Source organism: Pseudomonas sp. RIT-To-2 (assembly GCF_029623465.1).
In the GTDB taxonomy this organism is placed as follows: Bacteria; Pseudomonadota; Gammaproteobacteria; order Pseudomonadales; family Pseudomonadaceae; genus Aquipseudomonas; species Aquipseudomonas silvicola.
This window is the reverse complement of record NZ_JAPYKM010000014.1, coordinates 56,715-112,404: the sequence shown is the minus strand read 5'-3', so window position 1 is coordinate 112,404 and position 55,690 is coordinate 56,715. Positions and strand designations below refer to the sequence as shown.

At 64.4% G+C, this 55,690-nt stretch carries 54 protein-coding genes and 1 pseudogene (2 of these 55 only partly in view); 25 read left to right on the top strand and 30 right to left on the bottom strand.

Translation table 11 applies throughout. From position 1 onward, the window contains the following. The 3 genes from QBK88_RS14955 to QBK88_RS14945 all read right to left on the bottom strand — a co-directional run. Window positions 1-506, bottom strand: the beginning of a protein-coding gene (locus tag QBK88_RS14955; protein WP_277962599.1) for a NupC/NupG family nucleoside CNT transporter. It extends 760 nt beyond the left edge of the window; only the first 506 of its 1,266 coding nucleotides appear in the window; the start codon lies at window positions 504-506; the stop codon falls past the left edge of the window. 66 nt (window positions 507-572) lie between these two features. Further along, window positions 573-986, bottom strand: coding sequence for a cytidine deaminase (locus QBK88_RS14950; protein WP_268142974.1), 414 nt, complete (start codon window positions 984-986; stop codon window positions 573-575). 34 nt (window positions 987-1,020) lie between these two features. Beyond that, the gene (locus tag QBK88_RS14945) at window positions 1,021-1,977 is read right to left on the bottom strand and encodes a nucleoside-specific channel-forming protein Tsx (protein ID WP_277962640.1); all 957 of its coding nucleotides are present in this window, start codon (window positions 1,975-1,977) and stop codon (window positions 1,021-1,023) included. Between the two features lie 442 nt (window positions 1,978-2,419). Here QBK88_RS14945 and QBK88_RS14940 point away from each other — a divergent pair, with 442 nt between their 5' ends. Next, on the top strand, window positions 2,420-2,782 hold the full coding sequence (locus QBK88_RS14940) for a hypothetical protein (protein ID WP_277962598.1): 363 nt from the start codon (window positions 2,420-2,422) through the stop codon (window positions 2,780-2,782). A gap of 95 nt (window positions 2,783-2,877) precedes the next feature. On the opposite strand, the gene QBK88_RS14935 is transcribed toward QBK88_RS14940, so the two are convergent. Next, on the bottom strand, window positions 2,878-3,258 hold the full coding sequence (locus QBK88_RS14935; protein WP_277962597.1) for a hypothetical protein: 381 nt from the start codon (window positions 3,256-3,258) through the stop codon (window positions 2,878-2,880). 210 nt (window positions 3,259-3,468) lie between these two features. Here QBK88_RS14935 and QBK88_RS14930 point away from each other — a divergent pair, with 210 nt between their 5' ends. Continuing rightward, on the top strand, window positions 3,469-4,707 hold the full coding sequence (locus QBK88_RS14930) for an MFS transporter (RefSeq protein ID WP_277962596.1): 1,239 nt from the start codon (window positions 3,469-3,471) through the stop codon (window positions 4,705-4,707). Window positions 4,708-4,751: 44 nt separating this feature from the next. Here QBK88_RS14930 and QBK88_RS14925 read toward each other — a convergent pair whose 3' ends face one another. Together QBK88_RS14925 and QBK88_RS14920 are read right to left on the bottom strand one after the other, a co-directional pair. Beyond that, window positions 4,752-6,161 carry a heavy metal sensor histidine kinase gene (locus tag QBK88_RS14925; protein WP_277962595.1) on the bottom strand — a complete coding sequence of 470 codons (1,410 nt, stop codon included), beginning with the start codon at window positions 6,159-6,161 and terminating at the stop codon, window positions 4,752-4,754. Then, entirely contained in the window at window positions 6,154-6,828 is a 675-nt protein-coding gene (locus QBK88_RS14920) for a heavy metal response regulator transcription factor (protein WP_277962594.1), read from the bottom strand. The genes QBK88_RS14925 and QBK88_RS14920 overlap by 8 nt, the downstream gene beginning before the upstream one ends. A 135-nt stretch (window positions 6,829-6,963) precedes the next feature. On the opposite strand from QBK88_RS14920, the gene QBK88_RS14915 reads away from it, so the two are divergent. Both QBK88_RS14915 and uraH read left to right on the top strand, forming a co-directional pair. Continuing rightward, a complete protein-coding gene (locus QBK88_RS14915) occupies window positions 6,964-7,431 on the top strand; it encodes a heme-binding protein (protein ID WP_277962593.1) in 468 nt (155 codons plus the stop codon). A 16-nt stretch (window positions 7,432-7,447) separates the two neighbouring features. Further along, complete coding sequence (gene uraH, locus QBK88_RS14910; protein ID WP_277962592.1) at window positions 7,448-7,846, top strand: hydroxyisourate hydrolase; 399 nt, start codon at window positions 7,448-7,450, stop codon at window positions 7,844-7,846. A 15-nt stretch (window positions 7,847-7,861) separates the two neighbouring features. Here the strand turns inward: uraH and QBK88_RS14905 are convergent, their stop codons facing one another. The 4 genes from QBK88_RS14905 to QBK88_RS14890 all read right to left on the bottom strand — a co-directional run bounded on the left by QBK88_RS14905 (window position 7,862) and on the right by QBK88_RS14890 (window position 13,263). Continuing rightward, window positions 7,862-10,219 carry a membrane-bound PQQ-dependent dehydrogenase, glucose/quinate/shikimate family gene (locus tag QBK88_RS14905; RefSeq protein WP_277962591.1) on the bottom strand — a complete coding sequence of 786 codons (2,358 nt, stop codon included), beginning with the start codon at window positions 10,217-10,219 and terminating at the stop codon, window positions 7,862-7,864. Window positions 10,220-10,327: 108 nt separating this feature from the next. After that, entirely contained in the window at window positions 10,328-11,092 is a 765-nt protein-coding gene (locus QBK88_RS14900; protein ID WP_277962590.1) for a glucose 1-dehydrogenase, read from the bottom strand. A gap of 364 nt (window positions 11,093-11,456) precedes the next feature. Further along, complete coding sequence (locus QBK88_RS14895) at window positions 11,457-12,362, bottom strand: LysR family transcriptional regulator (RefSeq protein ID WP_277962589.1); 906 nt, start codon at window positions 12,360-12,362, stop codon at window positions 11,457-11,459. 145 nt (window positions 12,363-12,507) lie between these two features. Beyond that, window positions 12,508-13,263: an IclR family transcriptional regulator gene (locus tag QBK88_RS14890; RefSeq protein WP_277962588.1), complete on the bottom strand. Its 756-nt coding sequence runs from the start codon at window positions 13,261-13,263 to the stop codon at window positions 12,508-12,510. 11 nt (window positions 13,264-13,274) lie between these two features. Here QBK88_RS14890 and QBK88_RS14885 point away from each other — a divergent pair, with 11 nt between their 5' ends. Genes QBK88_RS14885 through QBK88_RS14870 form a run of 4 tightly spaced genes read left to right on the top strand, consistent with a single transcriptional unit; the run spans window position 13,275 to window position 18,408 of the window. Further along, window positions 13,275-14,873, top strand: a complete 1,599-nt coding sequence (locus QBK88_RS14885; RefSeq protein ID WP_277962587.1) for an MFS transporter — start codon at window positions 13,275-13,277, stop codon at window positions 14,871-14,873. After that, a complete protein-coding gene (locus QBK88_RS14880) occupies window positions 14,870-15,901 on the top strand; it encodes an HlyD family secretion protein (protein ID WP_268142995.1) in 1,032 nt (343 codons plus the stop codon). The genes QBK88_RS14885 and QBK88_RS14880 overlap by 4 nt, the downstream gene beginning before the upstream one ends. Window positions 15,902-15,903: 2 nt before the next feature. Then, window positions 15,904-17,313 (top strand): efflux transporter outer membrane subunit, encoded by a 1,410-nt coding sequence (locus QBK88_RS14875; protein WP_277962586.1) that lies wholly within the window; start codon window positions 15,904-15,906, stop codon window positions 17,311-17,313. A gap of 18 nt (window positions 17,314-17,331) precedes the next feature. Further along, the gene (locus QBK88_RS14870; RefSeq protein WP_277962585.1) at window positions 17,332-18,408 is read left to right on the top strand and encodes a LysR family transcriptional regulator; all 1,077 of its coding nucleotides are present in this window, start codon (window positions 17,332-17,334) and stop codon (window positions 18,406-18,408) included. A 183-nt stretch (window positions 18,409-18,591) separates the two neighbouring features. On the opposite strand, the gene QBK88_RS14865 is transcribed toward QBK88_RS14870, so the two are convergent. The 5 genes from QBK88_RS14865 to QBK88_RS14845 form a co-directional block, all read right to left on the bottom strand. Next, the gene (locus QBK88_RS14865; protein WP_277962584.1) at window positions 18,592-19,842 is read right to left on the bottom strand and encodes an AGE family epimerase/isomerase; all 1,251 of its coding nucleotides are present in this window, start codon (window positions 19,840-19,842) and stop codon (window positions 18,592-18,594) included. Further along, entirely contained in the window at window positions 19,835-20,704 is an 870-nt protein-coding gene (locus QBK88_RS14860) for an SDR family oxidoreductase (RefSeq protein WP_277962583.1), read from the bottom strand. Before QBK88_RS14860 ends, QBK88_RS14865 begins: the two co-directional genes overlap by 8 nt. A 94-nt stretch (window positions 20,705-20,798) precedes the next feature. Continuing rightward, window positions 20,799-22,097, bottom strand: a complete 1,299-nt coding sequence (locus tag QBK88_RS14855) for an NAD(P)/FAD-dependent oxidoreductase (protein WP_277962582.1) — start codon at window positions 22,095-22,097, stop codon at window positions 20,799-20,801. A 39-nt stretch (window positions 22,098-22,136) separates the two neighbouring features. Further along, window positions 22,137-22,559, bottom strand: a complete 423-nt coding sequence (locus QBK88_RS14850; RefSeq protein WP_277962581.1) for a Rid family hydrolase — start codon at window positions 22,557-22,559, stop codon at window positions 22,137-22,139. Window positions 22,560-22,613: 54 nt separating this feature from the next. Next, window positions 22,614-23,753, bottom strand: coding sequence for a tyramine oxidase subunit B (locus tag QBK88_RS14845; protein ID WP_277962580.1), 1,140 nt, complete (start codon window positions 23,751-23,753; stop codon window positions 22,614-22,616). Between the two features lie 175 nt (window positions 23,754-23,928). Between QBK88_RS14845 and QBK88_RS14840 the strand changes: the two genes are divergently transcribed. After that, window positions 23,929-24,756: a helix-turn-helix domain-containing protein gene (locus QBK88_RS14840; protein WP_277962579.1), complete on the top strand. Its 828-nt coding sequence runs from the start codon at window positions 23,929-23,931 to the stop codon at window positions 24,754-24,756. A gap of 115 nt (window positions 24,757-24,871) precedes the next feature. Here the strand turns inward: QBK88_RS14840 and QBK88_RS14835 are convergent. Both QBK88_RS14835 and QBK88_RS14830 read right to left on the bottom strand, forming a co-directional pair. Continuing rightward, a pseudogene (locus QBK88_RS14835) lies at window positions 24,872-25,363 on the bottom strand (flavin reductase family protein); the annotation flags it as partial. 70 nt (window positions 25,364-25,433) lie between these two features. After that, a complete protein-coding gene (locus tag QBK88_RS14830) occupies window positions 25,434-26,603 on the bottom strand; it encodes a p-hydroxyphenylacetate 3-hydroxylase oxygenase component (RefSeq protein WP_268143009.1) in 1,170 nt (389 codons plus the stop codon). Window positions 26,604-26,900: 297 nt separating this feature from the next. On the opposite strand from QBK88_RS14830, the gene QBK88_RS14825 reads away from it, so the two are divergent. Then, window positions 26,901-28,205: an MFS transporter gene (locus QBK88_RS14825; RefSeq protein WP_277962578.1), complete on the top strand. Its 1,305-nt coding sequence runs from the start codon at window positions 26,901-26,903 to the stop codon at window positions 28,203-28,205. Window positions 28,206-28,249: 44 nt separating this feature from the next. Further along, a complete protein-coding gene (locus tag QBK88_RS14820) occupies window positions 28,250-29,506 on the top strand; it encodes an OprD family porin (RefSeq protein WP_277962577.1) in 1,257 nt (418 codons plus the stop codon). A gap of 80 nt (window positions 29,507-29,586) precedes the next feature. Here the strand turns inward: QBK88_RS14820 and hpaA are convergent, their stop codons facing one another. Continuing rightward, on the bottom strand, window positions 29,587-30,492 hold the full coding sequence (hpaA, locus tag QBK88_RS14815; RefSeq protein ID WP_277962576.1) for a 4-hydroxyphenylacetate catabolism regulatory protein HpaA: 906 nt from the start codon (window positions 30,490-30,492) through the stop codon (window positions 29,587-29,589). A 149-nt stretch (window positions 30,493-30,641) separates the two neighbouring features. Between hpaA and QBK88_RS14810 the strand changes: the two genes are divergently transcribed. From QBK88_RS14810 to hpaI, 7 genes are all read left to right on the top strand, one after another. Further along, window positions 30,642-31,301 (top strand): fumarylacetoacetate hydrolase family protein, encoded by a 660-nt coding sequence (locus QBK88_RS14810; RefSeq protein WP_277962575.1) that lies wholly within the window; start codon window positions 30,642-30,644, stop codon window positions 31,299-31,301. Window positions 31,302-31,311: 10 nt separating this feature from the next. Next, entirely contained in the window at window positions 31,312-32,079 is a 768-nt protein-coding gene (locus QBK88_RS14805; RefSeq protein ID WP_277962574.1) for a fumarylacetoacetate hydrolase family protein, read from the top strand. A 4-nt stretch (window positions 32,080-32,083) separates the two neighbouring features. Further along, entirely contained in the window at window positions 32,084-33,544 is a 1,461-nt protein-coding gene (hpaE, locus tag QBK88_RS14800; protein WP_277962573.1) for a 5-carboxymethyl-2-hydroxymuconate semialdehyde dehydrogenase, read from the top strand. Between the two features lie 66 nt (window positions 33,545-33,610). Continuing rightward, window positions 33,611-34,534 carry a 3,4-dihydroxyphenylacetate 2,3-dioxygenase gene (hpaD, locus tag QBK88_RS14795; protein ID WP_277962572.1) on the top strand — a complete coding sequence of 308 codons (924 nt, stop codon included), beginning with the start codon at window positions 33,611-33,613 and terminating at the stop codon, window positions 34,532-34,534. Window positions 34,535-34,545: 11 nt separating this feature from the next. Next, the gene (locus QBK88_RS14790; protein WP_277962571.1) at window positions 34,546-34,950 is read left to right on the top strand and encodes a 5-carboxymethyl-2-hydroxymuconate isomerase; all 405 of its coding nucleotides are present in this window, start codon (window positions 34,546-34,548) and stop codon (window positions 34,948-34,950) included. A 14-nt stretch (window positions 34,951-34,964) separates the two neighbouring features. Continuing rightward, window positions 34,965-35,768 (top strand): 2-oxo-hept-4-ene-1,7-dioate hydratase, encoded by an 804-nt coding sequence (gene hpaH, locus QBK88_RS14785; protein WP_277962570.1) that lies wholly within the window; start codon window positions 34,965-34,967, stop codon window positions 35,766-35,768. Window positions 35,769-35,778: 10 nt separating this feature from the next. Beyond that, window positions 35,779-36,573 carry a 4-hydroxy-2-oxoheptanedioate aldolase gene (hpaI, locus tag QBK88_RS14780; protein ID WP_277962569.1) on the top strand — a complete coding sequence of 265 codons (795 nt, stop codon included), beginning with the start codon at window positions 35,779-35,781 and terminating at the stop codon, window positions 36,571-36,573. Window positions 36,574-36,680: 107 nt separating this feature from the next. Here hpaI and hpaR read toward each other — a convergent pair whose 3' ends face one another. From hpaR to QBK88_RS14755, 5 genes are all read right to left on the bottom strand, one after another. Next, the gene (gene hpaR / locus QBK88_RS14775; RefSeq protein WP_268143025.1) at window positions 36,681-37,103 is read right to left on the bottom strand and encodes a homoprotocatechuate degradation operon regulator HpaR; all 423 of its coding nucleotides are present in this window, start codon (window positions 37,101-37,103) and stop codon (window positions 36,681-36,683) included. A 35-nt stretch (window positions 37,104-37,138) separates the two neighbouring features. Next, window positions 37,139-38,104: a transcriptional regulator FeaR gene (feaR, locus tag QBK88_RS14770; RefSeq protein WP_277962568.1), complete on the bottom strand. Its 966-nt coding sequence runs from the start codon at window positions 38,102-38,104 to the stop codon at window positions 37,139-37,141. Between the two features lie 114 nt (window positions 38,105-38,218). Further along, the gene (locus tag QBK88_RS14765; RefSeq protein WP_277962567.1) at window positions 38,219-38,767 is read right to left on the bottom strand and encodes a DUF3156 family protein; all 549 of its coding nucleotides are present in this window, start codon (window positions 38,765-38,767) and stop codon (window positions 38,219-38,221) included. Beyond that, window positions 38,748-40,247, bottom strand: coding sequence for an APC family permease (locus QBK88_RS14760; RefSeq protein ID WP_268151622.1), 1,500 nt, complete (start codon window positions 40,245-40,247; stop codon window positions 38,748-38,750). Before QBK88_RS14760 ends, QBK88_RS14765 begins: the two co-directional genes overlap by 20 nt. A gap of 199 nt (window positions 40,248-40,446) precedes the next feature. After that, complete coding sequence (locus tag QBK88_RS14755; RefSeq protein WP_277962566.1) at window positions 40,447-41,343, bottom strand: LysR family transcriptional regulator; 897 nt, start codon at window positions 41,341-41,343, stop codon at window positions 40,447-40,449. A 105-nt stretch (window positions 41,344-41,448) separates the two neighbouring features. On the opposite strand from QBK88_RS14755, the gene QBK88_RS14750 reads away from it, so the two are divergent. The 4 genes from QBK88_RS14750 (at window position 41,449) to QBK88_RS14735 (ending at window position 44,993) form a co-directional block, all read left to right on the top strand. Next, window positions 41,449-42,816, top strand: coding sequence for an MFS transporter (locus QBK88_RS14750; RefSeq protein WP_277962565.1), 1,368 nt, complete (start codon window positions 41,449-41,451; stop codon window positions 42,814-42,816). Next, the gene (locus QBK88_RS14745) at window positions 42,797-43,207 is read left to right on the top strand and encodes a DUF4440 domain-containing protein (RefSeq protein ID WP_268143030.1); all 411 of its coding nucleotides are present in this window, start codon (window positions 42,797-42,799) and stop codon (window positions 43,205-43,207) included. The genes QBK88_RS14750 and QBK88_RS14745 overlap by 20 nt, the downstream gene beginning before the upstream one ends. 164 nt (window positions 43,208-43,371) lie before the next feature. Next, the gene (locus QBK88_RS14740) at window positions 43,372-44,220 is read left to right on the top strand and encodes an ABC transporter permease subunit (protein ID WP_277962564.1); all 849 of its coding nucleotides are present in this window, start codon (window positions 43,372-43,374) and stop codon (window positions 44,218-44,220) included. A gap of 2 nt (window positions 44,221-44,222) precedes the next feature. Further along, window positions 44,223-44,993, top strand: a complete 771-nt coding sequence (locus QBK88_RS14735) for an ABC transporter ATP-binding protein (protein WP_277962563.1) — start codon at window positions 44,223-44,225, stop codon at window positions 44,991-44,993. A gap of 55 nt (window positions 44,994-45,048) precedes the next feature. Here the strand turns inward: QBK88_RS14735 and QBK88_RS14730 are convergent, their stop codons facing one another. From QBK88_RS14730 to QBK88_RS14710, 5 genes are all read right to left on the bottom strand, one after another. Then, window positions 45,049-46,743: a glycoside hydrolase family 3 N-terminal domain-containing protein gene (locus tag QBK88_RS14730; protein WP_277962562.1), complete on the bottom strand. Its 1,695-nt coding sequence runs from the start codon at window positions 46,741-46,743 to the stop codon at window positions 45,049-45,051. Next, window positions 46,740-47,690 carry an ABC transporter substrate-binding protein gene (locus QBK88_RS14725; RefSeq protein ID WP_268143034.1) on the bottom strand — a complete coding sequence of 317 codons (951 nt, stop codon included), beginning with the start codon at window positions 47,688-47,690 and terminating at the stop codon, window positions 46,740-46,742. The genes QBK88_RS14730 and QBK88_RS14725 overlap by 4 nt, the downstream gene beginning before the upstream one ends. Window positions 47,691-47,705: 15 nt before the next feature. Then, window positions 47,706-50,444, bottom strand: coding sequence for a TonB-dependent receptor (locus QBK88_RS14720; protein WP_268143035.1), 2,739 nt, complete (start codon window positions 50,442-50,444; stop codon window positions 47,706-47,708). A gap of 87 nt (window positions 50,445-50,531) precedes the next feature. Beyond that, window positions 50,532-51,497: a FecR domain-containing protein gene (locus tag QBK88_RS14715; RefSeq protein WP_277962561.1), complete on the bottom strand. Its 966-nt coding sequence runs from the start codon at window positions 51,495-51,497 to the stop codon at window positions 50,532-50,534. Beyond that, a complete protein-coding gene (locus QBK88_RS14710) occupies window positions 51,494-52,000 on the bottom strand; it encodes a sigma-70 family RNA polymerase sigma factor (protein WP_268143037.1) in 507 nt (168 codons plus the stop codon). Before QBK88_RS14710 ends, QBK88_RS14715 begins: the two co-directional genes overlap by 4 nt. A gap of 201 nt (window positions 52,001-52,201) precedes the next feature. Between QBK88_RS14710 and QBK88_RS14705 the strand changes: the two genes are divergently transcribed. Then, the gene (locus QBK88_RS14705; RefSeq protein ID WP_277962560.1) at window positions 52,202-52,648 is read left to right on the top strand and encodes a DUF6678 family protein; all 447 of its coding nucleotides are present in this window, start codon (window positions 52,202-52,204) and stop codon (window positions 52,646-52,648) included. On the opposite strand, the gene QBK88_RS14700 is transcribed toward QBK88_RS14705, so the two are convergent. Continuing rightward, complete coding sequence (locus QBK88_RS14700; protein WP_277962559.1) at window positions 52,649-53,464, bottom strand: alpha/beta fold hydrolase; 816 nt, start codon at window positions 53,462-53,464, stop codon at window positions 52,649-52,651. Between the two features lie 98 nt (window positions 53,465-53,562). Continuing rightward, on the bottom strand, window positions 53,563-54,327 hold the full coding sequence (locus tag QBK88_RS14695) for a hypothetical protein (protein ID WP_277962558.1): 765 nt from the start codon (window positions 54,325-54,327) through the stop codon (window positions 53,563-53,565). 305 nt (window positions 54,328-54,632) lie between these two features. Here QBK88_RS14695 and QBK88_RS14690 point away from each other — a divergent pair, with 305 nt between their 5' ends. Together QBK88_RS14690 and QBK88_RS14685 are read left to right on the top strand one after the other, a co-directional pair. Further along, window positions 54,633-55,469, top strand: coding sequence for an aldo/keto reductase (locus QBK88_RS14690; protein WP_277962557.1), 837 nt, complete (start codon window positions 54,633-54,635; stop codon window positions 55,467-55,469). A 142-nt stretch (window positions 55,470-55,611) separates the two neighbouring features. Then, window positions 55,612-55,690, top strand: partial view of a methyltransferase domain-containing protein gene (locus tag QBK88_RS14685; RefSeq protein WP_277962556.1) — the beginning only. The gene runs 596 nt beyond the window's last position; the window shows 79 of its 675 coding nt (coding positions 1-79); the start codon lies at window positions 55,612-55,614; the stop codon falls past the right edge of the window.

The window sequence follows — 55,690 nt, the reverse complement described above, 5'->3', positions numbered from 1 at the left end:
TCGGAACGGGTCATGTGGGCAATGAACGGCCGCACCACCAGCGGCACCTCGGACTGGCCGATGAACACCGCCGAGGTCACCGCCATGGACTCCACGCGGCTGGTGCGCAGCAACACCCGCAGCGCCCCACCGACCAGGCGAATGACCCAGCCCATGACGCCTATGTAGTAAAGCACCGAGATAAAGCTGCCAAAAAACACGATCACTGGCAGTACGCGAATGGCAAACACAAAACCACCGCTGCCGAACACGGTGAACATCTGCGCCGAGCTGAGGCCGCCGTAGAGGAAATCGATACCCTTGTTGGCATACACCTGCAGGCTCGATACCCCCCCGGCCAGGCCGCCAAGGGCTTCCTGGCCCCACGGTACATAAAGGGCAAAAGCGCCGATGGCCACCTGCAGCACAAAAGCCGCGATCACGGTGCGCCGATTGATAGCGCAGCGCTGGGTGGATAACGCCAGGGCCATGACGATGATCGCCATGATGCCGAGCAGACTGATCATGTGAAACCTCCGATGACACGCAGCACGCAAGGGCCCGCCAGCCAGGGGCCGACGGGTTTCAGGGCCTCAGAATGAGTTGAACGCACCGGGCAACAACTGCTCCAGGGTCCAATGGCGCGTTGCCCGCGGGTCACTGCCCTGGCAGATCACCACGCAATCGGGCGCCATGAGTTCCAGCAGCACTTGGCGGCAAGCGCCACAAGGGCTGATCAGTTCCACGTTGGGCGCGTAGATGGCCATGGCCTTGAAACTGCGCGGCGCCTTGCCCTGGCTGATGGCGCTGAACAGCGCGCTGCGCTCGGCACAGTTGGTCAAACCGTAGGAAATATTCTCCACGTTGCACCCGCGAACGATCTCCCCGGTGTCGGTCAACAACGCCGCCCCCACGGGAAAGCGCGAGTACGGCGAGTAAGCGCGGGTGGCTGCCTCGCGGGCTTCACTGATCAATGGCGCGTGCGCGCTGGCTGCGTTTTCGTTCATGAAAGTCGACCTGAAAGGGAGGAAAAGGAAGGGGTCAGAACTGGTAACCGATGCCGAAGTAATAACCCCAGCCCGTGGAGCGGGCGTTGAAATTGCCGTCACCGAAGTTCAGTTCGGTGCCGTCCTTCCATTGGCCGCCGTTGTGGAAATAGCGCCCGGCCGTCATCAGCCGCACATGCTTGTAGTTGTAGAGGATGACGTTGGTCGCCACGGTGGCGTTGGCGGTACGCGATGGCCCCGCCTGGTCGTGCAGGTCCGAGCCGAAGTCATGGTTGGTGAAGCCGATATAGGTCAGCGAGGCACCGTTGTCGAAATGCTTCAACGGCAGGATGTACTTCAGTTGCGCCCGGTAGCCGTCCCAGGAGTTCTCGTTGGCGGCACCATAGTTTTCCCATTGCCGTCGCGCGTACAGGTTGGCCGACAGGATCACGGGGGTGCCGGTCTTGATGTCCGTACCGAAACCGCTGTACAGGGTGTTGGCCCTGTCGGCTTTGGTATGGCCCATGTCGTAGATCCAGTCGAAGGCCAGGTAGAACTCTTTGAACGGCCCGAACGCCAGCGTGTGCCCCGTGAGTTCGTCGATGGAAATGCGCGGCTCGTGCTCCATGAACACGGGCGAGCCTTTATCCCATTCGCCGCTGTCGTGGCTGTTGCCGATGCCCAGCACCTTGGGGGCATCGATGTAGCCGTACAGTTCATAAGGGCCCTTGCGGCCGTAGTACTCGTACTCCAGGTAGATATCGTCCGAGGGCCTGGGGCCGAAACTGATGTCTTTGCTGCCGATCAGGGTCAGGTCCTGATTGAACCAGGGCGTATCCGAGGAGGGCGCGCCGTCAGCCGACGCGGCGGACGGCGGCGCGGTGGTATCGAGGGGCAGCGGGTTAGCACCCACCGAGGGCCCCGTGGCCGCCCAACCGGGGAGACTGACCGCCAGGGTCAGGCCTGCCACGGGCAGCAACCGGGGTAGAATGCGTTGCGAAAGGCACACCATGCGACGGGAAGAACATTGCTTCACAACCACCTCTCCATACTCCATGCAGAAAGTTGTACCGAGCCGCGAACGCGCGCCATCCGGGCGCCGCACGGCATCGATGTCGGCCACGCCGTCCAAAGGGGTACCCGCCTTCAGGGTCAGCCGATCTGCGATAGCAGGATGTGTGCCAGCGAGACAAAGACTTTGAAATCAGTGAGCTATGAAAAAACCGGCGTGCTGTTTTTACCGATTGGTCTGCTTTGGAGCGCACGGTACAAGCCCGTTGCGCCGTCTTGGCGCACAGGCCAGCGCTCACCCACGCGGGCCAGCGCGCCGTTCATCGCCCTGCGCGCAGATTTTTAAAATTCCCCTGGGCCGCCATGAGTCACAGTCCAGGAGGCATTGGAACAAACGCCAGCGTTTTACTTCCTCTGTGAACAATAATGACGAGGCTTTCAACATGAACAAGAAACTGAGCTATGCGATCGTAATGGCCGGGCTGACCTGCGCCCTGTCCATGCCCCTGATGGCTGCCACCAGCGCCGGTAGCGCGGGCGGTGCGGCGGGCGGCAGCAGCATGGGTGGTTCGTCCAGCGGCGCCGGCATGGGCGGCTCGGCATCGCCGTCCGACAGCCCGTCGGCACCTACCGGCTCCAACGGCGCCAACACCAACGGCACCGCCCTTCCCGGCTCCGGTGGCGAGGCAGGCAGCGGCGGCAACTCCAGCCCAGGCAACAAGACGCCGTCGGGCGCAGGCTCCAGCGCCAACCCCAGCGCACCCAGCGCACCGAGCTCGAGTGGCAGTTCCGGCAGCGGTTCCTGAGTAGCCTTGGCCCACTGCAGGAGCTGCTTGCCAGCGAGCCCTTCAGGCCGCGCAAGCCCCTCCTGCACATACATCAAACCCTGCAATGCCCCTTGTCAACGCTCGGCCCGGCGCGCCTTGTCGGCTTCACGCGCCGCGTCACGGTCCGGAAAAACGTGCAGGTGAGCCAGGCGGGCAAGGATGGCGCCTTCGGTGCGCTGCATCAATTGGGCTATTTCAGCGCACAGTTTTTTTTCGTGGACCCAGAGGTCTACCACGTACTCATCATGCTCTGCGTCCCAGCGCTGCCCGGTGTTCGCCGGTTTGGGCGTGGCGGTATCGGCCTCGGTATCAGCGGGGATCCCCGGCAGCCTGGCCCAGGGTGCCTCGGGGGCGTCGACGCTTCGTTGCCAGACGGAGCCGTCATCACATAGCGCAACCAGCACGGCTGTGGCTGCGGCGCTCGTGTGCAGTTGAACGATCTTGCGGGCTTTCAATGGTGTCCCTCCCTTGCAGCTTCAAGCCTGGCCAGCGCGGCCTGGCAGTAGGTGTGAACGGACTATTCTACAAAATTGCGTGGGGGCGCAAACCCGTCACCGTGGCGCGCCCCTTGCAGGACTTCCTCGGCCCCCATGGTATCGTTGCCACTGGCCAGGCACCGCACACCCTGACAGCCCGCACCCTGCCCCCTAACGGAATACAACCGGATGAATGCCGAGTCCCCTTCTGCTGCAACCGCCACACTGGATAAAGTCACCCGCGGCAGCGCGGCGTTCCGAGCCATCGCCATCTGCATGACGTTGGCAGGCGTGTCGACCTTTGCGCTGATGAACTGCGTGCAACCGCTGATGCCGCTGTTCACCCAAGCGTTTTCCATTACCCCTGCCCAGGCCAGTCTGTCCCTGTCGGTCAACATCGGTATCCTCGGCCTGCTGATGCCATTCGCCAGCCTGGTGTCCGAGCGTGTGGGCCGCAAGAAGGTGCTGGTGGCGTCCTTGCTGACGTCTGGCGTGGTCTGCGTCATTTCGGCAACGGCTGATAGCTGGAATACCTTTCTGTTTTACCGCGCCCTGCAAGGCGCTGCTTTCAGCGGGGTGCCGGCGATAGCCATGGCGTATATCGCCGAGGAGATCGCGTTGTCCGACTCCGGCTACGCGGCCGGTGTCTACGTGAGCGGTGCTGCCATCGGCGGCATGTTCGGCCGGGTGCTGGCCGGTTGCGTGGCAGACGCCTGGGGCTGGCGCGCCAGCCTGATCGCCACCGGCGCGGTGGGCGTGGTCTCGGCCCTGCTGTTCAGCTACCTGCTACCGCGCTCGCGCCATTTCGTGGCGCAGCGCACTGGTTTGAAACCGCTGCTGGCAACGTATCGTCGGCATGTGGGGAATCGAGCCTTGCAGCGCGCCTACGTCACAGGTTTCTTCATGATGGGCAGCCTGGTGATGGTCTACAACTTCCTGGGCTTTCGGCTGACCCAAGCCCCCTTCAACCTGAGCCCCACTCTCGCGGGCTCACTGTTCCTGACCTACCTGGCCGGCATCTACGCGTCGACCCTGGCCGGCAAACTCGCCGACCAGCACGGCTCGAAACGGGTGACGATAGGGTCGCTGGGGCTGTGCGCGGCCGGGGCGGTGCTGATGCTGGCGCCCTACCTGGCGATCGTTCTTGCGGGGTTGATTCTGTTTACCGTCGGCTATTTCGCGACGCACTCGGTGGCGAACGGGGCGGTGTCTCGCCATGCCCACACGGGCAAATCCCAGGCTTCGACGCTGTATTTCATGGCCTTCTACGCAGGGGGCGCCCTGTTGGGCTGGGGCGGCGGGATTGCCTGGGCGCATTCAGCCTGGCCGGGCGTGACAGCGCTCCTGGCCGCCGCAATCGGCTTGACCCTGCTACTGGGCCTGGCTACGCAAAAGAGCCTGCCGGCACACCAGGCCCCGGGTGTGTAGCGGCAGCCACAAGGCCGCTTCGGCATTCGGCGGGGCGCCTGGCCCTACGCGGCGCCTGGGGCGCGGCCGGGCCCGCTGCGTGGCGCGTCGGTGTCGAACACCAGGCTGAAGACCGTTGCGTGCTCGTCGCTGCTGACATCAACGGTTCCGCCATGCAGGTGCATGATCGAACGCACGATCGCCAGGCCAAGGCCACCGGAGTCACCCGGCGCGGCGCGCGACGGGTCTACCCGATAGAACCGGTCGAACAGTTTGCCCACGTGAGCCGCGCCAATGGGCTCGCCCTCGTTGCTCACGAACAACCGGCCGCGCGCTGCACCGAGGATGACGGTGCTGCCCGCGGCGGCATGGCGCACGGCATTGGCCAACAGGTTGGCCAGAGCCCTTTGCACGAGCTGCAGATCCGCGTGCAGGCTGCCCTGCAACTGGTTCTGCAATTGCAGCCCGCGGTCTTCGGCCAGCGCTTCGAAATAGGCGCACAGGTCTTCACCCAGGTCGTGCAACTCGATGAGCTGCCTGTTCAACAGGCGTTCGCCGTGGTCGGCACGGGCCAGGAACAGCAGGTTTTCGACCATCCGGTTCAGGCGCTCGAACTCTTCGAGGTTGGAGGCCAGCAGTTCCTGATACTCAGCGCTGCTGCGCGGCTGATTCAAGGCCAGGCCGTTGCTGCCCAGCAGGTTATGCAAGGGGGTGCGGATCTCATGGGCCAGGTCGGCGGAGAATTGCGACAGGCGCTGAAAACTCTCGTCCAGGCGTGCCAGCATGCCGTTGAGGGCCTGCACCGGCTCGTGCAGCTCGCGCGGGATGGCTTGCAGTTGCAGGCGGCGGCCCAGGCTGCGCAGGTCGATGCCCGCCACCGTTTCGGTCATGTGCCGAAGCGGCCACAGTGCCCGACGCAACAGCAGCAACCCCAGGGCAAACGCCAGCAAGCCTCCCAGCCCGACAGCCAGGTATACCCGCAGTCGATAGCTGGCCAGCATGGCCTCGCGCTCGGCCAGGCGCTTGCCAACCACTACCGTCAGGGCCTCGCCCCGCGGGCCTTGGGTGGCGCCGGCCAGCAGCATCAGCGTGGGCCAGCGCTGGATGTCGCTGGCCTGGGCGCTGCGCTGCTCGGCGATCGGCGTCAGCGGCGGCAATGCCTGCTGCCAGGGGTTGATGGTGATCACCGGGGTACCGTCGGCACGGTTGACCAGCAGCAGGCTCTCCTGGTTGGCCAGCATGTTCTGGTAAAGCCGGGGCCGCTGCTGCAATGCATCGAGACTGTCACTGTCCTGGATAAGGGCCCTTACCTGCTCCAGCCGCCCGAGCAACGCCTGATCGTCGCGGTAGATCAGTTCGCTTTCCAGGCTGCGGTAGAGAAAAATGCCCGCTACCCCGAGCACCAGTGCGCACACCAGGGCGAACGCCGTCGCCAGCCGCCACGCCAACGACGGCCCGCGTGCCGGCTCACTCATCGGCGGCTTCCAGCTGATAGCCAACGCCACGCACCGTATGGATGAGCTTGGGCAGGTAAGGGTCATCGACCTTCGCGCGCAGGCGGCGCACGGCGACCTCAACCATGTTGGTGTCGCTATCGAAGTTGAGGTTCCACACCTGAGACGCGATCAGGGTACGTGACAACACCTCGCCGCGGCGGCTGGCCAACAAGTGCAGCAGCGCGAACTCCTTGTTGGTCAAGGCAATGCGCTGGCCACCGCGGCTGACCCGACGGCGCAGTACATCCAGCTCCAGGTCGGCGATGCGGTACACCTCGATTTCCCGTGCCGGGCCGCGACGCAGCAGGGTTCGTACCCGCGCCAGCAGCTCCACGAACGCAAACGGCTTGACCAGGTAATCATCGGCGCCCAGGTCCAGACCGCGCACACGGTCTTCCAGGGCATCCTTGGCCGTCAGGAACAACACCGGGGTGTCGCCGCGCTGGCGAATCAACTTGAGCAACTGCCAACCATTGAGGCCTGGCAACATCACATCGAGGATGACCAGGTCATAGGCCTGCTCCTCGATGAAATGCCGCCCGTCCAGGCCGTTGAGCGCCACGTCCACGCTGAACCCGGATTCAACCAGGCCCTTGGCCAGAAATTGCGCCGTCTTGGCTTCGTCTTCCACTACCAGCAAATGCATCACGCACCTCGTTTGAGCTGCGCATAGGCTAGGCCTGTACGAAGCGCTTGCCCATTACAAAATTGTAATCAGCCTGACGGGGTTCTGTGCGCAGGCGCTGGTTAAGGTGGCGCCACTTGCCAAAGGAGCCCTCCCATGCCGCTAAAACCCCTGCTGCTGTGCGCTGCGGCGCTCACCGCCCTGCAGGCCCAGGCTGCTCTGCCGCAGCACCCGGAACTGGACCTGGCCAGCGCCCGCCGCCTGGTGGACGCCGCACCCTGCCAGGCCGCCATCAGCGTACTGGACCGTGGCGGCAACCCGATCCTGGCCCAGCGCGCCGACGGCGTAGGCCCGCACAACGCCGACGCCGCAAGGCGCAAGGCTTACACCGCGCTGTCCACCAAGACCCCGACCCGGCTGTTCGCCGAGCGGGCGCGCAATAACCCGGACGCCGCCAACCTCAACACCCTGGGCGAATTGCTGTTGCTGGGCGGCGGCATTCCGCTGTTCGAAGGCGCGCAACTGGTTGGCGCCCTGGGCGTGGCGGGTGCCGGTGGCGCCCAACAGGACGAGCAATGCGCAACTACCGCGGCCAGTGCCCTGGGCCTGGCCACTCACCCTTGAAGGAGTACCCGTGAAAATGAAAAAGACCCTCCTGGCCCTGGGCCTTGGCGCTCTGTCGAGCATGGCCATGGCGGCCAACCCCTTGAGCGTGCATGTGCTGAACCTGGAAACCGGCGTACCCTCCGCTGGTGTTGAAGTAACCCTGGAGCAGCATGTGGGCCAGAACTGGCAGATGCTGGCCCATGGCACCACCAATGAGCAGGGCCGGATCGGCGAGCTGTTCCCCGCAGGCCACGCCTTCGAACAGGGCGAATACCGCGTCGTGTTCAAGACCGGGGACTACTACCAGCGTGTTGGGCACGAGACATTCTTTCCAGAGATCCCGGTGATCTTCAAGGTCAGCAATACCGACCAGCATTACCACATCCCGCTGTTGCTCAGCCCCTATGGCTTCAGCACCTACCGCGGGTCGTAAGCCCGCCGCCCATGGCTACCGGGGCAGGCTGTACGCCACCACATAATCGCCCTTCTGCGTGGTCGCCGAGTTGCCGCCCGCGCTGATCACCACGTACTGCCGCCCGGTCCTGGGTGATACGTAGGTCATTGGCGTGGCTTCGGCCCCCACCGGCAAACGCCCCTTCCACAGCTCCTTGCCCGTGCGCACGTCCAGTGCGCGAAGGTAGAAGTCCTGGGACGCGGCGATGAACACCAGGCCGCTTGAGGTGGTGATGGGGCCGCCCCGGGTAGGCATGCCGATGGGCATCGGCAGGTGCGTGGCAATACCCAGCGGACCCGTCTGCTCGGTGGTCCCCAGGGGGGTTGACCAGGTGACGGTGCGCGTTGCCAGGTCGATGGCGCTGATAGTGCCGTACGGCGGTTGCTGGCACGGGATGCCCAGCGGCGACAGGAAGCGACCCTGCTCGATCCCCCACGGCGTGCCCGCCTGTGGTGCATTGCCTTCGTGGCCGCCGCCACTCAGGGTTTTCTCATCGTAGGCTGCGCGCGCAATCATGCGGTTCCAGATGGCCACGCGGGTGTCGTTGACGATGAGGTAGCCCAGGTTCTCGGCAATGGAGACCGAGCCCCAGTTCATCCCGCCCAGCCAACTGGGGTACTGCAGGGTCAGGCGCTCGCTGGGGGGCGTGAATTCACCCTCGTAGCGCGCCCTGCGAAAATCGATGCGGCAAACCAGCTGGTCCAGCGGTGTCAGGCCCCACATGCGTTTTTCGCTCAGCGGCTCGGTGCCGAGCGCGGGCATGCCCACCGAATACGGCTGGGTCGCCGAGCTGCGGTCGTCGGCTACGCCACCCTGGGGTACCGGGCGCTCCTCGACCTGGGCGATGGGCGTGCCGGTGCGCCGGTCGAGCATGAATATCTGCCCGCGCTTGGTGGTCTGGATCAACGCGGGCAGCGTCCCGCCGTGCCCGTCCGGCACGTCATACAGCGCCGGTTGCGACGGCACGTCATAGTCCCAGCGGTCGTGGTGCACGGTCTGGAAGTGCCAGCGCTCGCGGCCCGTGGCAATGTCCAGGGCGACAATGGAAGAGGAATAACGATCATCCGCCTCGGAGCGCTCGCCGCCCCAGAAATCCGGCGTGGCATTACCGGTGGGCAAGTAGATCAGGCCCAGGGCGTCGTCGAATGCCGGCGTTGACCAGACGTTGGGGGTGCCCGGCGTGTAGCTCTGCCCTGGCGGCGGCTTGCGGGTGATCGTCGGGTTGCCCAGGTCCCAGGCCCAGGCCAGGGCACCGGTACGCGCATCAAACGCCCGCACCACGCCGGAAGGCTCCCCGGTTTTCTGGTTATCCCAGACCAGGCCGCCAACCACTACCAGGTTGCGCACCACGGTCGGTGCGGCGGTAGGGAAGTACAGGTCCTGATCAGGGCTGCCCATGCGCGGGCGCAGACTCACGCTACCCTGCTCCCCGAAGCCCTGGCACGCTTCACCGGTCTTGGCGTCCACTGCCACCAGGCGCGCATCCACGGTAGTGGCAATGATGCGTGGCGAACAGGCGGCGCTCCCGGCCTCCGGTGGCGTCTGGTAGTAACCCACCCCTCGGCAGCGCGGGTAGACGCTATTGGCCTGGGCCTTGGGGTCGTGGTGCCAGATTTCCTTGCCCGTGTCAGCATTCAGGGCGAACAGTTGGCTCGATTGGGTGCAACCATAGAGCACGCCGTCCACATGCAACGGGGTCACCACATGGCCCTGGCTGCCCGACGGAATTTCACCGGTACGGTAGGTCCAGGCAGGCTTGAGCCCAGCGACGTTCTGCGGGGTGATCGAGCCCAGCACGGCGTGGCGGGTGCCCGACGGCGTGTGACCGAAGTAGCGCCAGTCACTGGCGGGCTCGACAACACCCACGGCATTGCCAGGCACAGGTGCCGGCGCCCCTTCGGCGGTCTGGATCGGTTGAGGTTGCAAAGCAGCATGGAACGTCAGTGCCAGCCCCACGGCCACCACGGCAGCACCGCTGTAGGCCAGGGCTGGGGGAAACGCACGTGCGCCGCTGCGTAACCGTGGCATTGCCAGCAGCACCAGCATGGCCAGCACGCCGAGTGCGAACAGCCGGGAAAACAACGGCCAGAACTTCAGGCCGGCCTCCCATACGGACCAGGCCAGGGACGCGACGAACACGCCCAGGTAAATGAGCGCGCCCACAAGGCGTTGGCGTGTCAACAGAACACCACTGAGGCTCATGCCAAGCCCGGCCAGGGCGAAGTACCAGGAGCCCCCCAGCGTGATGAGGTAGCTGCCGCCGGCGAGCATGAACAGGCCGCCCAGCCCGATGACAATGCCCAGGGCAACCGTCAGCAGGTGGCGGGCCGTGGAGGTGACGGATTCTGGCATGAGGCTCTGTTCCTTAAGCGATGGATGAAAGCGGTGCACCGGTCGCTGTGCGGCGCCCGGGACGCAGCCTTGCGTGCGCTGCGGGGCATCGCGTCGTCGGGTCGCGCATCAGCGCATGACGAAACCGCCATCCACCGAAATGGACTGGCCGGTGACGTAGCTGGCGCAGGTGCTGCTGAGCCATAGCACGGCATCGGCGATTTCCTCGGGCTTGCCATGGCGGCCCATGGGTACGGCCCTGGTCATGCCTTCCAGGGCCTCGCCTTGCCCCGCCGCTACCATCTGATCGGCCATTGGCGTCCAGATAAGCCCCGGGCACACCGCGTTGACGCGGATATTGCGGGCGGCGTTTTCCAGTGCCGCGCTCTTGGTCAGGCCCAGCACGCCGTGCTTGGCCGCATGGTAATTGGCACGCTCTGCGCCGCCCACCAGGCCACCCAGCGACGAGCAGTTGACGATGGCGCCACTGCCTTGGCGACGCATGTGTTGCAACTCGAACTTCATGCAGCTCCATACGCCGCGCAGGTTGACCGACATCACCCGGTCATAGTCCTCGGCGGTCGCATCCGCCACTTCCGCCAGCAGGTTCTGAATGCCAGCGTTGTTGAACGCCGCGTCCAGGCGGCCGAAGGTGGCAACCGTCTCGTTGACCATCGCCTCAACCTGGTCGACGTCGGCCACATCGCAGCCGATACCGATGGCCTGATGGCCGGCCTCGACCAACGCCGCGGCGACAGCGCGAGCCGCCTGGGCGTTGACGTCCGCCACGGCGACCGACGCGCCTGCCTGGGCGAAGGCCCTGGCAGTCGCCAGGCCGATGCCCGATGCACCGCCGGTGACCAGGGCGACGTGGTTCACGAATGAAAAGCTCATGGATGGTTCCTCGGTTCAAGGGGGATGGGATGAAGGCGTTGCGCGCAGCCCACAGGCGAGGCTGAGCGTGCACGATGAGTGAGGCCACCCTAATCAATGCGCCAACGCACGAATACGGGGCAAACCCTGGATGTTCTGATGAGCAGCACTCAACAATCCCTGCCCGCCGGGCTACGGTGCTGATCGATGAGCAGCGCTCAATGCCTCATGTGCTTTTGGCCGTAGCGGACCCGGCCGCGTCACAGGCACCGCGCAGTGTCAGGGGGTGGGAGCACAGCTGGCTGGCGAACGAAGCACCGTGGTCTATCAGGCATACCGCACCGCTTTACCAGGCCGCTCGGTGACGGCTCGGCGCATTTGCCCCTCAGCCCATCGGCCGCAATTCCCGAATCAGGTCGATCAGCAAGCGCAGCCCCATGGGCAGCTGCCGATGGCTTGAGTAGTACAGGTGAAAACCAGGGGCGACGCTCGCCCAGTCATCCAGCACCGTGACCACGTCGCCGCCCTGCAGCAGTGGTGCCACGGCGGGTTCAGGGGCATACATCAGGCCAGCCCCTTGCCGCACCAGGGACAGGCCGGCGCGGGTTTCGTCGATGGTGATCAAGCCGGGCACCGCGATCGCGATCTCTTCGCCGTCTTTTTCGAACTCCCAGTCGTACAGGTTGCCATTGCCCAACCGAATCCGCAGGCAACGATGGCGATGCAGGTCGTTCGGGTGCGCCGGTACGCCGAAACGTTCAAGGTACTGCGCCGCGGCCACCACGACCCAACGGATGTCCGGAGAAAGGCGCTGGGCAATCATGTCCTCGGGAACGGTGCCGCCATAGCGGATACCCGCATCGTGGCCGGTACCGATGACATCAACGATCAGGTTGGTGGCGGTCAGGTCGATCTGTATTTCCGGGTAGCGATCGTTGAACACCGGCAACACCGGCCCTAGCAACAGGTCCGCGGCGTCGCTGAGCATGTTCAAGCGGATACGCCCCGTGGGCTCATCCCGATAACGGTTGAGCACGTCCATGGCCCGATCCATCTTCTGCATGGGCGCGCTGATCACCTTCTGCAACTCCTCACCCGCGGCCGTCAGCGTCACGCTGCGCGTGGTGCGGTTCAACAGGCGGACACCGATCCGCGCCTCCAGCCCCTTGATGGCATGGCTCAGGGCGGACGCACTGATGCCGACGTCCTGGCTGGCGCGGCTGAAGCTCCGATGACGCGCGATGGCCAGGAAATACACGAAGTCCGCCAGGTTGGCGCGGCTTAATTGCATGGCGGGTTCCTTACGGGGGCGGTGCAGACAGTGAGGGCATGGCCAAGTCTACCGCTGCTGAAACCCGGAATTACTGAGTATTGCTCAATGAAGCTTCATGCAGCGCTCAGCAATGGGCGGTTCCCCACCGCTGGCTGCATTGACCTCAAGCGATGCTGCGCATGGCATCCAGCAAGTCATCACGGCACGCGCGCAGCGCTGCCTTGATGCCGTCGATGTCCTGCTCCATGCGCCACACCGGCCCCACCACATCAATGGCGTAATGGCCTTGGGGGGTCTGCAAGCCGATGGCGAGGGCACCGACACCAATGGTGTGCTCATCGAAATCGGAGGCGAAGCCACCTTGGCGGATATCCTCCAGCTGCTTGCGCAATTGCTCGATCGTCGCTGTCTTGGCCGTCAGCGGCAAGAGTTCGGTACCCAGCATGCGGGCCACCGCACTGTCGTCCATCGCCGCCAGCAGCACCTTGCCACCCGCGGTGGCGTGGATATTCAGGAAGTTGCCCGCCACCGGTGACACCCGCAACGCATGGGGGGACACCACCGAGTGCAGAATCATCAGTTCTGAACCACTGGCCCCCATCAGCACGGCCGTTTCGCCGGTGACGCGCGACAACTCTTCCAGGTAAGGCCTGGCTTTCTGGGTAATGTCCACGTGGCTGTGGGACGCCAGGCGCATGAACGCCGGCCCCAGGCACACGCCGCCCCGGCCATGCACTTCCAGCAGTTCCTCGTGCGCCAGCGCGTCCACCAGACGCTGCACGGTGGAGCGCGGCAAGCCGCTTTTCTTGGCGATGGCCCCCAGGCTCAAGCCCGCCGGTTCATTTTCCAGGCTGCGCAGAATGGCCGCCGCCCGAGCGATGACCTGCACGCCACCACGATCACAATCAGAGTTGGTCATTGACTTGCCTTATGTACCATCAGTCAGTACAGTGTATCACTATTCAGGTTAAGACGCCTTGTGCCATAGCAGGAACTTCTTTGTCAGCCCCTACCCCCCCTCCCGTGCCAGCTCCCTTCGGCTGGCGACTTGCCTTGGGCCTGGTCGGCGTTTTGTTCGCCGCCCTCACTTCAGGCATCAATGATCGCGTCACCGACACGGTGCTGGTCGATATCCTTGGTATCTATGGCCTGGGCCATGACGAGGGTACCTGGATCAGTTCAGCGTATGCCGCTGCGGAAGTCAGCGCCATGCTGCTGTCGCCCTGGCTGGCCATGACGTTTTCCATTCGCCGCTATGCCATTGTGGTCACCTGCGCCTTTACCGCGTTCGGGATCATGATACCGTTCGCGCCCAACTTCGAAAGCCTGGTGACCCTGCGGGTGCTGCAGGGCCTGGCCGGCGGCGCGTTGCCGCCCCTGCTGATGACCGCGGCGCTGCGCTTTCTGCCTTGGCATATCAAGCTCTACGGCTTGTCTGCGTACGCGTTGACCGCCACCTTCGGCCCTAACCTCGCCACCCCGCTGGCCGCACTCTGGACCGAGGGCGGCGACTGGCGAATGGTGTTCTGGCAGATCGTGCCCAGTTGCCTGATCGGCGCGGGTTTGATCGCCTACGGGTTGCCTCAGGACCCCCTGCGCCTGGAGCGCTTCAAACAGCTGGACTGGCGCGGCGTCCTGCTGGGCGTGGGCGGTATTTCCATGCTGGTGGTGGCCTTGACCCAGGGTGAGCGCCTGGACTGGCTCAACTCGCCGTTGATTGCCTTGCTGTTGCTGGGTGCCGCCGTATGCCTGCCGCTGTTCCTCGTCAACGAATGGTTCCACCCGCTGCCGCTGTTCAAGTTACAGTTGCTGGAACGTCGCAACTTCGCCTTCGGCATCATCACACTCTGCCTGTTCCTGCTGCTGTCCATGGCCGGTGGCGCCATTCCGTCGCTGTACCTGACGGAGATCAAAGGTTACCGCTACCTGCAAACCATGCCGACCGCGCTGCTGATCGCCCTTCCGCAGCTGCTGTTGGCGCCCCTGGTGGCCTTCGTCATCAACCGCAACTGGGTGGACTCGCGCTACGTGATGGGTAGCGGCCTGCTGCTGATGGCCGTGGCGTGCGTGGGCGGCTCGATGCTGACCACCGACTGGATTCGGGATGACTTCTATCTGCTGCAGATCATTCACGCCTTCGCCCAGCCGATGATCGTGGTACCGCTGCTGATGAACGCCACCGGCGTGATCGCGCCCATGGAGGGGCCGTTCGCTTCCTCGATGGTCAACACCATGCGCGGCCTTTTCTCCGTGGTGGGCTCATCGGCCCTGGAGAACTTCGTCACTCACCGTGAGCACCTGCACTCCAACACGCTGCTCGACAGCCTGGGCACCCACTACCAGGCACTGAGCCCACTGTTTCCCGGAAACACCCTGGCCTCGGTGGCCCAGCGTGTGCGCGAACAAGCGTACGTGCTGAGTTTCAGCGATGCCTTCCTGGCACTGCTGGCCATCGTCGCCATTTTGCTTGTCGTTCTTCTGACCCTGCCCAAGCGCGCCTATCCACCGCAACCCCCGGTATCGCCATGAAACAACATAGAACCGCCCTCAGCCTGATCTGCACCGCCGTCGCCGTCTGCGTGATCTACACCGGCTACCAGGTGCTCAGCAGCAGCGACATCCAACACACCGATGACGCCTACGTCAGGGCGGACTCGGTATTGATCGCCCCTCGTGTCGCCGGCCAGATCACTAAAGTGGTGGTGGAAGACAACCAGCCGGTCAAGGCCGGCGACCTGCTGGCGCAGCTCGACGACCGCGACTTCCTGGTTGCCCAGGCAGCCGCCGCGGCCAACGTGCTGGCGGCCAAGGCCCAACTGCAGAACCTGCAGGCCGGCATCGAACGCCAGGCCGCCGTCATCGATCAGGCCGCGGCCACCACGCGCGCCACCGCAGCCTCGCTGAAGTTCGCCCAGGCCAATGCCCAGCGCTACCTGAACCTGTCCAATGCCGGTGCCGGCACCCAGCAGGAACGCCAGAAAGCCGAAGCCGACCTGCTGGGCTGGCAAGCCTCGCGTGACCGCGATGAAGCGTCGCGCGTGGCTGCCACCAAGACCCTGGACGTGCTCAAGGCCCAGCTGGAAGTGGCCAAGGCAGACCTGGCCAAGGACCAGGCCGCACTGGAGCAGGCAGACCTGAACCTGTCCTACACCAAAATCACTGCCCCCCAGGACGGCATGGTCGGCCAACGCTCCGTGCGTGTCGGCGCCTACGTGGCCCAGGGGCAACCACTGATGGCCGTGGTGCCGCTGCACGAGGCCTTTGTAGTGGCCAATTTCCGCGAAACCCAACTGGCCCGCATGACTGCGCACCAGCAGGTAGATCTGCACGTTGATAGCGTCCCCGACCACAGCTTCAAAGGCCACATCGACAGCGTCGCACCGGCGACCGGGGTATCGTTCTCCGAAATCGCCCCGGACAATGCCACCGGTAATTTCACCAAGGTGGTGCAACGCATTCCGGTGAAGATCATCTTCGACCAGGACCAGCCTGACCTGGACCGCCTGCGCATCGGCATGTCGGTGGTCGCCAGCGTCGACACCGCGAAGGGGCACTGATCATGAAGCGCTCCCTTCTCTTTCTGGCCCTGGCCAGCCTGGGCGCCTGCTCCGTGGGCCCGGACTTTCAGCCCCCCCACGCGCAATTGCCGGCCACCTGGCAGGACAGCGTGCAGCGCGGCTCGACCCTGAACGGCCCTGCCGACCACCAGTGGTGGCAGCAACTGGGCGACCCGCAACTGACCGCCCTGGTGGAACAGGCCACGCGCACCAATTTCGATGTGCGCACGGCCAGCAATCGCCTGGAACAGAGCCGGCTGCTGCGCCAGGTGACCGGTAGCGAACAACTGCCAGGGGTCAGTGCGACGGGTGCCTACAAGCGCGCCCGCAACAGCTCGGTCGGTGTGCTGGACGAGTCCAACCTGGACGGCAAGGCCCCCTTCGAGCTGTGGAGCAGCGCCGTCGACGCCAGCTGGGAAGTCGACCTGTGGGGCCATGTGCGTCGCAGCGTCGAGGCGGCCGACGCCGAAGTCGAGCTGACCCAGGCCCAGCGTGATGGCGTGCTGTTGAGCATCGCGGCCGAAACGGCGACTGACTACATCCAACTGCGCGGTGTACAGGCCAAGTTGGCGGTCGCCCGGCAAAACCTGGAAATCGCCCGGCAAAGCAATCAACTGACCCAGACGCGCTTTGAAAACGGCGTGACCACCAACCTCGACACCGCCAACTCCGCCGCCCAGGTGTCCACCATTGAGGCGGTGCTGCCGGTGCTGAGCGCTGAGCAGGACCGGCTGATCAACGCCTTGAGCTTCCTGCTGGGCCAGGCGCCACGTGCGCTGCACGCGCAGCTGATCGACCCCCGGCCCATTCCTGATCCAGCCCCCGACGTACCCGTTGGCCTGCCGTCGGAACTGGCGCAGCGACGCCCTGACATCCAGGCCAGCGAAGCCGCCCTGCACCGCGCCACCGCGGCCATCGGCGTGGCCAAGGCCGACTTCTACCCGCGCATCAGCCTGGGTGCCAGCATCGGCTCGCAAGCCCTGGACGGTTCCCATTTCGGTGACTGGAACTCCCGCACCTGGTCCTACGGCCCGAGCCTGTACCTGCCCATCTTCCAGGGCGGCCGGCTGACCGGCACCCTGGCCCTGCGCAAACGCCAGGAGCAACAGGCGGCCATCGACTACCAGCGCGTGGTGCTGGGGGCGTGGCATGAAGTCGACGATGCGATGACCGACTACTCGGCGGAAAAACAGCACTACACCGCGCTGTCCGAAGCCGTGCACCAGAACACCATTGCCCTGAGCACCGCGCGGGACCGTTACACCCAGGGTGCCGTGGACTTCATCAACGTGCTGGGCGTGCAACGGGCGCTGCTGAAAACCCAGAGTGACCTGGTGGACAGCGCCACCCAGGCCGCCCTCGACCGCGTTCGGCTGTACCGGGCGCTGGGCGGCGGTTGGCCCAAGGGCTGATCAAGGACAGGAAGCGCTATGGATCTTTTCCAGGCAATGCGTGTGTTTGTCCGTGTGGTCGAGACTGGCAGCTTTACCGCTGCCGCCCGTTCCCTGAACGTCTCGACCGCCCATATCTCGCGCTCGATAGCGGACCTGGAAGCGTCGGTGAAGGCCCGGCTGCTGCAACGCACTACGCGCAGCCAGTCCCTGACCGAAGTGGGCACCCGGTACCTGCAGTCGTGCCGCGACATCCTGGCCAGGGTCGAGGAGGCCGGCAGCGAGGCCAGCGCCTCCTGCCTGCAACCCCAGGGTTGCCTGCGGGTGCACTCAGTCACCGAGTTCGGGCTCGAATGCCTGTTGCCGCTGGCCGTCGAGTACTCCAGGCTCTGGCCTCAGGCGCACCTGGACCTGACACTGGGGCGCCAACCGGCGCACTTGATCGATGACCACTTCGATGTGCTCATCACCCTGTCCAGTGCGTTGCCCAATTCCGAGCTGGTAGGCCAGCGGCTGGCCAGTTTCCGCAGCGTCGTCTGTGCCTCCCCCGCTTACCTGGCCGCAAACGGGACCCCCATCGTGCCGGCCGACTTGCGGCATCACACGTGCCTGCGGTTGACCGACTCGATGTTTCCCGACAGCTGGAGTTTCGACAGCCCGAACGGCGAGGTGGTGGTCGACCCGGGTGACACGTTCAAGGTCAACCATTCGCAAGCGCTGGCCTTCACGGCCGCCGCCGGGATGGGAATCTGCGTGCTGCCCAGTTTTGTCGCCGCACCGGCGTTCGTCCAGGGCAGCCTGGTGAGGATACTGCCGGACTACCAACTGCACCCGCGTAACGTGTATGCGGTGTACTCGTCGAGGAAGTTCCTGGACGCCAAGATCAGCGCCTGGATCGAATTACTCAAAGGTCAACTTCCGCACCAGCTTGCCAGCCATCTCGCCACCGTGAACGCGCCCCGCTACTGGGTGGGCCGCCAAGGGCTTGCGCGAGCCAGGCCGGTCCTTGCGTCGGAGCCGTCCCCCCTTGCGAACCCGCCCCGATTCCATGGCAGCGCACCCGTGCTGCCACCCCCCCGCGAGGCTATCCCCGTGAAACGACAAGGCCTCACTTGAATACCTGCTTTGCTCGCGGGCATGCAACTGACACCGATGATCCGTCTACCCCTGGTTATTTGAAGAGCCCCATGAATATCAACGTACTCGTCGCCACGGTTATTGTCCTGTGCTTTGCGGTTGCGCTGTTTCCCCATTGATGGGCCTGCCCAACCGCAAAGCCAGGTCAACGCCCCCAGGCTGCTAAGAAAAAGCCTTTACACCCTGCCTGATCGACTCAGCCAGGCAAGGCGCCAGCGGTAGCAGGGGCGTCAACGTAGCCTGGTACGCGTGGTAAAGGTCCGCCTTGCCCTGGTACACCTGCTCCTTGGGCCGGTTGTATTCATCCAGTTCGTTGTGCCATGACCCGTTGTCACGGTCGATCAGGTACAGGTCCAGGTAGTCCCAGAACGTCTGGTACCACTGCTCGTATTCCTGGCGCCCGGTGCGGTCCAGCAAGGCACTGGCGGCAGTGATGGCTTCGGCGTGGGCCCAGTGCACGCGGTGGCGCATGTGCGGCTTGCGGTCCCAGCCGATGGTGTACACCAGCCCTGGCGCACCGTCGGCCGCCCAGCCATAGGCCACGCCCGCCTCGAACAGCTTGGCCGCGTGCTCGGCCAGCCAGTCGGGTGCTGGCACCGCTGCCCCCGCCAGCGCGGCTTCGAGCTTGAGCAACAGGTGCGCCCATTCGACGAAATGGCCCGGGGTCATTCCGTAGGGGCGCAGGTCGTGATCAGGTTGGTCGTGGTGATACTCGTGCAGGATGCGCCACTGACGGTCGAAATGCTCCACCACACAGAAGTCGTGGGCCGAGGCGATCTGGTGAATGAAACGCTCGCAGATGCGCAAGGCCCGCGTGCGCCACACGGGCTGGTCAAGGGCGTCAGCGATGGTCATGAACGCTTCGACGCTGTGCATGTTGCTGTTGGCGCCGCGGTAGTCTTCCTCGTCAGACCAGTCGAGGGCAAAGCTGTCGCGCTGCACGCCTTCCTCCTGCGACCAGAAATGCCGCTCGATGATCGCGGTGACATCGCTCAGCAACTCGCGCGCACCGGGGCGGCCGGCAATGGTCGCGGTGGCCGCCGCCAGGGCGACGAAGGCATGGGCATACGCCATCTTGCGCCCACTGCCATCATCCCAGCCGCCATGGGCGTGGTCCTTGAGCGGGCCCGCCAGGGCCTTGAGGCCATGATCCACCAGCGGTGTCAAGCCTGGCAGGCCTTGCAACGCGGCCAAGGCATAAGCGTGGGTCATGCGTGCGGTAATGATCACCTGTGCCTGGGCATGGGCGGGCAATTCACCACGGGTATCCAGCGCGGCAAAGCCATCAGGCACCACACTGTGCTTGGAGAAATCCAGCAGTCGCTGGCCTTGATGCTCCAGCCAACGGCGATGGCGGGCGCTGACGCGCCAGCCTTCAGTGGCCGCATTCGATAACGCGCCATGGTCAGCCATTGACGATCATCCCGCCGTTGACGTGAAGAGTCTGGCCCGTGACATAGGACGAGTCATCGCTGGCCAGGTAGACATAAGCGGCGCCCAGCTCCGAGGGATGGCCCATGCGCCCCATTGCCGTGTTGTCGCCCAGGTGCGGCACCTGCTCGGCCGGCCACCCCTGAGGCTGGATCGGCGTCCAGATGGGCCCGGGGGCCACCTCGTTGACGCGGATGCCCTGCTCGGCCACCTGCAACGCGAGCGCCCGGGTGAAGCCTGCCAGCGCAGCCTTGGTGGCGGAATAGGCAGTGACCACGCGCGCACCGGCAAAGGCATTGACGCTGGTGGTCTGGATGATCGAAGCACCGGCACTCATGTGCTTCAGCGCCGCGCGGGTCAGGTAAAACGCACCGTGCACGTTGACGTTGAAGTGGCGCAGCCAGGATTCGTCCGTGGTGTCGGTGAAGTTCTCTTCACCCTGCATATGGGCCGCGTTGTTGACCAGAATATCAATACCGCCGAACGTCGCCACTACCTGTTCGATGGCGGCGTCGCACACCGCCCGCTCGGCGATGTCACCCGCGATAGCAAGCGCCGTCACCCCCTCGGCTTCGATCAGGCGCACGGCATCGTCGGCGTCCTCCTGCTCCACGGGCAGGTAGAGGATCGCCACGTCCGCGCCCTCGCGAGCGAAATGCAGCGCTGCGGCACGGCCGATGCCACTGTCACCGCCTGTGACCAGCGCCCGCTTGCCCTTGAGCTTGCCCGAGCCCTTGTAGTCCGGGCGAATGTGCTCGGCAGCGGGTTCCAGGGCCCGTTCCGAGCCGGGGCTGCGGTCCTGATGCTGCGGGGCGATGGTGTGGCGGTCGGGTGAGTAGGTCATCATGGATCTCCCTGGCTAGTTGAATCGTTTCAGCACGGTATATTCAACTGACTGGGGTCGGGCGTGAGCGTTCCATTGAATTAAAGCCAAGCGCTCACAGGGCGAAGCGTTCGAACCGGTAAGGCGTCGGATCAATGATAGGGGCATGGCCACTGACCAGGTCCGCCGCCAGGTGCCCCGCCGCTGGCGAGGTGCCGAAACCATGACCGGAAAAGCCAGTGGCCAGGGTCAGCCCCGGAATCTGCGCCACCGGCCCGATCACCGGATTTGAATCCGGGGTCACGTCGATGGTACCGGCCCAACTCTGGGCAACCTGTGCTTGCGCGAACGCCGGCCAGGCGGCCTTTAGGTTGTTCAGGGCGTCGTTGTTCAGCCGTTCATTGGCACACGGGTCCTGCACCCGCACGCGCTCGAAGGGGCTCACCCGGTCGGCTTTCCAACGCCGGGCCAGGCCCAGGTCCCTAAGGAAATGGCGGCCCAGGGAAATGTTCAGGAAGTCGCGCTGAGCCCGCAGTTGCGGCAGGTATTGCGTACCGAGCAACAGGTGGTCCAGCGTGAGGAAGGCATCCAGCTTGCCGCGCTGGGTGATGATGAAACCACCGTCCTTGTGTTTGCGAAAGGAGAAGTCCGGTGCCCCCACGGCGATATCGGTCGGCCCCACCATCGGTTGGGTGCGCAAGACCGAGCACGTCAACGGCAGCGTTGGCAGTGATACACCGTGGTTGCCCAGGAAGCGGCGCGACCACAACCCGCCCGCCAACACCACCTGCTCACAGCGGATTTCACCGTGTTCGGTGACCACCCCGCAGACGTTGCCCGCCGCCAGTTGCAACGTACGCACGGCACACTGCTCGACGATCACCACGCCTTTGGCCATCGCCGCGCGGGCGATGGCGCTGCTGGCCAGGGTCGGTTCGGCGCGGGCGTCCGACGCGGTGTAGATGCCCCCTGCCCACTGGCCTTGCCCGCCCGGCACCAGGGCGTCGATCTCGCGCTTGCCCAGCAGGCGCGAATCCAGTGACAGGTGCGCCACCGACTGCAACCAGCCAGCGTGCATGGCCATCTGTGCCTCGGTACGTGCCACGAACATGATGCCGGCCTGGCGGTAGCCGACATCACTGCCGACCCGTTCCGGCATCCGCGCCCACAGCCGATCAGCCGCCAGCGCCAGGGGGATATCCTCGGCGTGGCGGCTGGTCTTGCGCACCCAGCCCAGGTTGCGCGATGACTGCTCGCCGGCGATACGGCCCTTCTCCAGCACCACCACAGGGATGTTGCGTTCTGCCAGGGTCAGGGCGGCGGTCAAACCGATGATACCACCGCCGATGATCACCACCGAGGTGGTGGCAGGCAGTGGCGCGGACGTGTGCACAGGCTCGATGGTGGGGGCCATATCAGGGACTCGTTGGGCGAAGGGAGAAAACCGTGGGCGTTACTGGCCCAGGGTGAGGGTCTGCACAGTGGCGCGCGAGGCACCGCGGTAGGCCGTGACCTCCAGCTCCACCTTGTAGACCGTGGAACCCAATGGGGGGCAGGTGGCGGTGCAGGCCGGGTCGATACCGCGGAACTTGACGCCGATCAGTTCCATCACCGCGGGCACATCCTCGGGGTTCTGGATGAATACCCGCGAACACACCACGTCCGCCAGGCTGGCGTCCACCGCTGTCAAGGCCGCCTCGATGTTGGCGAACACCTGGTGGGCCTGTTCCAGCACGTCCTCGGGAATCAGCTTGGTGTGGGGGTTGCGGCCGGCGGTGTTGGAAACGTAGATCCAGTTGTCCACGGCCACCAGGCGCGAGTAGCTGGCCTTTTCTTCGAACACGGAACCGGTCTTGAGCTTGATGATGTCAGTCATGGGTGTTGCCTTTTCAGGGGTAAGAGAAGAAGCAGAGCGGCCTGTGGGCACGCATCAGCTCAGCACCGGGGTTTCCCACAGGTTCAGTTTCACGCCGATGCCCTGTTCCAGTGCCTTGCGGTACACAACGGTGCCCCAGGCCACGTCTTCCACCGGCATGCCCCCCACCGACATGATGATGATTTCCTCGTCGTTGCGCCGGCCCGGGCCGTCGCCGGCGATGATCTTGCCGATGTCTTCAAGGTTCTCGGGGCGCAACGTGCCTTCGGCGATCATGTCCATGAAGCGCACGCCAATCACGGGCACGCAGTGGTGCGCAGGCTTGGGTAGCTCCTCGTACCAGGCTTGGTAGAGGCCGGTGTTATCCAGCACCTTGCGCACGTCTGGCTGTTCCATGGCTGCGTCCAGGCTGCAGGAAGCGGGCATGGCCAGGAAGGCGCCGGGCTTGACCCACTCGCGCTTGACGATGGGGTAGGCAGTGGGATCGCCCACGGCCCCGGAGCTACAATAAGTAACAAGGTCGGAGCCGCGTACCACGTCCTCCAGCGTGTCGACGACCTGCACCGTGGTGACGTGCGGGTAGGTGACCTTCACCCAGGTGATGAAATCGTCGAGGCTTTTCTGGCCACGGCCCTTGACCTTGATGGTATCGATCAGCGGGCACACGGCGATGAACGCTGCGACGGTGGTCTTGCCCATTACACCAGGGCCCAGCAGGCCGATGACTTTCGAGTCTTTGCGCGCCAGGTGGCGCGCACCCACGCCGGGAATAGCCCCGGTGCGATAGGCGGACAACAGGTTGGCCGACATGTGCGCCAGGGGCGCGCCGGTGTCCGGGTCGTTGAGGGTGAACATCAGGATCGAACGCGGCAGCCCTTTCTCGCGGTTGGCGACGTTGGAGCCGTACCACTTGACGCCCGCCGTGCAGAAACTGCCGCCCAGGTAGGCCGGCATCGCCATCATGCGGCGGTCCGCGGTGGGCTTGGGCATGTTGGGGAAGGGTGAGTTATGCGGGAAGGTCACCATGGCGCCATGGGAGTCGTTGTTCGGCCCGGCCATGCGGTAATCGCCTTGATACAACAGCCCGAACATCTCTTCCATGGTGTCGACGCAGGCCGGCATGTCGGTGACGCCGGCACGAATCATGTCCTGCTCGGACAAGTAGATGAAATCGATCCTGGTAGTAGTGGACATTGCTTTTCTCACCTTTTAGACCGTTGCAACGCAAGGGTTAGCCTTGATTCCGAGGTGAGTATCCGCAGGTGCCGAAGGGGGGTATTGTAAATTTCGGACATGCCGGCACGGGTGTTACCGGCGCGATTCTTGCTTCTGGAAAAGCACGTAAAAGCAGCCACTTGCAGGTTCGCCCATGTCCGCTTCCACCCGCCTGGCCCAGCCTCGGTCCGCGTATGCGCAGCCCTGGTTCGTGCTCAATTCGTCGCGCTACGCGGTGACGGCGTCGACGCACCCCGCCGTTGCCCATTTCTATGCGTTCGATGTGGCGCACACGGCCGAGGCGCTGGTGGCGGTGCCAGACGGGTGTGTCGACATCATCTTCGACTGCGACGCCACCGCGCCCACCGCACGCATCTGCGGCACGCCGTTGCAGGCGCAGCCGGTGACGATGCAACGCAACCACCACTACTTCGGCGTGCGCTTCACGCCGGGCGTCATACCCGGGTTCATCAACGTGCTCGCCGAGGAACTGACCGAGCACGAACTGGACCTGCTGGAAGCGACGCCCTTCGCGCGCGGGATCTTCGAACGCATCGTGCAGAGCCAGGCCCTGGGCGAGCAGATCAGCCTGTTCACGGACCACCTGGCACCGAGCCTGATGGGCAGAACGTCCCAGGTGACGGCCATGGTGATCGAGAAGGCCCTGCAACGCCGCGGGGACATTCGCGTGCAGGAACTGGAGGCGCTGAGCGGCTATACCAGCCGCACCATCCACCGGCTATTCAGCCAGGACACCGGCATGAGCCCCAAGACCTTCTGCCGAATCATCCGCTGCCAGGCGGCACTGGATGCCCTGGGGGCTGTACGGGAAACGGCGTATTGCGACCTGGCGCTGGAGCTGGGGTTCACCGACCAGTCGCATTTCCTGCGGGACTTCAAGCGGCTGGTGAGCGCCACGCCGCATGAATATCGGCGGCGGGTGGAGGGTGAGGGGTATGCGGGGCGGATTACGTTTGGGTGAGGGGGGTTGACTGTGGGCTTGACCGCGCTCGATCTCGAGAGCGCCAGAAAACCCACAGCCCTGCACCTGGCCGCCCTGACACGACCTGACGCCATGCACCGACTAGCCCCTACCCTACCTGCGTATGCGGCAACACCCTCGAATACCCCCCCTGGTGATACAACAACGGCGACCGCCCGAAGTCATCGAACTGCACCACCCTGCCGATCATGATCCAATGGTCGCCGCCATCCAGCTGCTGATACTTCTCGCAGTGAAAACGCGCCGAGCAGTCGGCGAACACCGGTGCGCCTCCCTCCCCCGGCTCGAATTCCACCTCAGCGAAACGGTCCTCCCTGGGCCGGGCAAAGTTGTTGGAGAGGGCGATCTGGTCGGCGGCCAGGATGTTGACGGCGAAGTGGCTGGCCTGTTCGAACACCTCGTGACTGCTCGAGCGCTTGTCGATGCTCCACAGCACCAGGGGCGGGTCCAGGGACACCGAGTTGAAGCTGTTCGCGGTCACGCCCACCTTGCGCCCGTCAGGGGCGGCGGCGGTGACCACGGTAACGCCAGTGGCGAAGTTGCCCAGGGCGCGGCGAAACGCGCGGGTATCGAATTCGCAGGACATGCGGGACTCCCGGGCCGGCGCACGTCGCCGGCCATGATGGTGGTGATGGACAAAGCCTGGGGGCGGCGGGTCAGACCATGCTCGGGTCAGGTTCCAGGCCCATCAGTTCACGGCCCAGAATCTGTGCGCACACGTCGTAGTCGGTGTACGCGTGGGCGCCCGTCAGGTGGGCATCGCGAAACAGGCGCTGCAGCTCGTTGGTGTCGAACCAGGCACCACCGCCCGCGGCTTCCATCAAGCGGTCCACGGCCTGGATGCACATCTTGGTGGCGTAGCCCTGGTTGGTGCGCCAGAAGGCCAGGGTCTCGCGGCTCGGGTAACGGTGGCCCTCACCGTGCTCGGCGTGCTCTTGCCAGGTTTTTTCCAGGAAGGCCCGGGCGGCCGCCACCTGGTGGGTGGACTCGGCCAGGCGCATCAGCGCCGGCGTTGCCGCGCCTACCGCGGCACCGGTGTAGGCACGTACCCGGTTGCGGGTTTTCTCGCGGAACACTTCCAGCATGCGCTCGGCAATGCCAAGGCTGACCGTGGAGAAACCACTGGCGAAATAGGGCCGATACGGCGAATAGAAAATCTTGCTGTCGGGGTACAGGCCAAACCCTGCGGACTTGCCTTCCATCATGTCCTTGGCTTTCTGGATGCGGTGTTCGGGGACGAAGGCGTTATCGACGACCAGCGTCTTGCTGCCGCTGCCCCGCATGCCCACGGCGTACCAGTCATCACGAATCTCGTAGTCGCTGCGCGGCAGCACGGCGAAGCAATAGTCTTGAGCGCCTTCGGCGTTCTTTCGACGGAACCCGACGATGGCCCATTCGGCATGATCACAGCCACTGCTCCAGCCCATCTCGCCACTGAAGCGCACCCCGCCCTCCACTTCTTCGGTGCGCCCGAACGGCGCGATGCTGCTGCTGGCGGTAGCGTCGCAGTCTTGCCCCCAGATTTCTTCCTGCAACCTGGCGGGAAACATCGCCAACTGGTGGCTATGGGTACACAGCAGGCTCATGGCCCACGCGGTGCTGGCGCAGGCGCCCGCCAGCAGGGCGATGCAGTCGGCGAACTGCGGCAACGATATTTCCATGCCGCCGAACTTCTTCGGCAGGAACGCGCGGTGCAGGCCGATGCTTTTCAGCAAGGCGATGTTTTCGGCGGGTACGCTGCGGTCTTGTTCCGCGACAAAGGCATTGGCGTGAATCGCAGGTAGTATGGCTTTCAGGTCTTCGAGCAGGGGGTTGGGCTTTTTCATGGTTCCACTCTGTTTATTATTGGGGGAGGACCAAGACCTGGCGCTGCGCTGCAAAGCACCGCAGGCAACACAGCCGGCGCAGGTTCGTTCATGAATGCCATTTGAGTATGGGAGGGCCACGGTGCCGCGAAAATGCACGTTCCGGATTGCCGATTGCACTTTTCATGGCCCGGTGAAAAAGCGCGCGATCGGCCGTGTGAAAAGTGCAAGCGGTTCTGTGCAAAGTGCATTTTCCCCCCACGCCCCTGCCCCGCATGATCAGGCCATCAACAAAAACAACAAATGGAACCTGCCCTCATGCGCACCGCCGCCTCTGCGTCGACGGCCCCCGCGGCCGCCGCCCGTTCTACCCATGCCCAGATCACCTGGCGGCTGATGCCGCTGTTGCTGCTGTGCTACCTGTTCGCCCACCTGGACCGTATCAACATCGGCTTCGCCAAAATGCAGATGAGCAGCGACCTGCACTTCAGCGACACGGTGTACGGCTTTGGCGCCGGGCTGTTCTTCATCGCCTACGCGCTGTTCGGTGTGCCCAGCAACATGGCCCTGGACCGCGTGGGCCCGCGACGCTGGATCGCCACTCTGATGGTGGTATGGGGCCTGCTGTCCACCAGCATGCTGTGGGTCGAGGGCGCCACCGGGTTCTATACCCTGCGCCTGCTGCTGGGGATGGCTGAAGCCGGGTTCTTCCCGGGCATACTGGTGCTGCTCAACCGCTGGTACCCGGCAGGGCGGCGCGCCCAGGTCACCGCGTTGTTCGCCGTTGCCGTACCCATGGCCGGGGTCATTGGCGGGCCACTGTCGGGGGGCATTCTGCAGGGCTTTCATGACCTGGGTGGGCTGCGTGGCTGGCAGTGGATGTTCCTGATCGAAGGGCTGCCGGTGGTGGTGCTTGGCCTGGTGGTGCTCAAGGCCCTGCCCGACCACTTCGAAAGCGTCAATTGGCTCAGTGCCGAACAGAAGCGCAAATTGCGCACGCAAATGGACGCAGAGGAACAGCGCAAGTCCATCACCTCCCTGAGTGGCATCGTTCGCGATGGCCATGTGTGGTTGCTGGTCGCCATCTATTTCGCGGTAATGCTGGCAGTCAACACCCTGGCCTTCTGGATGCCGACGCTGATACACGGCGCGGGCATCGGCAGCGATGGCCAGGTGGGCCTGCTCAGCGCCGTGCCGTACCTGGCCGGCTGCCTGTTCATGCTTGGCTGCGGGCGCTCCTCGGACCGCCGCCGTGAACGCCGCTGGCACCTGTGCGTGCCGCTGCTGATGTCGGCGCTGGGCATTGCCGTGGCCGGCATCGCGCCCGGCCACGCGCCCCTGGTGATGACGGGCCTGGTGGTCGCCGGCATGGGCGCCAGCGCCGCATTGCCGATGTTCTGGCAACTGCCACCGGCCTTTCTGGCCAACAACACCCAGGCAGCCGGCATCGCCATGATCAGCTCGTTCGGCAGCATCGCATCGTTCCTGGCGCCTTACCTGATCGGCTGGATGCGCGACACCACCCACAGCACCAGCCTGGCGCTGTACGTGCTGGCGGTATTCATTGCCCTGGGTAGCCTGCTGGTGCTGCGCACCGAAGCCCGGGTGGTCAACCCCGCCTGACCCGGCCATCGCGAATTTCACAACAATAACAAAGGAATCGCCCCATGCCCCCACGCCTGTTTCGCCGCACGGCGGGCGCCAGCCTGTGCGCGGCGCTCGCACCGCTGGCCGCCCACGCCGACTTCATCCAGGACAGCAAAGCCAGCCTGGAACTGCGCAATTTCTACCTCAACCGCGATTTCCGCCAACCCGGCGCCAGCCAGAACATGGCCGATGAATGGGCTCAGGGTTTCATCCTGCGCATGACGTCGGGCTATACCGAAGGCCCGGTGGGCCTGGGCCTGGACGCCTTGGGGGAACTGGGTGTCAAGCTGGACTCCAGCCCCGACCATCGCGGCACGGGGCTGCTGCCCTACGGCGCCAGCAACCAACCGGCCAATGACTTCAGCGAGCTGGGCGTGACCGCCAAGGTCAAAGTCAGCCAGACGGTGCTCAAGGTCGGCACCCTGCTGCCGCAACTGCCAGTTGCCGCTTACAACGACGTGCGCTTGCTGCCGTCCACCTACAGCGGCGAGCTGCTGACCTCCCAGGACATCGCAGGCCTGACCCTCAATGCCGCACGCCTGACCCGGCAGAACCTGCGTGATTCCTCCAGCACCGACGACATGAGCTACGGCGGGGTACGCAGTGCCCATCTGGACCTGGCAGGTGGTACCTACCGGCTCACCCCTGGCCTGGCCGCCAGTTATTACTACGCCCGGATGGAAGACATTTATCGCCAGCACTTCATCGGGCTGGTGCACGACCTGCCTCTGGGTGAAACCGTGAAGCTGCGCAGCGACCTGCGCTATTTCACCACCCGCGAGCAGGGCAATGAAGACTATCGGGGGGCCAGCCGCGTCGACGGTGGGCGCATCGACAACCGTTTCTTCAACGGTATGGTCACGCTGAACAGGGGCCCACACGCACTCGGCATCGGCTACCAGAACCTGTCCGGTGACGGCGACTTCGCCTACCCGGGGCTCGACCCCTACTCCATCAACCTGGTGACCATCAGCCCGTTCACCAAGGCCGGCACCGATGCCTGGCAGGCACGCTACGACTACAACTTCGCCGCGCTGGGCATACCTGGGCTGACCTTCATGACCCGTTACGTCGATGGCCGTCATGTGCATACCAGCGCCGTGGACGACGGCCGCGAACGGGAACGCGACACGGACCTGGCCTACACGGTGCAAAGCGGCCCATTGAAGAATGTGACCGTGCGCTGGCGCAACGCGGCGTTTCGGTCGGGTAACGGGTTGAGCACGGCGATCGACGAGAACCGCGTGATCATCGGGTACACGGTGGCGCTGTGGTAAGGCCTGACACTGGGCGGTGCGAACCAGCGACGTCCACCAGGAGGGTGGCGGGTACAGGCCAGCGCCCCGCGTGCACGCACTTACTCCGTTGCCCCCACCTGCCGCTGCCGGTATTCACCCGGGGTCATCTGCGCATAGCGTTGGAAGAACCGGCTGAAATAGGCCGGGTCCTTGAACCCCAGCGCAAAACAGATTTCATTGGCCGAACTGCCGGTGTACAGCAACAGGCGCCGCGCCTCCTGCATCAGCCGTTCCTGGATCAGGCGCTTGGACGGCAAGTCGGCGATGCGCCGGCACACGTCGTTGAGGCGCGCCTCGGTGACACCCACGCCTTCGGCATAGTGGGACAACGGCCAGTGCTGACGGTAGTTCGCTTCAATCAGCTCGTTGAAGCGGTGGAAGATCTTCAGGTCCTCGTGGCGCGCCGGCCGTGCCGCCAGCGAGTTGGCGCACAGGCGCAGCAGGCTGACCATGATCAACCGCGTCAGGCTCTCCAGCGCGGCGGCCCGGCCTGGGGCGGTGGCTTCTTTCTCCCGGGCCAGCTCATCGAACAGGCACTCCAGGCGGGTGATTTCCCCCCCGTGTTCGCTGCCCAACCCCGCCAGCGCCACGCACGCAGCCGGCAATTGCGGCCCCGGCGCCAAGGCCGCATCCGACTCGATCAACTGCCATACCAGTTGCTGACGCACCGTCAGCACATGGCCATCGGCATCGGCCTCGGTCACGAACGAATGGGGAATGGTCGGCGGCGTGAGGAAAAACATCGGGCCCGACTCCACGTACTGCTGGTCATCCAGGTACACCCGCACGGTGCCGGTCTTGACGTAATGCACCTGGAAAAAACGATCGTGACGGTGCACCGGCATGTTGCGCCCGAAAAAACCGGCCAGGTTGCCCAGACGGTCGTAGTGCACCTCGGCGTCGCTGTAACGCTGGTCATAGACCTGGCCGATGTTGATGTTGGGGATGGGTTGCCTGTCCTTCATGTCGGGACCTCGATCTTCTTGTTTTGGGTGGCTGGTCAGCCCACGAGGCCATTGTGCCACGCTTGACGATGGTTAACTTATTAATTATAAAGTTAACACATTAATTACTTTCGCAGGGTGCCAACGCCCTGCTCCTCAAGGAGAACCGCATGAGCCGTGGCCTGCATGAGATTGCGAGCGGTACCCTGTTCGGCGTCGCGCTGAACTATCAGGGCTTGCTGCAACAACGCCTCGCCGAATTCGATCAGGCGCCTTACAAACAGCCGCCGATCAAACCGGTGCTGTTCATCAAGACCCCCAACACCCGCAATGTGCACCTGGGCGAGGTGGTCTACCCCACTGGCGTGGAACGCCTGCAACCGGGCCCGGCCCTGGGCGTGGTGATCGGCAAGGACGCCAGCCGTGTCAGCCAGGCGCAGGCGCTGAGCCATGTGGCCGGCTATACCATCGTCAACGAATTCAGCCTCCCGGAAGACAGCTACTACCGCCCGGCAGTGAAAGCCAAGTGCCGCGATGGTTTCTGCGCACTGGGCCCAGCCCTGGTACCGGTGGACGCCATCGCCGACCCGCACCAGTTGACCCTCACGCTTTATGTGAACAACGAACGGGTGCAGGAAAACACCACCGCCAACTTCGTCCGCGGCATTGCCCAACTGATCGCCGAGCTCAGCGAATTCATGACCCTGCACGCCGGTGACGTGCTGATCACCGGTACCCCCGAGGGGCGCGTAGACGTGCGCCCAGGCGACCGCGTGGACGTGGACATCACCGGCCTCGGCCGCCTCACCAACACCATCGTGGCCGAGTAAGGGGACCGCTATGAAACACGCTCGAATCCGTTTTCAAGGCCAGGACCACGCCGTCACCGTTGAAGCAGACAACGCCGTGCGCCTCGCCGATGGCCGCCTGCTGGCTGAAGACCAGGTGCAGTGGCTGCCGCCCGCCACCGGCAGCATGTTCGCGCTGGGCTTGAATTATGCCGACCACGCCAGAGAGCTGGCCTTCACGCCACCGACCGAACCCCTGGCGTTCGTCAAATCCCCCGGCACCTACACCGGCCACAACCAGGTCAGCTGGCGCCCGGACAACGTCGCCTACATGCATTACGAGTGCGAACTGGTGGCTGTCATCGGCAAGCCGGCGCGCAACGTCAAGCGCGAGGATGCGCTGCAGTACCTGGCCGGCTATACGGTGTGCAACGACTACGCCATCCGTGACTACCTGGAAAACTACTACCGCCCCAACCTGCGGGTGAAGAACCGGGACGCCACCACCCCGGTGGGGCCATGGATCGTCGACGTCGCCGATGTTCCCGACGTCGGCAACCTGGCCCTGCGCACCTGGGTCAACGGCGAGTTGCGCCAGGAAGGCACCACTGCCGACCTGATCTTCGACATTCCTTACCTGATCGAATACCTGTCCAGCTTCATGACCCTGCAACCGGGCGACATGATCGCCACCGGCACACCCGAGGGGCTGGCCGACGTAGTGCCGGGCGACGAGGTGGTCGTAGAGGTCGAGGGTGTGGGCCGGCTGGTCAACCGCATCGTCAGCGAAACCCGATTCTTCAAGAACAACAAGGCGTGAACCCATGATCAAGCACTGGATCAACGGCCGTGAGGTCGAAAGCAAAGATGTGTTCGTGAACCATAACCCGGCCACTGGCGAGGCCATTGGCGAAGTTGCCAGCGGCGGCGCCGAGGAAGTAGCCCAGGCCGTGGCCGCCGCCAAGCAAGCATTCCCGAAATGGGCCGCCACCCCGGCCAAGGAGCGTGCGAAGCTGATGCGCAAGCTGGGTGAACTGATCGATCAGAACGTGCCGCACCTGGCCGAGCTGGAAACCCTGGACACCGGCCTGCCGATTCACCAGACCCGGAACGTGCTGATCCCCCGCGCCTCGCACAACTTCGATTTCTTTGCCGAAGTGTGCACACGCATGGACGGCCACAGTTACCCCGTGGACGACCAGATGCTCAACTACACGCTCTACCAGCCCGTGGGCGTGTGCGGCCTGGTGTCGCCGTGGAACGTGCCCTTCATGACCGCCACCTGGAAGACCGCACCGTGCCTGGCACTGGGCAACACCGCGGTACTGAAGATGAGCGAACTGTCGCCTCTGACCGCCAACGAGCTGGGGCGCCTGGCCGTGGAAGCCGGCATCCCCAACGGTGTGCTCAACGTGATTCAAGGCTACGGTGCCACCGCTGGCGATGCATTGGTCCGTCACCCTGATGTGCGCGCCATTTCCTTCACCGGCGGTACTGCCACCGGCAGAAAAATCATGCAGACCGCGGGCCTGAAGAAGTACTCCATGGAGCTGGGCGGCAAGTCGCCGGTGCTGATTTTCGAGGACGCCGACCTGGACCGTGCGCTGGACGCGGCCCTGTTCACCATCTTCTCGCTCAATGGCGAACGCTGCACCGCCGGCAGCCGCATTTTCATTCAGGAAAGCGTGTACCCGCAGTTCGTCGCCGAATTCGCCGCGCGTGCCAAGCGCCTGATCGTCGGTGACCCGCAAGACCCGAAAACCCAAGTGGGCTCGATGATCACCCAGGCCCACTACGACAAGGTCACCGGTTATATCAGGGTCGGCCTGGAAGAAGGCGCCACCCTGCTGGCGGGCGGCCTGGAACGCCCGGCCAATTTGCCAACGCACTTGGCACGCGGGCAGTTCATCCAGCCCACCGTGTTCGCTGACGTCAACAACAGCATGCGCATCGCCCAGGAAGAAATCTTCGGGCCGGTGGTGTGCCTGATCCCGTTCAAGGACGAAGCCGAGGCGCTGAAACTGGCCAACGATACCGAATACGGCCTGGCCTCCTATATCTGGACCCAGGACATTGGCAAGGCACACCGCCTGGCCTACGGTATCGAGGCGGGCATGGTGTTCATCAACAGCCAGAACGTGCGTGATCTGCGCCAGCCATTCGGTGGTGTCAAAGGTTCCGGTACCGGCCGCGAAGGTGGCCAGTACAGCTTCGAGGTGTTCGCCGAGATCAAGAACGTGTGCATTTCCATGGGCAGCCACCCCATCCCGCGGTGGGGGGTGTAACCCCGTCCCCGTCGCCGCAGCCTCCGGCAGCGGCGACCATAACAACAATATTCAGGAGGTACCCGCATGGGCAAGCTAGCCCTGGCCGCCAAGATCACCCACGTACCGTCCATGTACGTCAGCGAACTCGACGGCCCGAAAAAAGGCTTCCGGCAGGCCGCCATCGACGGCCATTGCGAAATCAGCCGGCGCTGCCGCGAGCTGGGCGTCGACACCATCGTGGTGTTCGACACCCACTGGCTGGTGAACGCCAATTACCACATCAACTGCGGCCCCCATTTCAAGGGGCTGTACACCAGCAACGAGTTGCCGCATTTCATCAGCAACATGGACTACGAGTTCCCCGGCAACCCGGAACTGGGGCTGATCCTGGCCGACGTGTGCAACCGTTTCGGTGTCGAGACCATGGCCCACCATGCCACCACCCTGGCGCCCGAATACGGCACCCTGGTGCCCATGCGCTACATGAACAAGGACCAGCACTTCAAGGTGATCTCGGTCTCGTCCCTGTGCACCTCCCACTACCTCAACGACAGTGCCCGCCTGGGCTGGGCCATGCGCAAGGCAGTGGAGGATCACTACGACGGCACCGTCGCCTTCCTGGCCAGCGGCTCGCTGTCCCACCGTTTCGCCCAGAACGGCCAGGCGCCGGAGTTCGCCACCCGGATCTGGAGCCCGTTCCTGGAGACCCTCGATGAGCGGGTAGTGCAGATGTGGGAGAACGGCGAGTGGGCCGAATTCTGCGGCATGCTGCCCGAGTATGCGGCCAAGGGGCACGGTGAAGGGTTCATGCACGATACCGCCATGCTGCTGGGCGCCATGGGCTGGTCTGAATACGACGGCAAGGTCGAAGTGCTGACGCCCTACTTCGCCGCCTCGGGCACCGGCCAGATCAATGCGATATTCCCGGTGACCCCGCAGGACGGTTCGCGCATTCCACACGTGCAGGCGTCAAACCCCGCTAACGTGGTGTCTACCAGTCGCCTCTGAGGAACACTTCCATGCCCCACCTTGTACTGCTCTACACACCCGACCTTGAACAGCACGCGGATTTCCCGCGCCTGACCCGCGCCCTGGCCGATACCATGCTGGCCCAGCGTGACGAGAACGACAAACAGGTATTCCCCACCGGGGGTACCCGTGTGCTCGCCTACCCGGCCCAGCACAGCGCGGTGGCCGATGGCCAAGGCGATTACGGTTTCCTCTACGCCAACCTGCGCATGGCGGCCGGGCGCAGCGCCGCCGTGCACAAGGCGGTGGGCGATGCCCTGCTCAAGGTGCTCGACGAGCACCTGGCGCCCGTCCTCGAAAGCCGCCCGGTGGGCATTACCCTGCAGATCGATGAGAGCCCAGGCCAGGTCTACGACGGCAAGCGCAGCAGCCTGCACCCCCTGTTCAACAAATGATTGCGAGGTTTCCCATGCTCGACCAAGCTTTTATCCAACAAGCGGCCCAGCGCCTGGACAACGCCGAACGCAGCCGTGAACAGGTGCGCCAGTTTTCCCTCGACCACCCCGCCATCACCGTCGACGACGCCTACGCCATCCAGCGCGCCTGGGTAGCGAACAAGATCAAGGCCGGCCGCAAGCTGGTGGGCCACAAGATCGGCCTGACCTCCCGGGCCATGCAAGTGTCCTCCAACATCACCGAGCCGGACTATGGCGCGCTGCTGGACGACATGTTCTTCGATGAAGGCACCGACATTCCCTTCAACCGCTTCATCGTGCCACGGGTGGAAGTGGAGCTCGCGTTTATCCTCGGCAAGCCGCTCAAGGGGCCCGATGTCACGGTGTTCGACGTGCTGGACGCTACCGAATGGGTGATCCCGGCGCTGGAAATCATCGACGCGCGCATTCAGCAGATCGACCCGCGGACCAACGCCACGCGCAAGGTGTTCGACACCATCAGCGATAACGCCGCCAACGCCGGCGTGGTCATGGGCGGGCGCGCCGTGCGGCCCACCGAGATCGACCTGCGCAAGGTACCCGCGGTGCTGTACCGCAATGGCGTGATCGAGGAGTCGGGGGTCTCGGCCGCCGTGCTCAACCACCCGGCCAAGGGCGTGGCGTGGCTGGCCAACAAGCTGGCCGCGTATGACGTGACCCTGCAGCCGGGGCAGGTCATCCTCGGCGGTTCCTTCACTCGTCCGGTGGCCGCCAACCCGGGTGATACCTTCCATGTCGACTACGACATGCTCGGCTCCATTGCGTGCCGGTTCGTCTGAGGAGTGCCACATGATCATCAACACCTTCAAGCAACGCCTGCAAAGCGGCGAGGCACTCATCGGCCTCTGGCTGGGCCTGGCCAACCCGTACAGCGCTGAACTGGCCGCCAACGCCGGCTTCGATTGGCTGCTCATCGATGGCGAACACGCCCCCAACGACCTGCGCAGCCTGCTGGGGCAGTTGCAGGCGGTCGCCCCTTACGCCAGCCAACCGGTGATACGCCCGGTGGTCGGCGACACGGCGCTGATCAAGCAAGTGCTGGACATTGGCGTGCAGACCTTGCTGGTGCCGATGGTGGAAAGCGTTGAACAGGCTCGCGAGCTGGTGCGCGCCACCCGTTACCCACCGTTGGGCGTGCGCGGTGTGGGCAGCGCCCTGGCACGGGCATCGCGCTGGAATACCGTGCCCGGTTACCTGGACAAGGCTGACGAGCAGATATGCCTGCTGGTGCAGATCGAGAACCGCGAAGGCCTGGCCAACCTCGACGCCATCGCCGCCGTGGACGGCGTTGACGGCGTGTTCATCGGCCCTGCCGACCTGAGCGCCGCACTGGGCTACAGGGGCAACCCAGGGCACCCCGACGTGCAGGCCGCCATCGAGGACGCCATCGTGCGCATTACCACCGCCGGCAAGGCCGCCGGCATCCTCAGCGCCGACGAAACCCTGGCCCGCCGCTACCTGGAACTGGGCGCGACGTTTGTCGCGGTGGGGGTCGACACCACGGTACTGATGCGCGGGTTGCAGAGCCTGGCGTCGACCTTCAAGGATGCCCCGGCGCCCAGCACCGGGGGCGGCGTCTACTGACCTGCCGAAAGCACCGGGGGCGATGGATGTCGAAAACGCCCCTGTAGGACCTGGCCGCGTCCTGCCACCGTGTTCGGCCCGTCGCAACGCGGCGCCTGCGACGCGGCCTAGCGCTTCAGCGCCTTGAGGTCATTGAGCAAGCCCAGCAGCGTCTGCAGTTTCTCTTGCCCGAACTCCGCCTGCAGGCGCCCGTAATTGCGTTCCATGTCCTGGCTCATGGACTCGAACAGCACCTCACCCTCCTTGTCCAGGGTCACCAGCACGCGACGCTGGTCTTGCTCGGCCTTGCGCCGGCGCACCATGCCCGCCGCTTCCATGCGGGTCAGCACGCCGGTCATGCTGGGGCGCAGGATGCAGGCCTGATCGGCCAACTGGTTGATCTCCAGTTCACCCTGCTGGCTGAGGATGCGGATGATGCGCCATTGCTGTTCGGTCAAGCCGTGCTGGTTCAGCGAAGGGCGGAAGAAGCTCATGGCCACTTCGCGCGCCTGCAGCAGGTTGAGGGTCAGGGAAGGTCGAGGTGAAGACATGAAGAGCGCCAGGCTTGATTAATAGATTAACTAATTTAGCATTTTTCCCCGGCGCCAGCCATCAGGTTGCAGACGCGGTAGTCCTTGGGTGACTGGTCGAACTGCTTCCTGAATGAACGGCTGAAGTGCGCGGAGTCGGTGAAGCCCCACTTGTAGGCGATGGAGGTGATGGACTCACCGCGCAGGAACGGGTTGGCCAGGTCGTCGGCGCTGCGCTGCAAGCGGGCACGCTGGATATAGCGGCACACGCTGTCGCCCTCTTCCTCGAACAACCGGTACAGGTGACGCACCGATATGTTCAGGCGCAGGGCCAGGCTGGCCGGGGTCAGGCCACACTCGCCCAACGACTTGCCGATGACGTGCTGCACATAACCGCGCAGGTGACTGCTGCCAGGTTCAGCGGCCGTCACCACGGCGTCCTCGCCACCTTCGAAGCTGGACCCCAGCAGCGACAGCATCGCCTCCTGCAACGCCTCCCCCTGCACACCATCGTGCTCACCCGGTTCATCGTTGCGGCACAGTTGGTCCACCAGCAGGTGCAACATGCGCCCGCACATCTTTTTCGAGGACACCTTGCCGAACGCTGGCGTGCCCTTTCCCAGCCGCTTGAGCACCTGGGCCCGGGGCAATGACAGCGATGCATGCTCGATCAGGCCCGACGGGCTGATCTGGCACGCGCCCACCGAATCCATCAGGATCAGGTCACCAGGGCTCAGCGCCAGGCGCGTGGTGCCTTGGGTGATGGAGGAAAAACCAGCACGCTGGCTGACCAGGAAACACTGGCCGTCGTCCGTGGTGTCTGGCGCATTGCCAGCGCGGGTGATGCTGCCAGCGTTGGTGCGAATGGTCGCCACCTCCAGGCCGCCACGGCTGGCCAGGGTCACGTCGCCGATGAACAACGAACGGTTGAACGCCAATTGCGTATCGAAATGGCCGCAGATGGCGTGGATCGTCCGGTTCCAGTGCTCCAGCCCATCCAGGCTTGGCTGATGGATATTCATGCTCGCCTCCACACACAGTCCTTATTCTTGTGCGTAAATAGTTAACATGTTATCCATGGACGCACAACTGCAAAGCTTGGTGTGGCAAAGAGAGCAATATCCACGCCAAGCCCGCTACAGGGTGCTGACGCAACGGTGCAGGTGCGTCAAGGCGGCCAGCAACAGCGGGCGCTGGCGCTCATCAAGGCGGATGTAGCGACGGAACGCAGGTACCTGATTGACCACTTCGCTGGCGCCCATGTGCTCCAGGGTCACGCACCACTGGCCGCCTTGGGCTTGCACGCGCAGCCGCTTGAAATCCAGGGGCATCAGCGCGGCGCGCAGGGCAGCGTCCTGCTCCAGCGCCTGACGCACGCGTTGTGCCCAACCCGACTCACCCCGCAGCCGCGCACAGGCGACGCCGGTGCGCCGCCACGCGCCAATATGGCGCATCTCCAGGCTCAGGGCGCTCTGTCGCGAAGCAGGTGCACGCACGCTGAACTCAGTCATCACCAGGTGCATCAGCCATTGGCTTTCGACCCGCTCGGCCACCTCGACCCGCAGGCCGTCGGCGGTGGTGAACGCGCCACCCAAGGCCTCCAGCCCCAGGTTGCGTCGCACATGCTCCAGGGTGACCCCAGGGCGGTAGCCGGACGGCGTGCGATCAAGCAGGCGACGAAACATGGGCGCTGTACTCGCTGGCAGGTTGGCCCGGCTCGCGGGCGAATTCATTGGCCAGCACGTCTTCGACCCGCGCGGGCTTGAACGGGTTGACCTTCTGCACCACCAGGGTCCAGAACAGCGCGTAAGCCGCAGTACCGCCCAGCATGATGCCGAACGGCACGTAGATATCCGCAGGGTTCATGCCGGGTGGGGTGATGTACCACATGCCCACCAGAATGCCGAGGCTGGAGAGAATCTGCGGCAGCGGAAACAGCGGCGAACGATAAGCCCGTGGCAAGTCGGGGCGGCGAATGCGCAGGATCACCACTGACACGGTCACCAGCAGGTACGCGGTGCTCCAGGCACAGACCGCGGCCAGCACCAGGTGCAGGATATTGTCGGCGTTCCCCCCCAGGTACCAGGCGTGCAGGCACGGAATCAGGGCGGCCACGGCGATGCACACCAGCGGCGTCTTGAAGCGCGGGTGCAGGTAGGTAAAGCACCTGGGCAAGGCGCCGTCCACGGCCATGCCATAGAGAATGCGCGGCACACCGGCCATCAGCGTGTTGATGGTAGCGGCACCGGCGAACAGAAAGCCGATACCCAGCCACACCGGGCCGATACTGCCCATGACCTGGGTAGCGAATTTCGGGATGGCCATGGGGGTGTCCAGCACATGCAGGCCGGTAACCGGGTCCAGCAGCAGGTTTTCCACCTGGCGTTTCATGGCCGCGCCGTACACGAACATGCAGGTCGCCACCCCCAGCAGGCCGAGGATCATCGCCTTGGGCATCACCGAGGCGGACTTGCGCAGGTCTGGCGCCAGTGGCGTGACGAATTCGCAGCCCACGAACATGAACATGGCCATGCCCACCAGCGACAGCACCGTCATCGGATCGCTGCCCACCAGCGATTCGCCGAACCAGCCGTCCAACTGCACCGCCGGCGCCGCCAGCAGCCCCAGCACACCGAAGACCATCAGCGTGACCCACATGCCGAAGGTCAGGATGATCTCCGCCCGGCCGAACACGCTGACACCGAAAGCGTTGAGCACCCCGAAACCCAGTACGAAGGCCACCCCCAGCAGCCAGGAGCCGCCCGCCGATTCGGCCAGTGTGTTGAGGTGTTCGAAGTTCACCAGCGCCATCACGCCGGACATGATGGTCTCGGCCGTGCCGGCGAACACGTGCACGATCAGGTACGCCGACAAGGTGCCAGTGATGGCGAAGAAGCGCCCCATGCCGCAGTTGATGTAGTCGTAGACCGAGCCGGTGGTGGGCAGGATACTCGCCGCTTCGGCAAACGTGGTGGCCTGGGCCAGCATCAGCAGTACGGCGATCAGCATGGCCAGGGCGAAGGCGCTGCCACCGATACCGAAGCCCATGGTGGCGGTGAGAATCACGGGGCTGGCCATGATCAGGCCAATGGTGCTGGCCAGTGCGGTGGGAAACCCCACGGTACCGCGGTTCAAATGCTCGGTGAGCCTATGGTTGATCGACATCGTGTGCATGCCCCAGCTTCAGTGTTGGACGGAAAGGGTGACCGGCGCACTGCCGGGCATCCTCCCTGATGCGCATCGACCCTGCCGTCACTCTGCGCGCTTGTCGCGGGTCAATCTTGCCACTGCCTGCCGTCGCACTTGCCGCTGCCTGCCAGGCGCTGAAACCGGCCGCCCCCTTCCCGCCTGGGCACCACCGAGGTCAGTCGGCCGTAGCGCCAAGCCGCGCACACAGAAAATCAATGAATACCCGAGTCTTGCGCGGTACATGCCGGCTGTTCGGGAATACCACGCTGACGGCCTGGCGAGGCAACGCATACGCCGGCAACAACCGTTGCAGGGCCCCGGTGGCAAGCTCTGCAGCCACCAGCCAGCCTGGCAGCACCGCCACACCCAGCGACGACAGGGCCATGGCGCGAATCGCTGTGGAGGAGTTGGACTCAAATGCCATCGGGCCGGTCACCGCGGCTTCGGCCCCCGACGCGTGCCGCAACAGCCATTGGGTAGGACGCTGGAGGTTGCTGTTGGCGACCCACGGCACGGCTTCCAGGTCCGCTGGACACTGCACAGGGTGGCGTGCCAGAAACGCCGGCGTGGCCACCAGCACGATGTCGAAGTCTGCCAGCTTGCGGCTCTTGAACCCCGAGTCGGCCAGGTTGCCCAGGCGCACCACCAGGTCCAGCTTCTCGGCCACCAGGTCATTGAGCGATGAGTTGACGTGGTAGCCCAGCGTCACCTCGGGGTACTGCGCGGCGAAGGCAGGCAGCAATGGCAGGATGAAACGCTCGCCGTACTCACTGGTGGTGCTGATGCGCAATTTGCCTGAAATGCGATTGCGCCGGTGCATGACGCTGTCGAAGGCTGTGCCGATGTCACTGACGATTTCCTTGAACTCGTCGTAGAACGCTTCGCCGTTCTCGGTCAGGGCCAGGGTCCGGGTGTTGCGGATCAGCAGGGCGACGCCCAGGGCTTCCTCCAGCGCCTTGACATGCAGGCTGGCCATGGCCTTGCTGATGCCCAGGTACTGGGCGGCCCGGGTGTACGAGTTGAAGTCCACCACCGCCAGGAACGTCTGGGCCCGATGGAGCTGCGTGTGCATGGCCGCGCGCTGCATTGTTCAATCCAGTCAAACAAATCATCCAGTATATCGGCGTCGACAGTACCGGTCGATGGCACCTATCCTGCGGCGCAGAGGGGATAGACCATGACCTACCGTTACCGCGTCGCCAGCGTGTTCCTCGTTGGTTTTTTCATCGACTGCATCAACATCTTCATGTCGGCGGTGGCGATGCCACGTATCGCCGCTGACCTGCACGTGGGTGACACCACTGTCGCCTGGGTCGCCAATGCGTACATCCTGGGGTTGACCCTGATCATCCCGATCAGTACCTGGCTGGCGGGGCGGTGGGGCGAACGCCGGGTACTCACTGCCTCCATGCTGGCCTTCAGCGTATGCGCAGGCCTGTGTGGGCAGGCCACGACGTTCGGCGCGCTGGTCACCTCGCGGTTCGTGCAGGGCATGGCCGGGGGGCTGTTGATTCCGGTAGGGCAGGCGTTGACCTTCAACCTGTTCCAGGGCGAACAGCGGGCACGCATCTCCGCGCTGATCATGGCCGTCGCCTTGCTCGCCCCCGCGCTCTCCCCCACCCTGGGCGGACTGATCGTGGATCACAGTTCATGGCGCTGGGTGTTTCGCGGCACCATTCCCTTTGCACTGGTAGCCGCCGTCCTGGCATGGCTGTGGATCAAGGAGGCGCCTGCCAAGGCCCAACCGCGCCCGGACCTGGCCGGCCTGCTGCTGGTCAGTGCCAGCCTGACCAGTGTGCTGCTGGGCATGTCATTGTATGGCGCCGGTTACAGCGCGTGGTTGGCGCTGTGCTGCCTGGCGGCTGGCGGGCTGTTCGCAGTGCTGTACACCCGGCATCAACGCCATGCACGCGACGCCATCATCGACCTGCGCTTGCTCGGAAGCCCGCGCCTGAGCCTGTCCATCCTGGTTTACCACGCCATTCCCGGCGTGTTCACCGGCGTCAACCTGCTGAATATCTTCTTCCTGCAGAACACACTGGGCTTCACCGCCCAGGCCACCGGGCTGTTCATGATCCTGTATGCCGGCGGTGCCTTCCTGGCCATTGTGCTGTGCGGCCGGTACTACAACCGCGTCGGCGCCAAGCGGCTGTTCACCCTTGGCCTGTGCCTGCACAGCGTGGGCATCGCTACCCTGTTCCTGGTCAATGGCCCTTCAGACCTGAGGGTGCTGATGGCGGCCTACAGCCTGATGGGCGTGGGCGGCGGCATCGGTGCCAATACCGCGCAAACCACCGCGCTGCTGGATTTCCAGGGCACCGACACGCAGCACGCCAGTGTGATCTGGAACATCAACCGCCAAGTGGCCTTCAGCCTCGGGGCCGCCCTGCTGCTGATGGTGTTCAACCTGTTGCTCAGCCGTTTTTCCGCCACCCAGGCCTATCACGCCACGGCGCTGATCGCGGCGCTGGTGGGCCTGTTTCCACTCCTGCACATCGGCGCACTGAGCGCCCAAAAGGAACGTCATGCCCAGCCCCAACCTTGATCAGGCGCGCGAAAGCGTTCGCCAGGTGCACGAACAGATCCAGCACATCTTCACGACCCCGGGGCCGGCAGGCCACGCGACGATTGCCGCGCTGATGCCGGTGTTCGCAGACGACTTCAGCATGGTGACCACGGCAGGCAGGCTAGTGACTCGCGCCCAGGTAGAACAGCTGTTCAGCGGCGGGCAAGGCGCGCGGCCCGGGCTGGAGATCAGGGTCAGCGAGTTGCAGGGCGTCTGGCAGACTGGCGACAGCGTGGCCGTGCGCTACAAGGAAGTGCACCGGCTGGCCGGGGTGCAAACCGCACGCCTGGCACTGGCGATACTGACGGTCACCTCCGCAGGCGTGCGCTGGCAGGCCCTGCACGAGACGGCGATCGCCGCCAACCCATAATGCATTTATCTGATTTTAGATAACCACCAACATGCACTAAACATATAACCAAAAGCCCGTTTACAGGGCGTTTCCTGCCCGGCTACTGTCTATCGCGCCCGTCGATCCGGTCGGCCCAGCGTGCCACCGGATGACACAACGATCCATTGCCCTGCAGGACGCCCATGACCCTTCCCTCTTCTTCCGACGCGGCTTACCTGACCGTGGAAAAACCCGCCCTGCTCCCCGGCCGCAAGGTCCGTGGCGACTGGCGCCCACCCGGTTTTGTCATACGCTGCATCAGCCCCCTGGCCATTCTGCTGTTCTGGCAACTGTCCTCCCAACTGGGCTGGCTGCCCTCCCGAGTCATCGCCGCACCCTCGCAGATCGGCGGCACCCTGTGGGCGATGATCGTTTCAGGCGAGCTGGCGACCAACTTGGTGGTGTCCCTGCAACGCGCGGTGCTGAGCCTGAGTATCGGCATCATCATCGGCGTGGTCGCCGCGCTGATCAGCGGGCTGTCCAGGCGTGGCGAACTGGTGCTCGACTCCCCTCTGCAAATGCTGCGTACCATTCCGTCCCTGGCCCTGGTGCCGTTGTTCATCCTGTGGTTCGGCATCGGCGAGTTCACCAAGATCGCCCTGATCGTGCTGGGCACCACCTTCCCGGTGTACCTGAACCTGTTCGCCGGCATTCGCGGCATCGACCCGAAACTGATCGAGGCGGCCAATACCCTGGGGCTGAGCCGTGCCGAACTGATCTGGCATGTGGTGTTGCCCGGTGCGCTGCCTTCGTTCTTCGTTGGCCTGCGTTATGCGCTGGGCATCTCCTGGCTGGCCCTGGTGTTCGTGGAACAGATCAACACCACGGCCGGGATCGGCTTTCTGGCCAGTGATGCCCGTGACTTCATGCGTACCGACGTGATTGTCATCTGCCTGCTGATCTACAGCCTGTTGGGGCTGTTGATCGACGGTCTGATCCGCACCCTGGAACATTTCGCCCTGGCCTGGCGGCCTTCTTTCGTAAGGACCTGACAATGTCAACCCATGAATTGCATGGCGGCGCCAAGCCGTTGGCAGCCGTTCAACTGCACAAAGTGGTGCGCCAGTTCGGCAACCAGCGGGTCATCGATGACCTGGACCTGAACATCGCCCCAGGCGAGTTCGTCGCCCTGCTGGGCGCCAGCGGCTCGGGCAAGACCACGCTGCTGCGGATGCTCGCGGGGCTGGACAACATCGACAGCGGCCAATTGCGGGTGCCGACGGCACGTGCGGCGGTGTTTCAGGAGCCCCGGCTGATGCCGTGGAAACGGGCGTGGAAGAATGTGGTGCTGGGCCTGCGGGTGGAGAACGCCAAGGCCCGCGCGGTGGCAGCCTTGACCGAGGTGGGCCTGGCCCACCGCCTGGAGGCCTACCCCGCGACCCTGTCTGGCGGTGAAGCACAGCGGGTGGCGCTGGCCCGCGGCCTGGTACGCGAGCCCCGCCTTCTGTTGCTGGATGAACCTTTTGCCGCGCTGGATGCCCTGACGCGCATTCGCATGCATGAATTGATCATCGAATTGTGGCGCAAGCACAACCCCGCGGTACTGCTGGTAACCCACGACGTGGACGAGGCCATCTTGCTGGCTGACCGCGTGATTGTCCTGGCCCAGGGCCGCGTGGCGGAGCAGGTGCGCGTGGACCTGCCCCGGGCACGACACAGCGGGCAGCCGGGTTTTCAGCATCTGCGCGCACAGTTGCTTGGCTTGTTGGGGGTAGAAGTCGAGACAGGCGACGTGGAACAAAACCCACGCTATTCACACGGCTGAACAGGCCATGAACGGCGCCGCGGCCACCAGGCCGCGGCGCCGTCTCGTTGTGACGTCAGTAGCGGGCCACTTCTTGCCCGCAGAAGCTGTCCACCGGGTCGATGGCGGTGAAGCTCGAACGCCCCAGCAACTTGTCCACCAACGCCCGCTGCACCGGCTCGATGGCGCTATAGGCGTTGATGCTGGTCGGCGCCAGCGGCGCGTCGTAGAGGTAATACGGCTGGCCCAGGGAAATCAGCAGCGTGGGCACGTCCTGCCAATGACGCCGCAGGCTGCCCTTGAGGGAGCCGTGCAGGCGCTGCCAATCGAGGTAGATGTGCCCACGGGTGGCCACGGCCTCCTCGGCGATCACGTAGACCAGCAGGTCGGTGTCATAAGGCGTCGGCGGCTGTTGCGGATCGTAGGCGCGCACCTCGAACCCCTCTTCCTCCAGCAGCCCGGCCAGAATGATCGGCGGGCCCTTGCGCACCGGGTGGTGCTGCTCATACCCGGCGATCACGACGCGCCGATGGCGGTTGAGGTCCAGCGGCAACAAGCCAGGCACGTCCTTGACCAGGGTGATGCTGGCGCTGGCCGCCTGCGCCGCGATGGCCCGGCTGGCGGCGGTGCCGATGGTCGACCTGGCATCGGGTAACGAAGGCACTTGCTGCTCGGCGCTCTGCCGGTGCAGCCCCAGGTGCGCCTTGAGGCCTAGCACCCGGGTCACCGCCTCGTCCAGGCGCTGCTCGCTCAGGCGCCCTTCGCGCAGGCCCTTGAGCATGTAGTTGAAGTCGATGGCTGGGTCACCTTCGGTGAACAGGAACATGTCACAGCCGGACTCTATCACCGCAGGTACCAAGGCCTCGCGGCTCAGCCAACTGGTGAGGCCGGCCATGCCGGTGGCGTCGGACACGATCAGACCGTTGAAACCCAGGGTCTGCCTGAGCAGCCGCTGGTTCAACAGGCGCGACACCGATGCCGGCTCGAACGCTTCGCGGCCTGCGTCGGGGAAGTGCTCGCGAATGAAGCTGGGCAAAGCGATGTGTGCCGACATCACGCTGGTCACGCCTGCGTCGATCAGGGCGCTATACAACGTGCCGAAGGTGGCCTGCCACTGGGGCCAGCTCAGGGGGTTGATGGTGCCCACCAGATGCTGGTCGCGGTCATCGAAGCCCTCCCCTGGCCAGTGCTTCGCGGCCGTGGCGATGCCGGCCTCGCGGAACTGTTCGACGTTGATCAGCGCCTGCTTGAGCACCTTGGCCGGGTCACTGCCATAGGAACGGGTGCCGACGATAGCGCTGCGAAAGGTCGCATTGATGTCCAGCAAGGGGGTGAACGACCAATTGTAGCCCAGGGCCCGAGCTTCACGGGCCATGACATCGACCACCGCGCGCGACAGCGCCACGTCGTCAGCGGCTGCCAGGCCCAAGGGGTTGGGCAGCTCGGTGTTTATGCGGTAGCCAGCGCCACCGCCCTCGATGTCGCCGCTGAACAGTAGCGGCACCGGGCTGTTCTCCACCAGGAAACGGTTGGCCTGCCATACCTGTTCCAGGGTGCCGCTGGCCGGCCTGAACACGCCACCGGGAGCGAACCCCAGCACGGCGCGCTGGTCCTCGATGGCGTTGGTGCGCGATGCGAGGGTAAACAACTGCCCGATCTTTTCGTGCTGGCTGAGCGAGGCCAGGGTTTTATCGACCCAGGCCAAGGCCTCGCTGTCGAGATTGAACGGTGCTGACTTGAGGAAATGCGACATGGTGGCAAGGGTACTCACGTGAGGAAATCGAGGTCCCACAGCGGGCTGACATCAACCTGCCGGGGTATGGCGCCGACGTCGAACAATGTGTCGGCGACGGCCTGCTGGGACTGGATATCGGCGCGGGTCGGGGCCAGAATGCGCCCCAGGCTGCCGGTGTTGTCGAGCTGATCGAGGTAGGCTGCGGCATCGACACCGGTGAGCACTTCGCTTTGCCTGGCCCAGGCCTGTGGCTGGGCCTTGACCCAGTCCAGGGTACGCTGCAAGGCGTTGAGGTAGTCCTTGGCGCGGGCGCTTTGCTGGGGGTCGGCCCAGGCGGTGTTGGTCATGCCGAAGGGGTAATTGCCCGACAGGTAACCCTGTGCGTTGCGCAACACCCGCGCCTTGAGGCGGAACTTGGCCAACTGGATAAACACCCCATAGATGAACCAGGCGTCCAACTGGCCCGTCTGGAACGCCGAAAAGCCGTCTTGGGTGGACAGGTTGATCGCCGTTACGTCTTTCCAGGCCAGCCCCTGTTCACGCAACACGCGCAGCAGGAAATAGTGCGAGGTGGTCGCCCGCACGTAGCCGATGCGCTTGCCGCGCAGGTCGCCCAGGTTTTGAAGGGGCGAGCCGTCGGGCACCAGGATGACCTGGCTGTCAGGGTTGCCCTTCATCAGCGCCACCAGCTTGTAGGTGGTGTTGGATGGCAAGGCGAATACCGGCGGAATCTCACTCATGCCGGCCAGGTCCAATTGCTGGCTGGCCAGGGCTTCGGTGATGGGCGCACCGCCCACGTAGTACTCCACCGGGTAATCCAGCCTGACCCCCGCGAGGTCGAAGAAATAGGACAGGTCGCCCTTGTAGCGTCCTACCCGCAAAGGCTTGTCGGCGGCCCATGCGCTGCAGTCCGGCAGCACAAGGCTGCCGGCGGCCAACGCGCCCAGCGCCAGGGACGAACGCAGCAGATCACGACGATGCATACAGCCCTCCGGGTCTCAATAGTTGTAAGTCAACGTGGTGTAGTAATAAGCGCCATAGGCGTCGTAAGGGGTGTTGCTGCCCGTGGACGGGAATCCCGCGGCGTTGCTGGTCAGGTCGTAGCCCTTGTGGGCCGGGTAGACGTCAAACAGGTTCTGTGCGCCCACCGCCACCTTCAGGTCGTGGGTCAGGGACCACCCCAGTTCAAGGTCGGTGATCCATTGCGCACCGTACTTCACGTCGTAGTAATGGCTTTCGCTGCTGACGTCGGTGTGCGAGCCATAACGGGTCATGGCGGCGTGCACGGTGAAGGGGTCATAGGTGTAGTCGGCGCTCAGGATCAGCTTGGTCTTGGGGTAGGCCTTGGTGAAATAAGAGCGCGCGGTGCGGTCCAGCAGCGTGTTGCCGGACCCAGTCAGGGCCGCGGGGCTGTTCTTGACCTTGTCGATGCTGGTGTTGTTCCAGTTCAGCGCGGCCCCCCACTTCACCGAACCATAACGCTGCAGGTCCTGGGTGTAGTCATACACCGCGTCCAGGCCGCTGGTCGTGGTGTCCATGCCGTTGGTGGCGAAACGCACCCAGGTGTTGTCGGCATAACCGGCCGAGGACAGAATGCTGTTGACCACGCCATTGCCGCTGTCCTTGATGAACCCGGTCAGCACGATCCGGTCCTTGATCTTGATCTGGTAGGCATCCACCGCCAGGTTGGAGTTGTCGGTGGGTTGCCAGGTGAAGCCCAGGCTCAGGTTGGTGGACTTTTCCGGTTTCAGCGACGTGGCCCCCAGTTGCTTGGCCACGGCGGAGTCGGCGGCCACATCGGTGGACGTCACCAGTACGGTCTGGGCGTTGACCGTGTAGTTGGCGCTGGAGCTTTGCTGGTGGGCGATCTGCGACAGCGACGGTGCGCGAAAGCCATTGCTCAAGGTGCCGCGCAAGGCGAAGTTGTCACGCAGCGCGTAGCGCGCTGAGAACTTGCCGCTGGCACTGCGCCCCACGTCGCCTTCGTAGTCCTCCAGCCGCCCGGCGACGCCTACATACAGCTTGTCGGTGGGGTTGGTGCCCAGGTCGATGTAGCTGGCATAGCTGTTTCGGTCGATGTCGGCCGCCTCGCTGTCGGATACGTAGCTGGCAGCCTGCACGCCAGCCACGGCCGGCACGCCGCGAATCTGGTAGTCGCCTACCTGGGAGTCGGCGGCATCACCCGGCTGGGTCTTATAACGCTCGTAGCGATGCTCCAGGCCCCACGCCACCTGCAACGGGCTGTGCCAGCCCAGGTCCAGCGCGCGGCTGAAATCGAGGTTGTTGGTCCACTGGTCGAAGATGGAGTTGTAGAGGTGGAACTTGGTGGGGCTGCTATCCCCCAGTGAGGCATTGAGCGAATCCAGCTGGTCCTGCTCCACCTTGTCCCGGCCATAGCTGGTGCTCAGGTCCCAGTTCCATTCGTGGCTTACCCCTTTGACACCCCAGGTGGTCTGGAAGTCCGTCTCCCGGGAGCGGTAGAGGGGGGTATAACCGTTGGGGTAGATCGACAGCACGTTGTTGGCCGAGTTGCTGATGCCGTCGCTGGTGGCGTTGGGCCGGCGGAAGTTGGCGCCGATCCAGCCGTCGCGTTGGCTCACCGTGGAAAATGAATACAGGGTCAGGTCGTCGGCCAATGGCAGTTCGGCGTTGTAGCTGGCATTGATCTGCTTGATCTTCGGCAGGCCGCCGCCGAACACGTGCCGGCCCACCGTGGCGTCGCGGCTGTCGGGGGCCGCGCCATTGAGGCCGTAGAACGCACCGGTGGCACCCTCGGCGGTGCTGGCGCTCTTGTTGGAACGGCCATCGAGGGCCAGGTTGAAAAAGCCGTCGTTGGGCAGCGCGAACCCTTGGTCCAGGCTTTGGTACAACTGCTGGCCGTCACCGGCGGAGCGACGCCCGTATTTGCTCACGGTCTGGCCGCCATGATCGTTCTGCTTGAGGATGATGTTGATCACCCCGGCAATGGCGTCCGAGCCGTACTGCGCCGAGGCGCCATCGCGCAGCACCTCGATATGGTCGATGGCGCTGAGCGGAATCAGGTCCAGGTCGATGGCGTTGGCCAGTGTCGATTCCCGCGATGCGTTGACCAGGGAGCTGGCGTGGCGGCGCTTGCCGTTGACAAGTACCAGGGTCTGGGACGGCGACAGGCCACGCAGGGTCGCCGGCCGGGCGATGCTATCCTGCGAATAGCTTGAGGCGCTCTGCACGTTGAACGACGGTACCAGGTGCTTGATGGCATCGCGCAGCGACGTGGCGCCAGTCTGGATCAATTGGTCCTGGCTGATGACATCGATAGGCGATGGGCTGCTGGCCACCGTGCGGGGTTGCTGACTGCGGTTGCCCGTCACCACAACGGCTTGCAGGGTAGAGCCACTGCCTTGGCTGGTGCTGGCCGATGCCTGTGCGCTGGCACTGATGTACAGCCCGTTCTGGCTGTGGCCAAACTGCAGGCCACTGCCACGTAGCGCTTGCTCAAGGGCCTCGTCGAGGCTGCGCCTACCCTTGATGGCGGGGCCGTTGCGGCCTTGCAACAGGGCCGGGTCGAAGGCGATGGGCTGGCCGCTCTGCCGGGACAGAGTCAGCACTACGTCGCTCAGGGTTCCGGGGCTGACATCGAAGGCGGTTTCGGTTCTTTCCTCGGCCGCCATAACCGAACTGACCACCACGGCGGGCACGGTGTTGGCCAGCAGAAGGGCCAGGGTGGAGGAGGATATTCGTAGCGCGGTTCTAGGCATCGGGGCGGCACTTCCAGGGGGATTTCCGGTAATGAGCAACGGCCGGAAAAAAACTGCAGAAAGTGCTTGGAACGAATTCACCTGAGCTTATGCCGGTTCATGCAGCGCATCGATGTTCAGCCAGTAGTCGGTGTGACGCGTCACCCGAATGGGCAGGCTCAGCGCCAACAGCGACAAGGTGGTGTCGGTGTCGTCCAGCACAAACACACCGCTGACCTTCAACCGCGCGGCAGCCGGTGATACCCGCACGATACCCCGTCGGTAGGCCCGCAGCGCATCCACCACGGTGGCCAGCGGTTCGTTATCTATATCCAGCTGGCCGTTCAACCAGGCCAGGCGGTTGCCGCGGGTGGGGCCCAGCGCCACGGTGCCCTGGTTGTTGAAAACAGCGCTCTGCCCGGCCTTGATGGTCAACGCACGGCCATCCCGGGCCTGCAAGAGCACACTGGCCTGCAACACATCCAGCCGGGCGCCCTGCTCGTCCTGGCTGATGACCAGGCTGGCCTGCTGGCTGAGTACCTGGCCGTAGTGGCTGGCGATGACCAGCGGCCCGCGAGGGTCGGCCTGGCACTGAAGGTATGCTTGGCCATGACCTATCACCAGGCGGCGCTGCCGCGCATTCATATCGGGGTCGACCTGGCTGCAGGCATTGAGTGTCAGCCGGCTTGCGTCCCCCAGGGTGAAGGTCGCGCGCTGCCCGGTGCCGGTACTCAGGCCAACGTCCAGCCAGCCGGGGCGCAGGCGCGGTTCGAACTGTGCCAGGCCCGCCAAGACCATGCCCAGCGTCGCCAGCCCTCCCAGTACCCGGCGCCGGCTGGTGGAAGGCACGTTCAGCAGTTGGACCAATTGCTCCTGCGGCTGATCGAGCAACGGCTGGGCCCGCAGGCTGCCGACCTGCCCGGCCATCTTCTCGAACACCTCACGGTGCCGCGGGTCGGCCCGCTGCCACTGCGCCAGGGCCTCGCGTTCCTGGTCGTGGCAGTCGTGGGCATGCAGGCGCGCCAGCCAGTGGGCGGCTTCATCGATGGTGCGCTGCAGGTCGGCGTCGATCATTCCAGGGTCGCCAGAAAACACAGTTTGAAGGCTTCGGTCATGTACTGCTGAACGCGGCTCAGGGACAACCCCAGGTGCTCGGCGATCTGTGGGTAGGACATGCCGCCGAACTGGCTATGCACGAACGCCGCCTTGCCCTGGCCGGGCAACGTGTCGAGCACGCGGTCCAGGGTCACCAGGGTGTCGATCAGCACGGCGCGCTCTTCGGGGGACGGGTGGGTGGCCACCGGGCATTGGCTCAACGACAGCAGGTAGGCCCGCTCCAGATCACGCCGGCGCCAGCTTTCGAACATCAGGCGCTTGGCGATGGTGGTCAGCAAGGCACGCGGCTCGCGCACCGCCGTCACGTCGGGTAGCTTCAGCACGCGCACGAAAGTATCGCCGGCAATGTCTTCGGCATCGAAGCGGCAGCCTGTAGAACGCTGGAGGCGACCGCACAGCCACCGGTAATTGTCCTTGAAGATCAGGCTGACGGGATCATCAGCAACCAATGCAGCTTTCATGACACACGCTCAGCTGAGTAAAGACGAGCGGCGAGTATCAGTTCACTAATATTAAATATGAAGTAACATAAAATTATTTGATTATTCTTTTAGGCGCAATCAGCCATCCTGCACCCGCGCACCTGGCCGCCTCCTCAAAGGCCACTACCCGGCCACGGCAGACCTGGGCGACAATGAGGCAAAGAACCGCCAGGACAGAACATGAGCGAGTTACCTCACGCCGGCGCCGGCCACAATGAAACGATGCGCCGAAAAATCCGTGCAGCCGTGGTTGCCAGAAACCTGACCAGCGCCGCGAACAACACCAAATGGAACGAGCTGATCGACCACTTTCGCGCACGCGATCGGTGGACACCCTCTTACCGCTACCGATCCGTGTCCGGCTATGTGTCACATTGGGACGTTGAGTGGTTCGGCCACCTGCCGTATCCATTCGCCTGCGTGGAATGGTTTGATATCGGCCTGTACGAAGCCGCGCCGTTGAAAGGAATACTGTTGCCGCGTGAGTTCATCGATCACACGGACGAGATCGTCAGTGCCGTCGCCAGCATCGGGCTCGAGTTCGAAGTACGCGGCGACGTGTTGAGGATATGGGGCTACCTGCCCAAATCCCATGACCACTTTCCCCTGCCTGAACCGGCCAGATGACTATCGCGCGAGGGTGTTGAGCACTGCCGCTACAATGGCCTCCGGGCAATCCTCCTGGACCAGATGCCCTGCCTCCTCGATCAGCGTGCAGCCCTTGCCGCCAATGCGCCGCGCCAGCTCCTCGCCCTTGTCAGGGGGGATCCACTGGTCATGGCGCCCCCATAGCACCGTCACCGGGCAATCGAGCGGGCCATACTGCCCTTCGATTTCGTCGGTGAAGGCCTGGTCCATCTGGGCGATCTGGCGGTAGAACGCCGCTTGGCCAACCGGCCCCACCCAGGGGGCGCTATAGATCTCCAGGGCCTGCGGCGATAACGGCTGATGCGCCGAGGTTTGCAGGTAGGCGTTCAACAGCGCGCGGTGCATGTAATCGGGCAACCCGGTAAATGCCTGTTCGTGCTGGCGCACGTGTTGAACGAAGGGCGAGCCCCAAGGGGCAAGCGCGACCGCGTCGAACAAGGTCAGCGAGGCATAGCGCAGCCCATTCAAGTAATAGCCCCGCAGCGCCGTGGCGCCGCCAAAGTCGTGGGCCAGCACATCCGGGCGGTCCAGGCCCCATACCTGGAACAGGGCGTGCAACACCCTGTTCTGCACCCCCAGCGACACGTCCTGCCCGGCACGCTGTTCGGATTGCCCGTAACCGACCAGGTCGAAATAATAGACCGTTCGCTGGTCCGCGAGGTGCGGCACGATTTTTCGCCACACCTGGGAGGAAAAAGGCGTGCCATGGATGGCGACCAACGCTGGGCCGCGGCCAGTCATTCCCCAGCGCACGGCGTTGCCTTCGATGATCGCGGTGTTTGGCAGATCGAGCATGGTGGTGTCCTGTTTATCACCGCAGCAAATGCGCTGACTACCGTACCGATGACCTGCGGCGGTGGTGTGCTTGAGTGCGTAGTGATTCTGGCACCTGGTCAGCGCTTGTCCAGCAACCGCGCCAACGTGAACGTCGCCGCCACAGCCAGCACCACCGCGGCCGCGATGGCCAGCCCAGCGCCCCATCTGGCCATGGAAAATTCCAGCGTCAGGTAGAAGCCCACCACGCCAACACCACCCAGGGCGTTGCCCCTGACGATCTTGCCCATTTCCTGGCTGCCGCCCTGAACATGGGCGAACACCGTCAGTGGCCAGGCAATGACCGGGATCGGCGCCAGCATGCCGCTGGCAACCGGCCCAAGCCACTGGGCGCTGGCCGTGATGGCCAGCAGCAACAGGGTCGCGGTGAGCATGCGCATCGGGATGACCCAGCGCGGCACCGGCACCAGTCGGGCCGCAGGTGCCTGGGCCTGTTTCGACGTCAGGACGATGATCGAGCCAATGAGCAACACCGCCACGAGGACGGAGCCGGGCAGCCCGCCTTCATGGCTCATCAGCCAGGCAGTGGTTCCATACACCGGCAACGCGGCGATACAGCCCACGAGCACGCCGGCACGTTGCGCCGCGATGAAGTAGAACAGGTAGGCCGCCTGGACCGCGGCAACCCCTGCCAGCGCCCCCGGCACGGCCACCAGCGCGAAGTCTGTCCCTTGCTCAAGGCTGAGAAACAGCATCACCAGTGCGGAAGTCACCGGCAACCCGGAAAGAAGCCCCGCCAGGCGAGTACCCCACCGCTGGCCGGCCAGGGAAATGGCGAGCATGAGCGCAGGTGTGAAGAGCAGCTTGAGGTAGAAGACAGTCATCGATGGATAGGGCTGATCAATAATTTTGGCGGCCCCCATGCTAATGGATGCGGGGCCGCCACAGGCGTTTTTTATCACCGTGCAAGGCTGCGCGGCGCCTGTGACGTGGCCAGGTCCACTGCAGGTCCGCGTTTGCCTTGCCACCATGAAGATCAGGCCACTTGCTTGCAAAGCGACTTTACAGCCCACTACCCTGCGGGTTCGCTTGAAACGGCAGACCGCGTCGACATCCATCGCAACTTTATCGGCCGCCTCCCTCTCGAACGCCTACAGACCTTTCACTCAAGACCGATCAGGAGACCTTCATGCCATCCGCCCCACTGATTACCCTCAACGACGGCGTCCGGATTCCGCAGCTGGGCCTTGGCGTCTGGCAACTGGATGATGCCCAGGCTTACGAGTCATCCAAAGCCGCGCTGGCTGCCGGCTACCGCCACATCGACACCGCGATGATCTACGGCAACGAAGCCGGGGTCGGCCGTGCCGTGGCAGAAAGTGACTTGGCCCGAGAGAAGATCTTCATCACCACCAAATTGTGGAACGCCGACCAGGGTTTCGACAGCACCCTGCGCGCGTTCGACGCCAGCCTGAAGCGCCTGGGCCTGGAGACCCTGGACCTGTACCTGATCCACTGGGCGATCCCGAAGAAAGGTGCCTACCGCGACACCTGGAAAGCGTTCGTGCGCCTGCAGCAGGAAGGCCGGGTGCGCTCCATCGGTGTGTCCAACTTCAATGCCGAACACCTGGAGCACATCATCGATGACACCGGCGTGGTGCCCTCGGTCAACCAGATCGAAATTCACCCCGACTTCAACCAGCAGGCGCTCAGCCAATGGTGCCGGGACAAGGGCATCGTCACCGAGTCCTGGAGCCCGCTGGGCCAGGGCGGCGAGTTATTGAAACTGCCGCTGTTCGCCGAAATCGCCCAGCGTCACGGGAAAACACCTGCCCATGTGATCTTGCGCTGGCACGTGCAGAACGGCCATGTGGTGATCCCACGCTCGTCCAATGCCCAGCGCATCGCGGCCAACATCGATGTGTTTGATTTCGAGCTCAGCCACCAGGAGCTTGAAGCCATCGCCCAGCTCAAGCAGACCGGGCGGCTGGGGCCTGACCCGGAAACCATTGAAATGGGGATCTGAGGGCCCGTCCCTTCTCCGCCAGGCGGCGTGTGCCCTCGCACGCCGCCTGGCCCCAGTTCGGGCTGTGGGTCAAAAGTCGCTGACGCTGGTTCGCCCCCCTGGCGGCTATCATTCACGTCACTTCCTTATGCCGGACACCATCATGCGCTCCCCTGAATCCGCTCTGCTGCAAAGCTGGCACCACAATGCCAACGCCTGGATCGACGCCATCCGCAACGGCA

Coding starts and splice junctions, on each gene's coding strand:
- QBK88_RS14950 (WP_268142974.1), bottom strand. CDS start 986: ATGAACGAAAACGCAGCCAGCGCGCACGCGCCATTGATCAGTGAAGCC.
- QBK88_RS14945 (WP_277962640.1), bottom strand. CDS start 1,977: ATGGTGTGCCTTTCGCAACGCATTCTACCCCGGTTGCTGCCCGTGGCA.
- QBK88_RS14940 (WP_277962598.1), top strand. CDS start 2,420: ATGAACAAGAAACTGAGCTATGCGATCGTAATGGCCGGGCTGACCTGC.
- QBK88_RS14930 (WP_277962596.1), top strand. CDS start 3,469: ATGAATGCCGAGTCCCCTTCTGCTGCAACCGCCACACTGGATAAAGTC.
- QBK88_RS14925 (WP_277962595.1), bottom strand. CDS start 6,161: ATGAGTGAGCCGGCACGCGGGCCGTCGTTGGCGTGGCGGCTGGCGACG.
- QBK88_RS14920 (WP_277962594.1), bottom strand. CDS start 6,828: ATGCATTTGCTGGTAGTGGAAGACGAAGCCAAGACGGCGCAATTTCTG.
- QBK88_RS14915 (WP_277962593.1), top strand. CDS start 6,964: ATGCCGCTAAAACCCCTGCTGCTGTGCGCTGCGGCGCTCACCGCCCTG.
- uraH (WP_277962592.1), top strand. CDS start 7,448: ATGAAAAAGACCCTCCTGGCCCTGGGCCTTGGCGCTCTGTCGAGCATG.
- QBK88_RS14905 (WP_277962591.1), bottom strand. CDS start 10,219: ATGCCAGAATCCGTCACCTCCACGGCCCGCCACCTGCTGACGGTTGCC.
- QBK88_RS14900 (WP_277962590.1), bottom strand. CDS start 11,092: ATGAGCTTTTCATTCGTGAACCACGTCGCCCTGGTCACCGGCGGTGCA.
- QBK88_RS14895 (WP_277962589.1), bottom strand. CDS start 12,362: ATGCAATTAAGCCGCGCCAACCTGGCGGACTTCGTGTATTTCCTGGCC.
- QBK88_RS14890 (WP_277962588.1), bottom strand. CDS start 13,263: ATGACCAACTCTGATTGTGATCGTGGTGGCGTGCAGGTCATCGCTCGG.
- QBK88_RS14885 (WP_277962587.1), top strand. CDS start 13,275: ATGTACCATCAGTCAGTACAGTGTATCACTATTCAGGTTAAGACGCCT.
- QBK88_RS14880 (WP_268142995.1), top strand. CDS start 14,870: ATGAAACAACATAGAACCGCCCTCAGCCTGATCTGCACCGCCGTCGCC.
- QBK88_RS14875 (WP_277962586.1), top strand. CDS start 15,904: ATGAAGCGCTCCCTTCTCTTTCTGGCCCTGGCCAGCCTGGGCGCCTGC.
- QBK88_RS14870 (WP_277962585.1), top strand. CDS start 17,332: ATGGATCTTTTCCAGGCAATGCGTGTGTTTGTCCGTGTGGTCGAGACT.
- QBK88_RS14865 (WP_277962584.1), bottom strand. CDS start 19,842: ATGGCTGACCATGGCGCGTTATCGAATGCGGCCACTGAAGGCTGGCGC.
- QBK88_RS14860 (WP_277962583.1), bottom strand. CDS start 20,704: ATGACCTACTCACCCGACCGCCACACCATCGCCCCGCAGCATCAGGAC.
- QBK88_RS14855 (WP_277962582.1), bottom strand. CDS start 22,097: ATGGCCCCCACCATCGAGCCTGTGCACACGTCCGCGCCACTGCCTGCC.
- QBK88_RS14850 (WP_277962581.1), bottom strand. CDS start 22,559: ATGACTGACATCATCAAGCTCAAGACCGGTTCCGTGTTCGAAGAAAAG.
- QBK88_RS14845 (WP_277962580.1), bottom strand. CDS start 23,753: ATGTCCACTACTACCAGGATCGATTTCATCTACTTGTCCGAGCAGGAC.
- QBK88_RS14840 (WP_277962579.1), top strand. CDS start 23,929: ATGTCCGCTTCCACCCGCCTGGCCCAGCCTCGGTCCGCGTATGCGCAG.
- QBK88_RS14830 (WP_268143009.1), bottom strand. CDS start 26,603: ATGAAAAAGCCCAACCCCCTGCTCGAAGACCTGAAAGCCATACTACCT.
- QBK88_RS14825 (WP_277962578.1), top strand. CDS start 26,901: ATGCGCACCGCCGCCTCTGCGTCGACGGCCCCCGCGGCCGCCGCCCGT.
- QBK88_RS14820 (WP_277962577.1), top strand. CDS start 28,250: ATGCCCCCACGCCTGTTTCGCCGCACGGCGGGCGCCAGCCTGTGCGCG.
- hpaA (WP_277962576.1), bottom strand. CDS start 30,492: ATGAAGGACAGGCAACCCATCCCCAACATCAACATCGGCCAGGTCTAT.
- QBK88_RS14810 (WP_277962575.1), top strand. CDS start 30,642: ATGAGCCGTGGCCTGCATGAGATTGCGAGCGGTACCCTGTTCGGCGTC.
- QBK88_RS14805 (WP_277962574.1), top strand. CDS start 31,312: ATGAAACACGCTCGAATCCGTTTTCAAGGCCAGGACCACGCCGTCACC.
- hpaE (WP_277962573.1), top strand. CDS start 32,084: ATGATCAAGCACTGGATCAACGGCCGTGAGGTCGAAAGCAAAGATGTG.
- hpaD (WP_277962572.1), top strand. CDS start 33,611: ATGGGCAAGCTAGCCCTGGCCGCCAAGATCACCCACGTACCGTCCATG.
- QBK88_RS14790 (WP_277962571.1), top strand. CDS start 34,546: ATGCCCCACCTTGTACTGCTCTACACACCCGACCTTGAACAGCACGCG.
- hpaH (WP_277962570.1), top strand. CDS start 34,965: ATGCTCGACCAAGCTTTTATCCAACAAGCGGCCCAGCGCCTGGACAAC.
- hpaI (WP_277962569.1), top strand. CDS start 35,779: ATGATCATCAACACCTTCAAGCAACGCCTGCAAAGCGGCGAGGCACTC.
- hpaR (WP_268143025.1), bottom strand. CDS start 37,103: ATGTCTTCACCTCGACCTTCCCTGACCCTCAACCTGCTGCAGGCGCGC.
- feaR (WP_277962568.1), bottom strand. CDS start 38,104: ATGAATATCCATCAGCCAAGCCTGGATGGGCTGGAGCACTGGAACCGG.
- QBK88_RS14765 (WP_277962567.1), bottom strand. CDS start 38,767: ATGTTTCGTCGCCTGCTTGATCGCACGCCGTCCGGCTACCGCCCTGGG.
- QBK88_RS14760 (WP_268151622.1), bottom strand. CDS start 40,247: ATGTCGATCAACCATAGGCTCACCGAGCATTTGAACCGCGGTACCGTG.
- QBK88_RS14755 (WP_277962566.1), bottom strand. CDS start 41,343: ATGCACACGCAGCTCCATCGGGCCCAGACGTTCCTGGCGGTGGTGGAC.
- QBK88_RS14750 (WP_277962565.1), top strand. CDS start 41,449: ATGACCTACCGTTACCGCGTCGCCAGCGTGTTCCTCGTTGGTTTTTTC.
- QBK88_RS14745 (WP_268143030.1), top strand. CDS start 42,797: ATGCCCAGCCCCAACCTTGATCAGGCGCGCGAAAGCGTTCGCCAGGTG.
- QBK88_RS14740 (WP_277962564.1), top strand. CDS start 43,372: ATGACCCTTCCCTCTTCTTCCGACGCGGCTTACCTGACCGTGGAAAAA.
- QBK88_RS14735 (WP_277962563.1), top strand. CDS start 44,223: ATGTCAACCCATGAATTGCATGGCGGCGCCAAGCCGTTGGCAGCCGTT.
- QBK88_RS14725 (WP_268143034.1), bottom strand. CDS start 47,690: ATGCATCGTCGTGATCTGCTGCGTTCGTCCCTGGCGCTGGGCGCGTTG.
- QBK88_RS14720 (WP_268143035.1), bottom strand. CDS start 50,444: ATGCCTAGAACCGCGCTACGAATATCCTCCTCCACCCTGGCCCTTCTG.
- QBK88_RS14715 (WP_277962561.1), bottom strand. CDS start 51,497: ATGATCGACGCCGACCTGCAGCGCACCATCGATGAAGCCGCCCACTGG.
- QBK88_RS14710 (WP_268143037.1), bottom strand. CDS start 52,000: ATGAAAGCTGCATTGGTTGCTGATGATCCCGTCAGCCTGATCTTCAAG.
- QBK88_RS14705 (WP_277962560.1), top strand. CDS start 52,202: ATGAGCGAGTTACCTCACGCCGGCGCCGGCCACAATGAAACGATGCGC.
- QBK88_RS14700 (WP_277962559.1), bottom strand. CDS start 53,464: ATGCTCGATCTGCCAAACACCGCGATCATCGAAGGCAACGCCGTGCGC.
- QBK88_RS14695 (WP_277962558.1), bottom strand. CDS start 54,327: ATGACTGTCTTCTACCTCAAGCTGCTCTTCACACCTGCGCTCATGCTC.
- QBK88_RS14690 (WP_277962557.1), top strand. CDS start 54,633: ATGCCATCCGCCCCACTGATTACCCTCAACGACGGCGTCCGGATTCCG.